This window comes from Parabacteroides sp. AF48-14 (genome assembly GCF_003477465.1).
Taxonomy (GTDB): domain Bacteria; phylum Bacteroidota; class Bacteroidia; order Bacteroidales; family Tannerellaceae; genus Parabacteroides; species Parabacteroides acidifaciens.
This window is the reverse complement of the sequence record NZ_QUDI01000014.1, coordinates 57,672-104,880: the sequence shown is the minus strand read 5'-3', so window position 1 is coordinate 104,880 and position 47,209 is coordinate 57,672. Positions and strand designations below refer to the sequence as shown.

The following is a 47,209-nucleotide window of genomic DNA, read 5'->3' as shown; positions in this document are numbered from 1 at the left end:
ATGTTTTCCACTTCGTTCTTCCTCGGATAAGTCCTTCTCATCTAAGTATATTAATATGGCTGTTGCTGTGCGATCGGCATGGGTTACTTCAAAGTAAGTCAATATGCCTTCGGGTAAGAATAGTTCGTAACCTGTTTCCATTGAGCAAAAATAATTATTTTTTGCTTTCTCCACAACTTTTCGGGGTGAGCCCTTTTAAGCTTGCTACAAGCGTGAATGTAGCCAAGTGTAAAGCGACAATCTGGGCTCATATTATAATATTCCCTATTCTTTGCCGTTCAATATATATTGACTGAATATTTCGATATGAAAAGTATATATGATTCCCGGCAACGGCTGAAGTATGTGTTTATTTTTACGGCAATTCTGATCTCGATTGCTTCACTTGTTGTTTCCGATATGTTGATCAAAGATCTGGCACGGGAAGAGCGCCAGATGATGGAAGTATGGGCAGAGGCTACGCGGCTTACGGCGAGTAAGGATGCTGCAGTGGATATGTCGCTTGTTTTGAAAATTCTTCAAGGCAATACGACTATCCCGGTTGTGCTTTGTAACGACAGGGACAGTATTATGTCTCTCAAAAATATAGATCTGCCGGAAAACAATGTGGAAGAATTTGAAAAGGCAAAAGTGCAGGAGTTGAAAAGCAAGAATACGATTGTGATCGATATGGAAGACGGAACGTTCCAATATGTCTATTATGACGACTCTATTATTCTGAAACGGCTGTTGATTTATCCTTATGTACAGTTGTCAATAGTCTTTGTCTTTATTGCAATCGCTTTTTTGGCACTTGCGAGCACGAAGAAAGCCGAACAGAACAAAGTGTGGGTCGGACTATCCAAAGAGACGGCGCATCAGTTAGGAACGCCTATATCGTCTCTGATCGCATGGGTGGAATATTTGCGGACAAAAGAGATCGATCCTTCCCTGTTGAGTGAAATGGAGAAAGATGTGAAACGTTTAGAGACGATTGCAGAGCGTTTCTCCAAGATAGGTTCTAATCCCGACCCTGCTCCTGTTGATATTAATAATTCGATCCGTACGGCATTAAGCTATATGAGCACGCGCATATCTTCAAAGGTCAAGATCTATACTCATCTAACAGCTGAACCGATTCAGGTATTGATGAATGATTCTTTGTTTGCTTGGGTCATTGAAAACCTGACAAAGAACGCTGTTGACGCGATGGAAGGGCAGGGAGAGATTACTTTCCAAGTGGAAGAGCGTGATAAAGTTGTCCGCATTGACGTAACAGATACCGGTAAAGGAATTCCCAAGTCGAAGTTCAATACTGTATTCAATCCTGGTTATACAACCAAAAAACGCGGTTGGGGGTTAGGGCTCTCATTGGTGAAACGTATCATAGAATCCTATCATGGCGGAAAGATATTTGTAAAGAGTTCGGAGGTCGGTAAAGGGACGACTTTCCGCATAGAGCTTAGAAAGTATAAGTGCTAAAATCCCTGATAATAAAAAATAACTGCGAAGGTGTTGCATTTGTGTTTAGTTTTTTCGTACCTTTGCAAGGTTTTTACACTAAAAGGCTTTGGGAAAGTTTAAATTATATAATGTAGATTTGAAAAATCTCGCTCCGGGAGTTCATGAATTTGACTACTTACTGGAGAATAAGTTTTTTGTGGACATCGATGGAGACCAGGTCCAGAAGGGCAAAGTGAAGGTTCACCTCACTGTAAAGCGGTCGTCCGTGATGTTTGAAATGAACTTTCAGATAGAAGGTGTTGTTATGGTTCCGTGCGACAGATGTCTGGACGATATGGAAATCCCTATCGACACACACAATCGCCTGGTGGTAAAGTTCGGTAAAGAATATGCCGAAGAAAGTGACGAAGTAGTTGTTATACCGGAAGATGAAGGCGCTATTAACCTGGCGTGGTTCCTGTATGAATTTATTGCATTGGCTATTCCTATGAAGCACGTACATGCTCCGGGAAAATGTAATAAGACTATGTCGTCCAAGCTGAAAAAGCATACTGCCAGAAGTACTGACGACGGAGATGAAGAATACGAAGACGAAAGCGTGGATGAAGATATCACGATCGACGACGACGTATCGACAGCAACAGATCCGCGATGGGATGGTCTGAAAGGTTTACTTGAGAATGATAACAATTAAATAAATTAAAACATGGCACATCCTAAAAGAAGACAAGGTAAGACAAGAACAGCCAAGAGAAGAACTCATGACAAGGCTGTCGCTCCCACAATGGCTATTTGCCCGAACTGCGGCGCATGGCACATTTATCACACTGTATGCGGCGAATGCGGCTATTACAGAGGTAAGTTGGCTATCGAAAAAGAAGCAGCTGTGTAAGTTTATCCGGACTGAATTAAGTTTTGATAAACCAAGAAATAGCCCTAAAAGTTTTTTTAGGGCTTTTTTTTAATTGGGATATATAGTCCTTTTATTTTAAAGATTATGGATAAGATTAATGCGGTTATTACAGGTATTGGCGGATACGTTCCCGAAGATGTATTGACAAACGAAGACATTTCGAAATTGGTTGATACGACGGATGAATGGATCATGACACGTGTAGGCATCAAAGAACGCCGAATTTTGAAAGGCGAAGGAATTGGTACCTCATATATGGGCATACGTGCTGTGAAGCAGTTACTCGAAAAAACGAATGTAAATCCGGAAGAAATAGAAGTGATCCTGACGCTACAACTACGCCTGACCATCATTTTCCAACTACTTCCTCCATAATTGCTTACCATACCGGCTGCAAGAATGCAATGACTTTTGATTTGCAAGGTGCTTGTGCCGGTTTTTTGTATGCACTGGAAACGGGTTCAAACTATATTCGTTCGGGACGCTATAAGAAAGTTATTGTGGTGGCCGGTGATAAGATGACCGCTATCACAGACTACCAGGACCGTTCTACCTGTCCTTTGTTTGGCGATGCTTGTGGCGCTGTATTGCTTGAACCTACAACGGAAGAAGTTGGGGTTATCGATACAATCTTGCGTACGGATGGTGTAGGCTATTCGCATCTGATTATGAAATCCGGCGGCTCTGCCTATCCTCCTTCTCACGAGACTGTGGATAACCGGGAACATTTCGTTTTCCAGGATGGGAAATATGTCTTTAAGTATGCCGTTTCGTATATGGCTGATGTGGCAGCTGAGATTGCAGAACGCAATCAGTTGACACATGACGACATCGCTTGGATCGTGCCTCATCAGGCAAACCTGCGTATTATCGATGCGACGGCCAAACGTCTGGGCGTGGATATGGATAAGGTAATGATCAATATCCAGAAATACGGAAATACCAGTGCCGGAACAATTCCTATCTGCCTCTGGGAGTGGGAAGACAGGCTGAAGAAAGGGGATAACCTGATCTTGGCAGCATTTGGTGCCGGCTTTACCTGGGGTGCAATTTATCTTAAATGGGGGTATAATGGAAAACAAGCATAAGTCCGGCTTTGTTAATATCGTCGGTAATCCGAATGTCGGAAAGTCTACGTTGATGAACCGTCTGGTGGGAGAGCGTATCTCGATCATCACGTCGAAAGCGCAGACTACACGGCACCGTATTATGGGAATCGTGAATACCGCCGATATGCAGATCGTGTATTCAGACACGCCGGGAGTCCTGCATCCGAACTATAAGTTGCAGGAGTCTATGCTTAATTTCTCGCAGTCGGCACTTGGTGATGCCGATGTGCTGCTCTATGTAACCGATGTCGTCGAGAAGATTGACAAGAATGAAGAATTTCTCCAGAAGGTCCAGAAAGTGGAATGTCCGGTCCTGTTGCTGATCAACAAGATCGATACGACCACTCAGCCCGAGCTGGAAAAAATGGTTGCCGAATGGAAAGAACTTCTTCCGAAAGCCGAGATTATTCCGATCTCTGCCCTTTCGAATTTTAATATAGATTACGTAAAACACAGGGTGGAAGAGTTGATGCCTGAATCTCCCCCCTATTTCGAGAAAGACGCGCTTACCGATAAACCGGCCCGTTTCTTCGTTACGGAGATTATTCGCGAGAAGATCCTCCTGTACTACCAGAAAGAGATTCCGTATGCGGTAGAAGTCGTAGTGGAGCTGTTTAAGGAAGAAGCCGAGCTGATTCACATTAAGGCGCTCATTATTGTTGAACGCGATTCCCAGAAAGGAATCATCATCGGGCATCGTGGCCAGGCATTGAAAAAAGTAGGTGCTATGGCCCGCAAGGATATCGAACGCTTCTTTGAGAAGAAGGTTTTCCTGGAAATGTTCGTCAAAGTCGAAAAAGACTGGCGCAACCGGGACAACATGCTGAAGAACTTCGGTTACCAGCTGGATTAATTAACAGCACAGACAGAAAAAGTTGTTTATGGGAAATATTGTAGCAATAGTTGGTAGACCCAACGTAGGAAAGTCCACCCTGTTCAACCGTTTGACACAGACGCGCCAGGCGATTGTCAACGAGGAAGCAGGCACTACCCGCGACCGTCAATACGGCAAGGTGGAGTGGACCGGTAAAGAATTTTCGCTGATTGACACCGGCGGATGGGTAATTAATTCGGATGATGTTTTTGAAGAAGAGATAAACAAACAGGTGAAGATCGCCCTCGAAGAGGCAGACGTAATCTTGTTTGTGGTGGATGTATTAAACGGTATAACGGACTTGGACAACGAGGTTGCAGCCATTCTGCGCCGTCATAAGAAACCAGTGATCGTAGTTGCCAACAAAGCGGACAACTTCGATTTGCATCCTGCTGCTGCAGAATTTTATTCGTTCGGGTTGGGTGATCCGTTCTGTATCTCTGCCATCAACGGTTCTTGTTCCGGCGATCTGCTGGATAAGATTGTTGCTACACTTCCGGAAGACAAGCCGGAGGAGTTGGAAGAAGAGCTGCCCCGTATCGCCATTATCGGCCGTCCGAATGCCGGCAAGTCTTCTCTTATCAACGCATTTATCGGTGAAGACCGCCATATTGTAACGGATATTGCCGGTACGACTCGCGATTCCATCTATACGAAATATAACAAGTTCGGTCTGAACTTTTACCTGGTAGACACGGCCGGTATCCGTAAGAAAGGCAAGGTGAACGAAGACCTGGAATATTATTCCGTGATTCGTTCGATTCGTGCCATCGAAAATTCGGATGTCTGCGTGCTGATGCTGGATGCTACCCGTGGTATCGAGAGCCAGGATCTGAACATCTTCTCATTAGTGCAGAAGAACAAGAAAGGCCTGGTTGTCTGTGTAAACAAATGGGATTTGGTGGAAGATAAAAGCCAGAAAGTGATCGATACGTTTACGAATGCGATCCGTGAACGCCTGGCGCCGTTTACCGACTTCCCGATCCTGTTTATCTCGGCCTTGACCAAGCAGCGCATTCTGAAGGTGCTGGAAACAGCCCAAGTGGTTTTTGAGAACCGCCAGCGCCGCATCCCAACAGCCAAACTGAACGAGATCATGCTGCCGATCATCGAGAATTATCCGCCGCCCGCATGGAAAGAAATATATCAAGATTAAATATATCACCCAGCTTCCCGCAGGCCAAGTCCCTTCGTTTGTATTCTTCTGTAACCTCCCCCAATGGATCAAAGACCCGTACAAACGCTTCCTGGAAAACAAAATCCGCGAAAACTGGGAGTTCACAGGAACACCGATTAATATATTTATTCGGGAGAAATAAATAAAGAAAACAGAAAAAGAGATGCTATTCGTAGTGTCTCTTTTTTTGTTTTCTATCTCCGGGTAGTATCACATATCTCTCCGCAAAAGTTTTCTGAAAATAATCCTTCAATCCTTCATCTATATGCTTAATTGGTTAATATAAAGTTTCTTATGGATGAAGCTTATGAACCTTTGTCAAAACATATGCGCATTGAAATTAAAACATAGGTGTTTTGATCTCTAAATATAGTTGTTTTTGTAATCAAAGACTTAAGCTTTTGGGATCAAAGACTTAAGTCTTTTCCAGCGAAACTGCCGGTATTTTAAATTGAATGGAATGGTTCCTGTTTTTTCGGATGGGAGTTGCAATTTTTCGGACGGGAGCCAGTTTTTATGGGACAAGCATCGCGTCGGAATTGAACAGGCATCGGTTTGCTATCCGATGCTTATTCGTTTTTAGAGTAATAGTTATTGGTGATTCCCTGATTTAAACTTCATCCGGCGATGAAAAGGTTCATGTCCTTCATCTGTAAATGACTATATAATAATCGGATAAACCATCAGATGAAGGTTTGAAGGTTTGTTTTTGTGAAACTTTTGTTGTAAAACTGTTTTGAGATGTCTACACAAATGGGAAAAAATAATAGTTGTATGCTTTGGATAATCATCTAAAAATACGACCTTTGTAAAGTATTGAAAATAATAACGTAGAAGCGTTTCGATATTATCTTGTACTGGAATCTGGACAATTTCGGCTATGCAAGGTAATAGGCCAAATGGTTCCTGCGCTTGTGTTTGTTATATATCTGCCTGGTGGGGTGGACTATATACTTGCATAGAGCGTGGGATCATTGTTCTATTATTGCATAGCGGGCAGTCCAGAGCCTCAGTACAGTAGTAGACAATGGTTCCCACGCTTCTTTTTTTGTAAATGCCGACCGGTGGGGGACAGGGAGGATAAGGAGGGAGAAATGATGAAAAAGATTCTACTTGTTTTAATGGGATTGTGTCTATGTCTGAATATGAAATCTCAAGTTACAACGTATGTTGAAATGAAAGAAATGGGTACACTGTTGAATTTATTGACAGACCAGGAAATAGAGCAGACAGAGAAAATTGTGATTAAGGGGAATTCTTTGATGAAAGAAGATTTTGCTGTGCTGAAAAGAATGTTGGTAAAATATAATTTAAAGAGGGTGGATATAGAAAATACTGCAACATATGTAATAACAGAAAAAGCATTTGACAACTGTAGTAGTTTGAAGGATATTAAATTACCGAAATTCTTAACGACAATCGGTTATATGGCATTTGGTAATTGTGATAATTTGGAAAATATTGTATTTCCTTCTTCTTTAGAAAAAATAGATATTGGAGCTTTTTGGTTTTGTTCTTCTTTAAAATCAATTCTCTTAGGACGAAGATTGAAAAGTATTGGAGGGGATTGCTTTCATCATTGTACAAGTTTACAAGAAATTCATTGTCAAGGAGAGCAACCTTCTGTATGTGCGTTTAGTTCTTTTGAAGGCCTTCATGAAACTTGTGTTCTCTATGTCCCTGAAGGATGTAAAAGAAAATATGCTTTTGCAGATGGTTGGCTCAATTTTGATAATATTCGTGAAGAGCATGTTGAGTCTGCTTATTCTTTGCAAGTTGATTTACAGGGAGGGACATTTGCTTGGCAACTTTATCCGGATTATGAAGGTGTAGGAGGGGCTGTTGTTCAATGGATTTATCCAAAAGAAGAATGTTTTATTGAAGTGGAAAAAAGTGAAACTGTTGTTTTTCTTATTGCTGAAGAAAATACTTACTTTTCCAATTGGAGGATTGAAGCTATATTGTTAAATGGCGAAGATATAACTTCGCAACTGACGGAGAATATGTTGTTATATTTAACGATTAATCAGGATTCTAAATTGGAGATAAAGATGAAAGATTTGTTGGCTACGTCTAATGAAACAATTGAAGAGCGTAGCATAGGCATCTGTATTTCATCGGATGGACTGTGTGTGAGTAATGTAATCCCCAATGAGTTGATAAGAGTTTATAATCTTTCGGGTGTATTGGTTTGTTCAAAGAGAGCTGAAAGCGATAGTTGTGAGATCCGATTGCCGAAGAATCAAATTTATTTTCTTCAAGTCGGAACGAAAGTGTTTAAAATAAAGATTTAAAAGTCTTTTTTCAACAGGCCTTTCAGAGCAGATTAAATGAAATAGGCAGATATGAGGCTGGAGTAATGTTTTATCATCTTATAATTATTATAAGATGATAATTGCTATATCACACTAAATAAAAATCCCCTTGGAGAAGCCTGATGCCGTTCTCCAAGGGGATTTTTGTTATCTCTAAAGAGGCTGATTACAGCGAATTCAGCAACTCATTCAGTTCATTCACCATCTCGGCTGCCGACTTTTGCGTCTCGGATAAGCCTTCCGGTGTAAACATGGAGACTGCTTTGTTCAATTTCTCCAGTCTGCTACCTTTCAGTTCTGAGCGGAGGATGCGGATCTTTTCGCAATCTTGGATACCTTCGACCAGACGTTCGAAGCGGATACTGCTACGTGGTCCAGGATAGATGCTGTAGGTATCGCCGGCAGCCAGGTGCGGAAACGGGAGTCGCGCAGCGGATCGGCTGTCCAGCTGTTTACGGCCCAGCGCAGGTAACCGTCGTAACCTCCGGCGATGGCATGTAGGGCGGTCCAGGGAGCTTCGGCAGGATCAGAGAAGGTGAACGTGTTCGGGAATGCTTCCGAGCAGCAGGTGTAAACCGTGCTGATCTGTCCCTTGCGTTCGCGTTCAGCTTTCACATCTTCCGGGAATTTATGGCCGTAAGGGATGCTCAGGTAATAGAGGTCGGATTGGATTTCCGGATGATAATTACCGGCCAGCGTGATTTTGAATTCAGGATCGGCCTGTTTGATCACCTTGATGGCCTCGCGCATGGCTTCCATCGGACGTTCGTCCATTGAGATAGCTGTCTTTTCGAACCAGCCTTTTGTGCGCAGGTGGCGGGAGAAGTCTTTCAGGAAAGAACCCCAATAGTCGGCATATTCGGCATCACCCGGCTTAACGTTGATAAACTGTACCCGGTTGGTTGCTTCATCGTAATAGTCGAATGTCAGCGCCCAGGGGATCATGGTGTAGCAACTGATCAGATCCTTGATGCCCACTTCGTTCATCATAAATTCAACCCATTTGTCGAAGAGGCATAGTCATAGACCCATGTCCCGTCGATTTTCTTGATGCGGGTGACCATGCTGTCATAATGATCTTCGGTCTGTCCGGCCCAGGGTTTGTGCATGATGCTGGTCGTGATGGCACGTTGTCCGGCGTTAGCCAGCATTTTCATGATAGGGCGCATTGCGTCGAAATGTTCTTTGCTCCAGAGCGGAACCTGATAGTAGCGGGCTACGGAATACGGGTTTTGCCACAAATCCAAGTGGAAAGCCCAGTCTTGCGGGGCCGGTAACGTACGGTTCAGCACGTTTACCTCGAATTGTAGGTTCATCGCCTGGAAATTCTTTCCCGAAACAGTCAATGTCCCTTTGTATTTCCCGGCACGGGCATCGGAGGGAACCCATACGTTCAGCCAGACCGGTTGAGTTGTGAGGGCTTTGATGTCCTGTATCTTGACAATGTCCAGCACGTCGGCAACGACGGACGAATCCCATTCGGCTTTGTTCTCACGATGTCCGCAACCGCCTTTGCGGTCCTTGTTCAGTTCGTCGGTCATGACGTAGCGTACAAAATTCGTCGTGATGGCAGAAGCCGGAATGATGGAAGAACCGTTCTTCAGCTCGCTTACCGTGATGGTTGCCTCTTCCAGGTCATTCTTGGTCCACAGCACGGCCTGTGCGTTTATCCTTTCTCCTTTCCAGGCTTTCGTCTGCAGGCGGGTTGTCTTTTTCACATCGGGAACGTCCAGCTTTTTGTAACGGATATCCGTAGTTCCCCAGCTCAATTGGGTTGGTGTTGTCATCTTGTTCCAGACTTCCTCGCCGTCGTGCGGCTTTGTGTCTGTCAGTTCCTCATAATTGCCCAATGGATACTTCTCTGTCTGTTGAGCGAAACAGACGGGCCCAAACGCAAGTAAGGCCGATAAGATTAGAGCGTTTTTCATGTACGATTGTTGTTTTTTAGTTTACGAGGGTAAAGATAAGAAACAATGGACAATTTGCAATGGACGATTGATAATTTCCCTTACTCGCATAAGTCGGGGAAAGACTGCCCGTTGTAACCGCCTCCTCCTTTCATGGGTGTCAGAGCTGAAAGCGACAGGTTGCCTTTTCTTTTTTTACGTAGCTCTCTTTTTGGATGAAATCAAATATCTCCTTACCTGTCTTGTTTTTGAGCAATAAGACTTCGATCTCCTTATCCTGTATGGAGTCTTTTATTTTGATCCGATAGTAGTCGGTATCTTCTTTCTTTTCAATGACCTTGCCATATATTTCATCCGGCAGGTTCTTTTCATAAAAACTTTTGCAGTCGTCACCCCCTGCTTGTCCAAACAGGATTGCGAATAATAAAATCAGTACTTTCATCTCTATTTAAATTTTACGAACATTAATACAGGATTGCTTTCTTCATTCAATTTGTTGCTTATTTCCACCATCGAGCTTTGCCTGCAAACGTATAATTGTTGCTATCGGCAATTCTTGCGAATTCGGATTGTGCGAGAGGGAACACGAAATAGTCTCCATGTGAGGCTAATGGTTTCATCTGTGCATCCGGATCTCTGAACTTGACAAGCGTGTTACTATTGTCTTTTTTGTCGATGACGGATACATAAGCTTCGCCTTTGTAGTAGAAATCCATATAGATATGTGTCCTGTTCTCCATCAGGTTGAAGAAATATATGAAATTTTGATCTGCCAGCTTTTGCATGAACAGCATCGGGTCTTTCCCCAAAGCCTGATTATAAACAAATGCTTCGTCAACCCATTGTTCCCCGAAGTCGATCCTCATACGAGGTTCAACCCGGTCTTCGAATACATTATAAATCGTGTCGTTGTATGTCGGGACAAATACTAATGCGTCATCTACGTGGTAGAGTGATTGCCTTGGCGAGAAATGTATGCTCATGGTCTTCTCAAAAGGCAGGAAATGACGCGTTTCCCCGTTTGGGGGTTGAACGAACAGGCAGTATTTCAGATCACTTTTGACTGTCCCTATGCCTTCTTCATAGACAAAAGTGCTGTCCTCGATCATGCTGAAAGCCATTGCTCCGAAAGGAACCGGCGTATGCTTCTCCTCGATAAACTTGAAATTAGCGTCGTAGGTCAGGACTTTATTTTGGATCGCGTCTAAAACTAAAATATGGTTTTTGTTCTTGTCTATGTACATCCCGTCAATCCGCACATATTCACCCGGGCCATTCCCGATTGCTTTGTGTGCTGAGAGGAAATGCCCGTCAAGAGAGAATTGCAGGATGCTTTGGGTCTTTCTGTCTGACAATACCAATTTGTCGGATACGTTTAATTGGCTGATCTCCCCGATCTGGCTACTATCATTTGTCTCTAATGGTATGAAATAGGCTGTATCGATATCTGCAAAAAAGACTTCGGGGGAAGATATATTCTCCCAGGCGACTGTATAAGTCTTGATATCCTTTTCCTTGTTTTTATTTCCTTGTGTACAAGCAAACAGGCATAGCAGTAAAAATATATTGCAAGTGGTTCTCATATCTGTATTTAACGAGTTTTATTCAATCCTTTTGTAATGGCAAGTCATCAACTCCCCATTCTCGTCGTGCAGATGCATTCCGCTGCCTTCGCAATAGCGGAACATGTCGCAGTCGGCACATTGTCCTTTCCGGGCCCATTTCCGGTTGCGATATTCCTTGAAGCCGTTGTTCCAGACGTCGATAAAGTTGTCTTTGTAGATGTTTCCCTGGTGATAGTTGGCGCGGATGCTCGGACAGCCGGAAATAGAGCCGTCTATCAGGACCGATGCGGTGCTGACACCTGCGTCGCAGTGGAAAATCTGGTCGCGCACTTCGCCTTCATAGTTGCCGAGGAAGCCCTCGCAGGCAAAGTCTACGTGTATCTTTCCTTCGTGGCGGCAATGGCGGATAAATTGGAGGACCCAGGTGAACTGTTTGTCATCGATCTGCAATTCCGGTGTTTCTGCCGCCCGTCCGACCGGGAAAATGGTAAAGATGCGCCAGTTGCGGACACCCATCTCGATCAGGAACTCTTTGAACAGCATCAGGTCCTTGAAATTCTTCTGATTGACGCAGGTCACGACATCCCACGCGATTTCCTTTTCTTCCGCCAACATCGCAATCGCATTGACGGCACACTCGAAGCTCCGACGGTTGCCCCTGAGCCAGTTGTGCGCCTCTTCGAAACCGTCGAGGCTGATGGTGATGGAGTGCATGCCGGCGGCAAGCAACGAATCCAGCCGTTCGCGGGTGAGCAGCAATCCGTTGGAGACGATTCCCCAGGGATATTCGCGTTTGTTCAGTTCCCGTCCGCAGACCTCGATGTCTTTGCGAACCAACGCTTCCCCTCCGGTAAAGACGATCATTACCTGGTGCGGGTTCATATGCGGCGTGATCTCGTCGATGACTTTCAGGAAATCTTCGACCGGCATATCGGGATGCGCTGACGAAACATGGCAATCGCTTCCGCAATGGCGGCAGGACGCATTACAACGAAGCGTACACTCCCAGAAGAGCGTACGCAACTCATGTATCTTGGCCCGGTTTCTCCGGATACTTCTAAATAGCTCTAAAGCAAGACGTTTTCGCAATCCAGGGCGTTTATTCATTCTTTATCTCTTCTTTTAGGATGAAATTTACTTCTTTTTCGACAGAGCCTTTAAACCAGCCTCCTTTTCCCCCTTTATAATCATCGCCGGAAATAGTAATGTCTGTAGAGTCCTTTTTATATGAACCGTTCAGAGCGCCGTCGACATCTGTTGCAATGATTCGTAATTTGCCGGTTGGAAATTCTTCAAACTGGCAGGTGAAAGTTCCTGCAGAACTTGTTGAAACAGCCGGTATTGTGTCGAACCAGCTTCTACCGTCTCCATGATGTTCCGTCAGACATTTTATTTCAATATCCGGAATCGGTGCACTTCCCTCGTTCACCACTTTCCCTTTTATGGTAAAGTTGGCATAAGGTGTTCCGTACATATCAGCTCCGCCATCACATGCCGAGAAACCCAATAACGCAAGTATCCCGCCCAGCAGCCAGTTGATACTTTTCAGTAGAGAAGTAGAAACCTTTTTCATATTGTTATAGCATTTGTTTATACTATATAGATGCAAAGATAACGCATATAGTTGCACATCTTATCGTTTTGTCCTTACTATTTTACCTTTTTCTATTAGGACTCTTGTCCGTTCGACCGGCAACAATAAACCGTCCGCTTGGCGGTGAACGATCGTCCGCTTGCTGGTGAACGATCGTCCGGCGCCAAGCGAACGATCGTTCGCCGCCAAGCGGACAACTAATGGAAGCCATAGAACGAGTGAAAAGAACGGCATCCGGCAGCTAAGGAATCGGGGACAATGAAATAAAATACCGCTTGATACCCGGAATAAGCCGGATATTGAGTAACTTGCGGCCCTAAATTCAATCTATCAATCAAACATGAAAGATTTTCTGCGTATACTGAGGCGCTTTGTGCCTCCCTATAAGAAATATATGGTGTGGAATGTGATATTCAATATCCTGTCTGCCATATTGAATCTATTCTCCTTTGCTTTAATTATTCCCATTCTGAATATTCTTTTTAAGATTAGTGACGAGACATATACATATATCGACTGGACGTTCAACCCGCTGTCTTTCGAGGCCTGGAAAGCGACTCCCGAGCTGCTGAAAAATAACTTCTTCTGGTTTGTGTCCGATATGATCGAGACGAAAGGCGGCTCGTTTACGCTTATCATCTTAGGCATATTTCTGGTTGTGTCGACTTTCATGAAGGTCGGGACGATGTATCTGGCTTTTTATACGATGATTCCGATCCGTACGGGAGTCGTGCGCGATATCCGCAACCAGATCAACCGCAAGATCACGGAGCTTCCGCTTGGCTTTTTCTCGGAAGAACGGAAAGGTGACATCATTGCCCGTGTGTCGGGTGACGTGAACGAGATCGAGACATCCATCATGAGTTCGCTCGATATGCTCTTTAAGAATCCGATTCTGATCCTGATCTACCTGATCGGGATGATTGCGATCAGTTGGCAGTTGACGCTTTTTGTCTTTATCCTGCTGCCTGTTGCCGGTTACGTGATGGGCCAGGTCGGAAAGAAACTGAAGCGGAAATCGTTCGAGGGGCAGCAGCAATGGGGCTATCTGATGAGCCAGATCGAGGAAACATTGGGCGGCCTGCGGGTCATCAAGGCTTTTAATGCAGAGAAAAAGATACAGGATCGTTTTGAGAAGAGCAACGAGACATTCCGCCGGTTGACGAACCGTATTTATCGTCGCCAGCAATTGGCGCATCCGATGAGCGAGTTCTTAGGAACGGCTACGATCGCGATTGTGCTTTGGTATGGCGGTACGCTTATTCTGAGCAGTAACAGTCCGATCGACGCCTCTACCTTCATTTATTATTTAGTGATTTTCTATAGTATTATCAATCCGGCAAAAGACCTGAGCAAAGCGTCCTATGCCATCCAGAAAGGACTTGCTTCCATGGATCGTGTGGATAAGATTCTGAAAGCGGAAAGCGATATCAACGATCCGGAGAACCCGAAACCGATTGCCTTGAACGAGAGTATCCGTTATCAGGATGTATGGTTCAAGTACCAACATGAATGGGTGTTGAAAGGCATTGACCTGACGATTCCGAAGGGGCGCACGGTGGCTTTGGTTGGACAGTCCGGTTCGGGAAAGAGCACGCTGGTGGATTTGCTGCCCCGTTTCTATGACGTGGATAAAGGCAGCATAACGATTGACGGTACGGATGTGCGCGATGCGACCCTGTACGATCTGCGCAGCCTGATGGGAAATGTGAATCAGGAGGCGATTCTTTTTAACGATACGTTCTTCAATAATATCTCTTTCGGAGTGGAAGGAGCTACGCTTGAACAGGTACAGGAGGCGGCCCGCATCGCCAATGCGCACGATTTCATTATGGCGAGCGAAGAAGGATATGATACCAATATCGGCGACCGGGGCGGCAAGTTGTCCGGCGGACAGCGCCAGCGCATCAGCATTGCCCGCGCGATCCTGAAGAACCCGCCGATCCTGATCCTCGATGAGGCGACTTCTGCGCTCGACACTGAGTCGGAACGTCTGGTGCAGGAAGCTTTGGAGAATCTGATGCGTAACCGTACGACGATCGTGATTGCACACCGCCTTTCGACTATCCGGAATGCTGATGAGATCTGCGTGATGCACGAAGGCGCGATTGTGGAACGCGGACGGCATGACGAACTGATCGAACTGAACGGATACTATAAAAAGCTTTGCGATATGCAAAGTTTCTGATAATAACTTAAAGATTTAATAGCCATGAAACTAAAATGTCTCTCGTTTATATTGCTTTTCCTGGCAGGATGCAATATGCCGGATGTGAAAACGGGTAAGCCGTTGTCCTATCATTTTGATGCTCCCGCAAAGATTTGGGAAGAAACATTCCCGTTGGGTAACGGGCGTCTCGGGTTGATGCCGGACGGAGGTGTCGAAACGGAAAACATTGTCTTGAATGAAATCTCCATGTGGTCGGGAAGCAAACAGGATACCGATAATCCGCAGGCTTATTATTCGCTGGCACAGATACGCCGTCTTCTTTTTGAAGGTCGCAATGATGAGGCGCAGGAGCTGATGTACAACACCTTCGTCTGCAAGGGTGAAGGAAGCGGGCAGGGACAAGGAGCAAATGTCCCTTATGGTAGCTATCAATTGCTGGGCAACCTCGTATTGGATTATGATTATCAGGATGCGGCAGACTCGATCTCTGCCTACCGGCGTGAACTGAATCTGGATAACGCGATTGCGACTGCCTCTTTTAAAAAGGGGAAAGTTAATTACGGCCGTGAGGTTTTTACCTCCTTTGCCGATGATTTGGGCGTGATCCGTCTGACTGCCGATGCCGACAGGGCCTTGAACTTCTCCTTCGGCATGAATCGCCCCGAGCATTATCAGGTGACGACCGACGGCAATGACTTGTTGATGCAGGGGCAATTGCCTGATGGAGTCGATACGCTCGAGATGAAAGGCCTTCGCTATGCATCCCGTATCCGTGTCCTTTTGCCGAAAGGCGGAACTGTCACTCCGGGCGATTCTACGATTTCCGTGCATAATGCTTCCGAGGCTATTCTGCTGGTCAGTATGGCTACCGATTATTTCGACAAGGATCCGGACGGCAAGGTTGTATCTTTGCTGGCGAATGCCGAAAAGAAAGATTATGCCTCCTTGAAGAAAGCACATGTCGCTGCTTACCGTTCTCTTTTCGGACGTGTGGAACTGGATCTGGGACGTTCTTCCCGGGAGGATCTGCCGATGGACGAACGTCTTGCCGCTTTCAATGAAGATCATAACGATCCTTCGCTGGGCGCACTTTATTTCCAGTTTGGCCGTTACCTGCTTATCTCGTCTACCCGCGTCGGCCTGCTGCCTCCTAATTTGCAAGGACTTTGGTGTAATACGATCAATACGCCCTGGAATGGCGACTATCATCTGAATATCAATCTGCAGATGAATCATTGGCCGGCTGAGGTTACAAACCTTTCCGAACTGCATCTCCCGTTGGTGGAATGGACCAAGAAACAGGTTGCCAGTGGCGAGCGGACGGCAAAGGCTTATTATAATGCCCGTGGCTGGGTGACGCATATTTTGGGTAACGTCTGGGAATTTACAGCACCGGGCGAGCATCCGTCGTGGGGGGCGACCAATACTTCCGCAGCCTGGCTTTGTGAACATCTGTATATGCATTATCTCTATACATTGGATAAAGAATATCTGAAAGAAGTCTATCCTGTCTTGAAGGGCGCTTCCCTGTTCTTTGTGGATATGCTGGTGGAAGATCCCCGCAACAAATATCTGGTGACGGCTCCGACGACTTCGCCTGAGAATGGCTATAAGCTGCCGAACGGCCATACAGCCCATATCTGTGCCGGTTCTACGATGGACAATCAGATCGTGCGCGAGTTGTTCACCAACACGATCGAGGCTGCCGGTATTTTGGGTATCGATTCGGATTTTGCCGGCGAACTGTCTGCCAAGCGTGCCCGCCTGATGCCGACGACGATCGGTCAGGATGGGCGTATTATGGAATGGCTTGAACCGTATGAGGAAACAGAACCCCATCATCGTCACGTGTCCCATCTTTACGGTCTGTATCCGGGTAATGAGATTTCAATGGAACAGACGCCGGAGCTTGCCGAGGCTGCCCGTAAGTCGCTTATTGCCCGCGGCGATAAGAGCACGGGATGGTCAATGGCCTGGAAGATCAATTTCTGGGCGCGGCTGCACGATGGCGACCATGCTTATAAGTTGTTGGCCGACCTGCTTCGTCCGTGTGTGGACTGGAAGACAAATATGACGAACGGCGGCGGTACGTATCCGAACCTGTTTTGTGCACATCCTCCTTTCCAGATCGATGGAAACTTCGGAGGTTGCGCCGGTATTGCCGAAATGCTGGTGCAGAGCCAGACCGGACGGATCGAATTGCTTCCGGCCCTGCCTTCTGCCTGGAAAAGCGGCAGTTTCAAGGGGCTGAAAGTGCGTGGTGGTGGCGAAGTGTCCGCTAAATGGTCGGAAGGCCAGCTGACAGAAGCCGGCTTGAAAGCATTGGTGACTAATACTTTCCGCATCAAACTCCCTGCTAATTCAGCCAACATGAGCATCAAAATCAACCAGAAATCCGTCTCCCTCCCCGTTGTCGACGGCATGTTGGTCGTCGACTTGCAGGCAGGGGATCAGTTGGGGTTGATGTTTTAAATTGGTTATTTGTATAAAAGAGGGGCAAAAGAGTTTTTGATCCCCTCTTTTTATTTAGAAAGTAAGTGATGAAATCTGTTTTTGCATTTCTTGTTTTATCACATTCCAATCAATAATACTGAACATGAGTGGTTCGGGTTCTTCTTCAGCATCGTCAAAATAGGAAAGGCTTTTAATGACCATAAATATGGAACCGTCTGTATATTTTTCAGAATAAAGCCGGAGCATTTCTTTTAGTGAAAAATATTGTAGGAGGAAATAGACATCGATAAAATCCTTTTTTGTACCTCTGCCGGTTATTGCCGCCAGCTTCATAGCGCAAATATCTTCCAGACCTGCCAGTCGAAGAAAATCTGTGTTATTCACCGGAGCTAACCAAGGATATCCATAGTTACAAGATCTACTTTTATATTGTTAATGGTGAAGATATGGATGTTCTTTGAGTTCTTTATAATTGAAATGTTTCCTAAAGGACGGATTATTTCAAGAACCTCATCCGGCTCTATAGACAAAGCTCCAAATAAATCTAAATCAACAGATGTTCGATGGCCAATTTGTAAAGCCAGTGAAGTACCTCCTGCCAGACGCAGATTTTCAAAATCCGGAATAGCCAGAAGACTTTTTAGAAGTTCCAGTGTTGCGGGATCGATTGTTTTGTAGTGTAGCATCTGAACTGTTCTCTTGGAATGTGTGATATTGTTGAAATAAAAGCGAGAGCCCGAGGCTCGAGATCCCGGAACTTTTTTGCGATACAAGCTATATCAGATATTGGAATATAACGACAAAGTAAATACCAGTCATTTAAAGTACCGTATTCCAGTATACGTTTGATAATAAAAGCGCAATGATGATCCCAATCTAATTTATCCCGGTCTGTATCCCAGAATAGATGCGGGGAGAACTTTCCGATAATGTCTTGTTTGACTGTTTGCATATTGCTTTTTTGTTTATTATTCTGTTTACAAATATACAGACTTATTCTTAATACAATGGAAGTTTGTAGATAAATCCGATTGAAATTTTCCCTGTGTTTTCAATGGAAGCACCCAGCGCTTTCGCTTTTCCCGTCAAGCTGTAGGAGCGGCCTGTCCCTGTCAGGAAGATGTGCAGGTTTTCGTCGGCCATCGGGTAGAACTCGATACCGGCCTGATAGCCCCATGCGGTACGGTATTTGCCGGAAGGGAGTGCGTCTTCGCTGCTTCCGCTTTTGTAGATGGAGCCGGTTTCATACATGCCTTTGGCAAAGACATTCCATCTCGGGTGGAACCGGTAATTCATTTCTGCGACAAACGAAAGATACTGGACGTTGCGGAGGCAAACGGGACCTTCTTCATCCTCGTCGGCAGCCGGAGCCAGTTCGGTCAGGATGCCCAGCGGGTCGAGCGGACCGCGTGTGTACATCACATCCAGATAGCCGTCGAACGGACCGGAGCAAACATTGTGTCCAGCCCAAGCCATATACATCCATTTCCCTTTTGCCTGTTCGCCAGCGGTAGCTGAATAACGGAGGTTTACAACTTCGTCCAGATAACTGCTGTTCCAGTTGAGTGTATAGAAAAGAGGGGCACGTGGTTTTTCGATTCCGGCAGGTAGCACGCCATAAGCATCTTCCATGCTGCCGATACGGTTGTCCGTCACCTGTACACGCAATTCCTGTGAGGGTGTCAGCTGGTACGCCAGTGTTGCACCGGTGAAATAGCAATCCATATATTCGTTCATGTCGCTGTATTCGTATATCTCGAACGGATTGAGGTCATATTCAAACCCGCCCCAGGCGGCATCCTGCTTCCCGAGGATGACAGTGAACTTGTCGTTGAGGCGGTAGCCGATCAAGGCATACTCGATCGATTCCGGCAGGTTTTCCAGCTCCATGCCTTCATTTCCCTGGTTGAGGTTTTGCCGGTACCAGTAGAAGAGCCGATCGTTTACTTCGCCGGCGGCTTCGAGTTTGATATGGTTAAAACGAAAGGCGGCTTCATCCAGCTTGTTGCCGGTGAAGAATGTGTTGAAAGAGGCGTGCATTTCCAAATTCAGATTGAATACATTATTCCGCCGGGGAATCTTGGTTGCATATTCAAACAGGGAAACGGCAGACGAATCCCGTTCCGGGATGATCGATTGCGCCTGTAAGGATGTAGTACATAAAAAGAAGGCTGACAGCCAGAATGCCGTTAGTCGTTTCATTGTCGATTACGATTGTGTTTGATTCTGGCTGCAAAGATAACTATTTCTCTTCTGTTTTGCCCATGTGTTTCATCACCTTTGCATCCAGATAAAAGATCAGCTCTTCTGCAATATTCGTACAGTGGTCGCCGAAACGCTCCATCTTGCGGATTACACCGGCCATGTAAAGACCTGCCAACGCACTGCTCGGATGAGCTTCGATATAGTTGGCAATCAGGTGTGTCGAATTATGGTTGATCTCGTCAATAAGATTATCTTTCATGAAAATGCGGGACGCAATTTCCGAGCTTTCTTTTTCGAAAGCTTCCTGGGCGAGAGAGAGCATCGAGAGCAATTCCTGTAACATCTCTTCCACGCGGGTATTCTTAATCAGTTCGGGATCAATCGGTTCCCCCTCCGGCAGGTTGACGGAGAAGCGGGCGATACTTTCGGCGAAGTCTCCTAACCGTTCGAGGTTCGTATTGATCTTATACATGGCCAGCACGAAACGAAGATCGACCGCTACCGGTGCATACAGGGCGATGATATCCTCGCAGTCACTGTCTATTTTCAGCTCGAAAGCATTCACGCGGCGTTCGCGGTTGATTACTTTATAAGCGAGTTCCTTGTCGCCTGTCAGCATGGCTTCGCCGGCATTGTATATCTGCTGGTGGACAAGCGCCCACATTTCGTTGATTGTATTCTTCAACGTGGCTATTTCCTGTTCAATAACTTTCATCAATCTATTATTTTAAATTCTTAATTATCCGAATCGTCCCGTGATATAGTTCTGTGTCGACTCCTTTTCCGGGTTGGTAAAAATCTTACGCGTATCTCCGTATTCGATCAGTTCTCCTAAATAGAAATATCCCGTTTTATCACTCACACGGGCAGCCTGCTGCATATTGTGTGTGACGATCACAATGGTATATTCTTTCTTCAATTCATGCACCAGGTCTTCAATCTTGCTTGTCGAGATCGGATCGAGGGCCGAGGTCGGTTCGTCCATCAGCAGAATAGAAGGGGAGATTGCGAGTGCACGCGCAATACAAAGCCGCTGTTGCTGGCCGCCGGAAAGGGCGAAAGCCGAATCTTTCAGCTTATCTTTTACTTCATCCCAGAGAACCACCTGTTTCAGGCTTTTGATTACTGTCTCTTCTATATATTCATTGTCATTAATACCATTTACGCGGAGCCCGTAAGCGACGTTTTCAAAGATTGTCTTTGGGAACGGATTTGCTTTCTGGAAGACCATCCCGACATTTTTACGGAGCGTGTCTACCTTTTCTCCTTTTTCATAGATATTCCGTCCGTCGATGAAGATTTTTCCTTCCAGGCGTGTGTCGGGAATCAGATCGTTCATGCGGTTGAATAAACGGAGGAATGTAGATTTTCCACAACCCGACGGCCCGATAAAGGCAACCGAGGTATTGGCTTCTATCTGCATCGATATGTTTTTCAATGCATGGAAGTCGCCATAATAGAAATCTACGTTTTGAGCATCAATCTTTATCATACTAATAATTTATTTAATTCATCTTTACCTTTTTAGCAAAGTAGTTACGCAATGCATTGGCCAGTAGGTTGACAACCAGCACGATTGCGATCAGAACCAATGCAGTTCCATAAGCCATACCCCGGGAAGCCTCGATATCCGTACCGCTGGTCGAGATTACATACAGGTGGTAGGGCAATGCCATACACTGGTCGAAAATGCTTCCCGGTAACTGGGGAAGGAAATAAGCCGCGACAGTGAATAGGATCGGTGCCGTTTCCCCCGAAACGCGTCCGACGGACAGGATCAAACCGGTGATGATATTCGGGAATGCCATCGGAAGTACCACGCGGCGGATCGTTTGCAGCTTTGTTGCACCTAAGGCTAAGCTTCCGTGGCGGAAGGAATCATCGATACTCTTCAAGGCCTCTTCCGTTGTACGGATAATCAGCGGTAACGACATCAGCGCCAGTGTGAACGAACCGGCTATGATAGAGTCGCCCCATCCCAGGGTATTTACAAACAGTGACATACCGAACAGCCCGAACACGACAGAAGGCACACCGCTCAGGTTATTTGTCATGATACGGATGAAACGCACTAATTTACCGTTTGTCGCATATTCATTCATATAAATACCGCTCATGATCCCGATTGGAAAACTGATGATACTGCTTCCGAGGATCAGGTAGAACGTCCCGACAATAGCCGGATAAATACCTCCTTTTGTCATGCCGTCTTCAGGCGCTTTTGTCAGGAAATCCCAGCTGATCACGCTACCTCCTTTGATGATGATGAAGCCCAGGATCACAAACAGGATTGCAACAACTAAATAGCTCAGGAAGGTAAAGAAACCGAAAGCCAATTTTTGCGAGGAACGTTTCTTCGCGTCTATATTTCCTACTTTTTGTACAGGTGCCATATTATTAATCAGATTTTTCTTTTAGATGAGATATATTCAACCGAGATACTCAATATCAAGGTTATGAGGAAAAGGACCGCACCCAGCAGGAACAACGCTTCGTAATGTGCGCCGCCGGCAGGTGCCTCTCCAAGTTCGGCTGCGATCGTTGCCGGAATGGTACGTACGGGTTCAAAGAAGGAAGTCGGGATGACTGCCGCGTTTCCGGTAACCATCAACACCGCCATTGTTTCGCCTATCGCACGTCCGATACCCAGTACGATAGCCGATGTGATACCGGAAATCGAGTACGGGATTATCACTTTGTAGATGGTTTGCCATTGGGTTGCTCCCAGCGCAAGACTTGCCTCTTTCATGGCGCGCGGTGTCGTCCGCATGGCATCTTCTGCAACCGTAATGATGGTGGGGAGAGCCATGATGGCCAAGACTACACTACCGGCGAAAGCCGTTTCACCGACAGGCAGATGAAGCCCTTTCTGTATCAATGGTACAATCACCACCAACCCGAAGAATCCGTAGACAACAGACGGGATGCCGGCAAGCAATTCGATGATTGGTTTCAGCAAACCGCGTGTCCGTTTGCTTGCAATCTCCGCCATGTAGATCGCTACGGCCACACCGAAAGGAAGCGACAGGACGATTGCACCGATACTGACGAGCAATGTCCCTAACAACAGCGGGACCAACCCGAATATCGGGGCGGGAGTGGAGGTCGGATACCATTTTGTCCCGCCGAAAAATTCCCCCGGTGTAATTTTCTCTTCCGGGAGAACCCTGCCTTGAAAGCCATTCTCCAACAGGTATTGTTTGGGGAAGAATGCGATGATGCCGGGCTCTTTGGCTACCAATTCGCTGATTTTCTCGGGCACATACTGGAATTCGTCGCCTAACTCTTCTTCGGAGTAGTAATTGGTCAGATCGGAGAAACGGAATATCAGAATATCCTGGTCCATCCCGTTTATCTCTTTCCAGTTGCTGATATTGCCATCGAAAATATCCATGATCTTCTCCGGCGATAATTTGGTGACATCGTTCTTCTCATTTACGGCAAGTACATAACCTTCTTCAGTGGCCGGAGTATTAAAAAGGCCGCCGGCCTCTTTGAACAGGAAGAACACGATCAGCAAAATCGTAAAGCTGCTGACGCTCCCGCTAATAAGCAATCCCCCTTCTACAATCTTTTCGAAAAACTTTTTCACTTTGTTTACCTTTTTATTCTGATGCAAAGGAACGAAACAGAGATTAAGAAGCTGTTACATGGGGTTGAATGAGATGTTACGATTGCATTACATTTGTGTTTCAAACATCTCTGCATGCTTTTATTCGATTGACTCCGATGAAATTCGGAGTCGTTCCTGATTTTATTCCCGGATTTTGCTGTTTCTTAGGAGAGATTCCTGTATATTTGTCCAAAATCTTTCTAATCTTTTATTTATGAACAAACTTTTTAGTTTAACTGTGTTAGCGACCACACTCTTGTTGTCGTCTTGTAGTAATACCCCGCAGGAGGAACCTCTTGCGAAAGTGATTGACCGTGGCTTGAAGGCTTCGACCGAACAGGCATTGCTGATGGCCAAAGAGTTGGAACAACGGGAAGGGCGCCTGCCTAAAACGATTAAGGACGGCAAGCTGGAAACCAGCGATTGCTATTGGTGGTGCAGCGGCTTCTTTCCCGGTGAACTTTGGTATTTGTATGAAAGCAACCCGACTCCCGAATTGAAAAAGTACGCAGAATTGTTTACCGGACGTTTGGAAGACGTGCAGCACGTGACGGATAACCACGATGTGGGCTTTATGCTTTATTGCAGCTATGGCAACGGCTATCGGTTGACCCAAAGTCCGGACTACAAGAATGTCCTGGTGACCGGAGCCGGTTCGCTCAGTACCCGTTTCACCCGACGATCAAAGCGATCCGTTCCTGGGATTTTACGAATAACGGGAAGTGGCAGTATCCGGTTATCATCGACAATATGATGAATCTGGAATTGCTGACTTGGGCGAGCAAGACGACGGGAGATAACCGTTTCCATGATATCGCCGTGACACATGCCAATACAACGATGGCCAACCATTTCCGTGATGATTACAGTTGCTATCACGTTGTTTCCTACGATACGATCACCGGTAACCCGCATATAAAGATGACACACCAGGGTTATGCCGACGAATCGGCATGGGCACGCGGACAGGCTTGGGCCATCTATGGCTATACGATGATGGCGCGTGAAACCGGCGATCCCGCCTATCTGGCACAAGCCAAGCATATTGCACATTTCCTGATGAACCATCCGAATATGCCGGCCGATAAAGTCCCGTATTGGGATTTCGATGCGCCGAATATCCCGGATGCTCCGCGCGACGCCTCTTCTGCCGCGATTATGGCCTCCGCCTTGATCGAATTGAGCCAGCTGGATAAATCGGAGGAAGCAAAAAGTTACCTGGATTTCGCCGAACAGCAAGTGCGTTCTTTATCTTCTCCCGAATATTTGGCAGAGAGAGGAACAAACTGTAACTTTGTACTCAAGCATTCGACCGGACACTTGCCTGGAAACAGTGAGGTGGACGTTCCGCTTAGCTATGCCGACTACTACTATGTAGAGGCATTGATGAGGCTGAAGAAATTAATCTAAATAGTAAACCATGAGACATTCTTTAAAAATCGCCGTACTAATTCTTTGTACGATCTGCCTGCCGTTTACAGGTAAAGCCCAGCAAACGACAGGGGAAGAAGACCGTGCTCTTTGGGTGGAAACCCTGACGCGTATTGCAGATCCCGTACTTGTCAATTTGAGTAATAACACGCTGAAGAAAAACATGCCTTACGAGTCGTTGGGAAACAGACATCGTTTTTCGCATCTGGAAGCTGTCGGCCGTTTGGTTTGCGGTATAGCACCCTGGTTGGAACTGGGACCGGACAATACGCCGGAAGGGAAACTTCGCGCCAAATATATCGACCTGACAGTGAAAGGTTTGAAGAATGCCGTGAACCCGCAGTCTCCCGATTACCTGGTTTTCGGCGAACCCTCCCAACCTTTGGTCGATGCGGCTTTTCTGGCACAGGGTCTTTTGCGTGCTCCGAAGCAGCTTTGGGGAAATCTCGATCCGCAAGCTAAGGAATGGATGATTACCGAATTGAAACGGAGCCGTAATATCAAACCGTTTGAAAGTAACTGGCTGCTTTTTGCATCGACTGTTGAAGCTGCCTTACTGGAATTTACAGGAGAATGCGATATGGAACGGATGCTGTATGGCGTGAAAAGGTTCCGAGACGACTGGTACAAAGGCGATGCCATGTATGGTGACGGAGCGGATTTCCATATGGATTACTACAATAGTTTTGTGATTCATCCGATGTTGACGGATGTGCTGGTCGTGATGAAGAAACACAACGTGGAAGGGGCGGATTTCCTGCCGACGCAGTTGAAACGTCATTCCCGCTATGCCGAGATACTGGAGCGTTTCATCTCTCCGGAAGGAGCTTACCCGGTAGTCGGCCGCTCCATCTGTTACCGTTTCGGCGCGTTTCATGCTTTGGGACAGGCGGCATTGATGCATATCCTGCCGGAGCTGGTCAAGCCGGCGCAGGTACGTTGCGCTTTGACGGCTGTTATCCGCCGCCAGATGAGTTTTCCTGCTAACTTCGATAAGAACGGCTGGTTGCGCGTAGGTTTTACCGGTGAACAAATCGATATCTCCGAGTCTTATATTAATACGGGGAGTGTATATCTTTGTTCTTTCGGTCTTGTGCCTCTGGGGTTGCCGGCAACAGATGAGTTCTGGTCGGGGCCTTATACCGAGTGGACAAATGTGAAGGCCTGGAATGGCGAGAAGGTGCAGGCTGACCATGCGATTAAATAATTAAGAATTAAGAAATAAAATCAAATACAGATAATAAGAAGATGAAGACTAATTATGAATTGCGTTATGCTGCACATCCGGAAGATGCAAAGCATTATGATACGAAGCGTATCCGTCGTGACTTTCTGATTGAAAATCTGATTGTCGAGAATGAAGTGAACATGGTGTACTCGATGTACGACCGTATGATTGTCGGTGGCGTTCAGCCGATGGGCGAGATCATCGAACTGGAAGCGATCGAACCGTTGAAAGCGCCTTATTTCCTGACCCGCCGTGAAATGGGTATCTTTAATGTGGGACATGGTCCCGGTGCCGTAATGGTAGATGACAAGATATATGAAATCGGTTTTAAGGAAGCCCTTTATCTGGGTTCAGGTGACCGCGAAGTGAAGTTTATAAGCCCGATCGCTGAAAATCCGGCTAAGTTCTACTTTAACTCGACACCGGCACACCGTAACTATCCGGATAAGATCATAACTAAGGCGGATGCTGTTGTGGCAGCCATGGGATCACTGGAAATGTCTAACGACCGTAACATCAACAAGATGATTGTGAACCAAGTGTTGCCAACCTGCCAGTTGCAGATGGGTATGACGGAACTGAAACCGGGCAGTGTCTGGAATACTATGCCGGCACACGTACACAGCCGCCGCATGGAAGCCTATTTCTATTTCGATATTCCCGAAGACCAGGCCATCTGCCACTTTATGGGCGAAGTAGACGAAACCCGTCATATCTGGATGAAGGGCGATCAGGCAGTTTTGTCTCCCGAATGGTCTATCCACAGTGCTGCTGCTACCCACAACTATACGTTTATCTGGGGTATGGGCGGTGAAAACCTGGATTATGGCGATCAGGACTTCTCTTTGATCACCGACTTGAAATAATGTGCCAATATGCCAATGTGCAAATGTGGCAATGCTGAATTACGGATTAAAAAACGAGGCGAATATGTCCGATGCTTTTTATTGGCACATTGGCATATTCGCACATTAATACATTATATATTATGGTAAATTTTTCATTGGAAGGTAAGGTTGCGCTTGTAACGGGTGCATCTTACGGTATCGGTTTTGCTTTGGCTACGGCTTTTGCACAAGCCGGTGCGACTATCGTGTTCAACGATATCAAACAGGAATTGGTGGATAAAGGTCTTGCTGCTTATAAAGCGGAAGGCATCGAAGCTCACGGGTATGTTTGCGACGTAACGAATGAGGAACAGGTAAACGCTTTGGTTGCACAGATTGAAAAGGAAGTGGGTGTGATCGATATCCTGGTTAACAATGCCGGTATCATCAAACGTATTCCGATGACGGAAATGTCTGCTGCCGAATTCCGCCAGGTAATCGACGTAGACTTGAATGCTCCGTTTATCGTATCGAAAGCCGTTATCCCTTCCATGATCAAGAAAGGACACGGAAAGATTATCAATATCTGCTCCATGATGAGCGAGTTGGGACGTGAAACGGTATCTGCTTATGCTGCTGCCAAAGGCGGCCTGAAGATGCTGACCCGTAATATCGCTTCCGAATATGGCGAATACAATATCCAGTGTAATGGTATCGGCCCGGGTTATATCGCAACTCCGCAGACCGCTCCTTTGCGTGAAAAACAGCCGGACGGCTCACGCCATCCGTTCGATGCCTTTATCGTCGCCAAGACTCCGGCAGCCCGTTGGGGAACTCCCGAAGATCTGATGGGACCGGCCGTATTCCTGGCATCCGATGCTTCCGACTTCGTAAACGGCCACGTGCTGTATGTGGACGGCGGTATCCTGGCTTATATCGGCAAACAACCTTGATAAATAGAGATGAAGGGTGTGCTAAACTTTTGGCACATCCTTCGTCTCATACACGTTTATAAATCATACTTCTAATATGAAAACCATCTATCCTTTCATACTCTTGCTTCTTGCCTTGTGCGCCTGCTCTTCCCAAAAAGACGGAACGGAAATCTACCAGACTAAACGGGACAATAAAATCAATGTGCGCGATCGGATCAAAGAGATCGACATGGGCGATGTTTTGATTAGCCGCTATTCGGGGCCTTCCATACTTGACCAATATCTGATTATAGGAGACTACTGGACAAAAGATACGGTTGTTTTTATCTTCGACAAAAATAACTTCCGCCACATTTGCAGTACTGCTTTGAAGGGGCCGGGACCGGATGAAATAACGAACTTCGGCTCCGTTGGCATCAACGAAAAGAAACGGGAATTTTATTTGACGGATCATGGAAAGAAGAAAATCTTTACCTACAGTTTGGACAGTGTCCTGGCTGATCCCCAAAATTACACGCATACGGTTAAAGCGGATTTGGGTGATTACATCCCGATGCGCTATATATATGTCAACGATACGCTTTCCTATGGTACATTTATGTGGCCGCAGCCGGGTCGTCCTTTCGGTGTCACCATTGCTAAATGGAACATGGTGACAGGCGCAACTACGCCGTTGAACTATATCAATCCGGAGATCAAACGTGTGCGTGCAAGTTTTGCCGTATCATTGGAGCAAAATGTGATTGTGGAGTGTTTTTCCCATAACGATTTAATGACGATTCTTGATCTCGATGGTAACTTGAAATATAATGTGTACGGTCCGGATTGGGACAATGAAGTGTCAATTCGGCGTGATTTCTTCAATGATGTTGTCATTGCCGGTGATAAAATTCTTGCTGTAACCTCTTTAGGTAGTTCGCATGATTCAAAAGAAGCTGTTACGACGACTCTTTTTGTATTTGACCTTCGGGGAAAATATCTTCAGACACTTGAAATCGGCTACGATATCGAGGGGTTTTGTTACGACAAAGACAATAACCGTTTGATCTTCTGTTTCAATGATGAAATACAATACGGATATTTGGATTTGAAAGGATTGATTTAGCAGAAATGCCGGAGTCTGTTCTCTTGGCCATTGCCTCCCGTGCAAACGCAAAACGGCTCCCGTCCTATATTTTTTCGGACGGGAGCGTTTTTTATGGGACAAGTCCCGTTTTTATCTCTTACTTGTTGTATTTGCTCCAGTCAACATTGTGCATGTCGCCGCTGGCAGCCAACTCTTCGTGGAATGCGAAGCAGCACTTCAGGTTCTGGGGAGTATGTCCCTTGATACCCATTTCCAGATATTCGGTCAACAACGGTTTGTAGTCCGGGTGAACGCAGTTTTCGATGATGCAACGTGCACGCTGGATCGGAGACTTGCCGCGCAGGTCGCAACGCCATATTCCGTGATGATGATCTTAACCGAGTGCTCGCTGTGATCCAGATGGGAAACCATCGGAACGAATGCACTGATCTTGCCTTCTTTCGCCGTAGACGGAGTTGTGAAGATAGACAGCATGGCAGAACGGGTAAAGTCGCCTGAACCACCGATACCGTTCATCATTCTTGTACCCGAAACGTGAGTCGAGTTGATGTTACCGAAGATATCAGCTTCCAGAGCCGTATTGATTGCCACCAGACCCAGACGGCGGGCCACTTCCGGATTGTTGGAAATTTCCTGCGGGCGGAGAAGGATCTTATCTTTGAAGAAGTCTAAGTTCGCATAGATCTCACGGATCACTTCGTTGCTGACAGACAGTGAGCAGCCGCTGGCAAACTTGACGCGTCCCTGTTTCATCAGCGAAATGACAGCATCTTGGATTACTTCCGTGTAGACGTTAAATGCCGGGATATCCTTGTTTTCACCCATGCAGCCTAATACTGCGTTGGCAACGTTTCCTACGCCACTCTGCAACGGAACGAATTCTTTCGGCAGGCGGCCTGCTTTGATCTCGCCTACGAGGAAGTTTGCAACGTTCTGGCCGATAGCCATCGTCACGTCGTCCAGCGGAGAGAACTTACCTCCTTCGTTCGGTTCGTCAGTCTTGACTACACCCACGATCTTGGCCGGATCAACCTTCACGCACTCGCTACCGATACGGTCCGACGGAGTGTAAACCGGTATTTCGCGGCGGTAGGGAGGATCGGCCGGTTCATAAATATCATGCATACCGCGGATTTCTTTCGGGTGGCGGCAGTTCAATTCAACAATGATGCGGTCAGCCATGCGGCAGATCGTCGGCAGGATACCGACACCGCTGGTCGGAACGATTTCGCCGTCTTCCGTAACGTCGGCTGCTTCAACGATAGCCACGTCTATTTTGCCCAGGAAGCCGTAACGTAAATCCTGTGCCAGTTCGGACAGGTGCATATCGAAATACTGAGCGCCGTGAGCGTTCAGCAAGGCACGCAGGTCTTTGTTCGATTGATACGGAGTACGGAACTTGATAGCGTTTGCGCGAGCCAGTTCACCATCCAACTTGTCGCCTGTCGAGGCGCCTGTAAACATACCGATCTGGAAAGGATTGCCTTTTTCATGTTCAGCCATTGCCTTTTTAGCAATCGCACCCGGCACAACTTTCGGGCATCCGGCAGGAGTAAATCCACTAAAGCCTACATTATCGTCGTGATGTACGAATGAAGCAGCTTCTTCTGCTGTAATAAATTTTAAAGCCATGATATTATTTGTTGTTATATTAGTAATTCTCTATTCAGCTAACAGTCGGGCGCAAAGGTATTAAAAAAGAACATAGATTAATACTTGCGGTTGAGTATTTCGGTGTAAATAATAGCTTTTCGCAGTTCAGCGGCGTTGTTGAACTCTATATCCGTCTGCGGAATATCTTCTTCTATCGGAGGAAGGATGGTCCGGTTTCCGTCAGCCGTCTGTCTGGCCGTCGTATTTTCTCCAGTCAGGAACGGTGTCGGTTGCACAGCCTGCTGTTTTTTCTGTTTCTTTGGCTTGGCGGGCTTTTGCTTCGGTTGCGGTTCCTGCATCTCCTGCAAGATGTCCCAGAAACCCTTTTGCGGAGCCTCTTCATCCTCAGGAATGATTTCCCTTTCCGGTTGCCCCAACACCTGTTTCGGGCGTTTTTTCTTATTCTTGGAACCGAACAAGCCGCTGATCCCTGCAATTATCAGGAACACAATATATAGCCAATCACCTGCGTTATCCATAAACTTTGATTATTTTTGTACTCCAAATGTAGGAAATATTATTCAGAAGTGAAAGAAAGGAAACATATAATAGGTATAAAAGTAAATAAGGGTAACTTCACAGCCACCCTTATTCGATTTAACCAAAACCTTAACTATGAAAAAATTTACGTTTTTCAAGTGCAAATATAAGGGTACGGTTTGAACTGTGCAAGTGTTTGAGCATTTATTTTTGCCAAAAGAATATATTTAAAATTAATTAACAGAAGAGATGACAAATCAAGAAAATGGCGTGGACTTAAAATCCGCAGCCGGAACCGGAGAAAAGAAGTTGTTTATCGAAACTTACGGGTGTCAGATGAACGTTGCAGACAGTGAAGTTGTTGCTTCCATCATGCAAATGGACGGTTATGCCGTGACTGACAAAATCGAAGATGCAGATGCTATTTTCGTCAATACCTGTTCGGTTCGCGATAATGCCGAGCAAAAAATTTACGGCCGGCTTCAGTATTTCCAGTCATTAAAAAGAAAGAAAAAATCTTTAGTAGTCGGTGTGCTCGGATGCATGGCGGAACGGGTGAAGGAAGAGTTGATCAATGTGCATCATGCTGACTTAGTGGTCGGTCCGGATTCGTATATGGATTTGCCGAACCTGGTCGGGGCGGTTGAGCATGGCGAAAAGGCGATTAACGTGGAACTTTCCACACAGGAAACCTACAAAGACGTAATCCCGTTGAAGTTAGGAGGTGTGCATATCTCCGGTTTTGTTTCCATCATGCGCGGGTGCAATAACTTTTGTACCTATTGCATTGTGCCATATACGCGTGGCCGGGAACGAAGCCGTGACGTGGATAGCATTCTGAACGAAATACGGGATATGCGCGATAAAGGTTTCAAAGAAGTGACCCTTTTAGGGCAGAATGTGAACTCCTATCTTTTTGAGAAAGACGGCGAAAAGATTTCTTTCCCTGTCTTGCTGGAGCGCGTGGCCGAGGAAGTTCCCGGGATGCGCGTCCGCTTCACGACTTCCCATCCGAAGGATATGAGCGACGATACGTTGCGTGTAATGCTGCGCACGATAACATCTGCAAGATGATCCACCTGCCGGCGCAATCGGGCAGTTCCCGCATCCTGAGCGTGATGAACCGCAAATATACCCGCGAATGGTATCTGGACCGCATTGCCGCCATCCGTCGGATCCTGCCGGATTGTGCCATCTCGACCGACCTCTTTTGCGGTTTCCATTCCGAGACGGAAGAGGACTACCAGGAAACGCTTTCGCTGATGCGCGAAGTGGGCTACGACAGTGCTTTCCTCTTCAAATATTCCGAACGCCCGGGCACATATGCCTCTAAGCATCTGCCCGATACGGTGAGCGAAGCCGAAAAGGTACGCCGCCTGCAAGGCATGATCGACCTGCAGAACCAGCTGTCGGAGGAAAGCAATAAACGTGATATCGGAAAAGTCTTTGAAGTGCTGATCGAGGGTTTCTCCAAGCGTTCCCGCGAGCAGTTGTTCGGGCGTACGAGCCAGAATAAGGTGGTGATCTTCGATAAAAAGAATTATCACGTCGGACAATTTATAAAGGTACGCATCAACCGTGCCTCTTCCGCTACTTTGTTCGGGGAACCGGTGGAAGAATAGTCTTTATTGGTGCTGATTCAGTGTTTCTTGCCACGGAACAAAAGTGTCTGCGGTCGAAACTTTAGTTTCAAGGCAGGAAACTAAAAGTTTCGACCGGTGGAACAAAAGTTTCATCGGCAAGAAACAAAAGTTTCAAAGGTAGAAACCGTTTGAAACAAAAGTTTCACGAAAAAATATTACTGAAACTTTTTACCAGTCGAAGCTTTCCCTGTATGAATCGAAAACCGGTTCTTCGTTGATCCCGTTCTGCTTAAATAGTTGTTTGATAAAGAGTTGATGCTCGGGTAATAGCTCGTTTTCTTTGCGTTGGAAACGGTAATAAAGTGTTTTCTTGAAGTGGCTGACCATCTGTCTTCTTAGTTGCAGGGCCATTTTATGCGGTACATTATCGAGCAGATTGGTAATTCCTAAGGCAATTCGTTTTTTGATTTGTGATTTGAAGAAAGGGCAGTCGTTTCCTTCCTTCGGAAAACAGGCCGGGTTTACTATCGGAAGGAATTTACGGATAGATGTACTGTTGGCTGCTGCCAGGTGGCGTAAACAATTGTCCGCTTGCGTACATTGGTCATTGAAGCAATGTGCGAAATCGTATGGGACGTCTTGATAATCAAATTCGTTTTTCATAATGCGCAAATGTACGGATTATATTTGAGTCCGTATCTTATTTTTGCATTTGTATTAAGTACAAACTTTTTTTACTTATTCAGGCCATCTTTACCCAGACCCGTTTGCCGTCGAATGTGATAGCCATTTTGAGGATGTCGGTGACGCCGGCTGCCCGAAGCGTGGCGGCATACTGTTTGTCCTCAATCTGCTGAAGTGCAGAATCTAACACACTTTCGACGGATTCGTCGTACACCGGATCATAGAGCTTCAACTCCATGATCACGCCTTGCAGGCTCAGGTCGCGCGGACGGAGCAGAATGTCATAACGGCCAAGCCCCGATTCGCGGTTGCTGCTCACTTCGTAAGCGCCGCTGCTGACAAGCATACCTAACAGGAAGGCTTGGTAGACCTTCTCCGGCTCACGGCCGCTTGTGTCATAATATGATAATGTATTGACGACAAAGTCATTCAGGATACGCTGGAAGATTGGCATGTTTTTTTCTTTCAACGCTTGCAACATCAACTCCAGGCGGTCGTTCTTGACCGGACCGTTATTGATCCAGCTTCGGATTATGGTGAAGAAAACGGTTCTGACCTCACGATTAGGTACTTGCAGGGTATATTCCATCAGGTCGTCATTGTTCTTTACCGGATCGGTAGCCTTCAGATAGCCGCTGAAAAGCATGAATGACCAGATATTGGATGCTTCTGACAGCAAATCCGGAAAAGCTAACTTGTCGTTTATCACGCTGCGGATCGGTTCGCCCTGTATCAGTGATTCCACACCCATGCGTATTTGCGACGGGCCGTCGGCAAGCAGGTGTCGCAAGAGGACGTCCGAGCCGGTGTTTACCCAGTAAGGAGCCAGGACGCCGCCTTTATTTATAAAGGAAAGCACAGACCAGGGATTGTAGACTGTTTGATCTCCGAACAGGTAGCCGTTGTACCAGTTCTTCACCTCATCTTTCTGCGCGTCTAATAGATAGTCGGTTAGCATTTGGTCGGTTTCCTCTTGTGTAAAACCGAAAGAGGTACACATCGGAAGTTCCAGGATCGTATCTACATCAATATTATTCAACCCACTGAATATCGATTCCTTGCTGACCCGCAAGATGCCGGTGATGATGCCACGGAAGATATCCGTATTGTCTTTGAACACCAAACTCATAAAGTTACGCATAAAGCCGATCATACGGTCGTAATAGCCTTTGTCGAAAGCGACATGGATAGGCGTGTCGTATTCGTCGAGCAGCACGAGGGGCGGCGTGCCCCAGTGAGTTGCCAGCAATCCGGATAAAAAAAGTAATGAGTTTTGGATCATGACCTCGTCTGCTTGTAGCATAAGTACCTGATTAAACCACAGGCGGTCCAGCTCGGACAGTTCGTCGTTCAGTAAATACCGGTGACGGGCAAATTCCTGTTGCATCTGTATTTTGATTTGAGACAAGGTCGCTTCAAACGTATCGCCCTTGCAGTCTTTCAACGTGACCAGTATCACCGGATATTTCCCTTGATATCGGTCGAAGTCTTTCCACTGTTCGATGTTTTTCCCGTTGAACAGCGGACGATAGATATTGCCTTCCGTCCTCTCGAAGAAATAGCGGAGCGTGGAGAGGTTCAGCGTCTTGCCGAAACGGCGCGGACGCGGAAGAAGCGTGATTTTGCTTCCTTCTTCTATGATCTGGCGGATAAAATCGGTCTTATCCACATAATAATAATCTTCGTCTATTAGCTCTTTATAATCGCTGATGCCTATCGGTAACTTTTTCCGGTCCATACGTCATTGTTTTTATTGCATTTACAAATATAGGAATTATTCTTTCACTCTTTCTTACCGGTCGGTTCTATTTCTCCAAACTTGCAAACTCATATTTAAAATCGTTGGGAGGAAAAGTCACTTTCTTTTCTTGGATGGAAATGTGAATAACTATTATTGCTTAAGGAAAAAGTAACATTTGCATCTGTTGTTCTCTGAAATTGCCTATTTTACCTGCTTTTTAGGGTGGAATTGATATTTGGCGTGTCCACAGTTATAGGATTGATTATCTATTGTTTAGGATTTTATATAATGTACACGCGTACATTAGTAATATATGGGCAAATTGTATTTGTTTTATGATTGTAAGAGATTGAAAAATAAAGAGGTAGATGCTATTTATGGAATGACTAATGAAAACGTACGTTTATTTTCGTCACAAATTTAAGCATAGTTTCCGAACCTGCAACTGTTTTCTCCAAGAAATTTCTTGTTTCTATATCCTTTCTTATCAATTAGATAGATTAAGCTGTACGAAAAACGGCTTTTGGCTGACAAACCCTCCAAAAATGACTAAAAAAAAACGTACGTTTTCTCTCGTCAAAATACAGAAGTTTAGTTAAAAGACGAAAACACGAGAAACGTCCGTAAGATCGATCGAACTTTTAGTATATGTATTATTAATATTAATTCAAATGATTATGAACAAAAAGTTTTCTACTCTTGTAGCCGGTCTTGTGCTGGCTTCTGGTGTGGCTTATGCTCAGCACAGTCCTTCTGCAGGTGCGTTTCCGTACCGCACGCAGAATACATTAAGTACTGCTGTAGGTGATGACATTAACCAGATTCAATCAATGAACAGATGGTATCAGTTAACTGATGGAACAAATGTCCTGGTTCAGGTTCGTGACCAGCAAACAGGTGCTGTTACTTTAAAAATGTTGGATCCGACTGAAGTCCCTTCTGAAGCTCCTCTGAATGCTTCATTATGGAAGATTAAGGTGACAACTCACCCGACTACAGCTTCTAAAACGTTTACTTATATTAATAAGGAAACAAATCTGGAACTAATTTTGGATCACACAAAAGCAGTAAAATATGATGTTGATACGGATATTTCTGCATTAACAATTGACGGAACTATTCTGGATGGTTGCACAAGTGATTGGGGTTGGTACAGTACGGATGTACAGACTTCTGATTTTACAGTAGCACCTATCTATTCCTATTTCAATGCCGCTTCCGACTCTGTTATGGTAATGCAGCTGAACGCTGCTGACGAAGTTGTTGCTGTCAAGTATTCAAAAGATGTTGCTAAAACGGGTTTAACCGGTTTGACACATACTTTGAACTTGAAACCTGTTATAGCTGGTGAAATAGTGCTGACTGCTCAGGATATCAATCAGATGATCGATGCACAGGCTCTTGATTCTGCCAAATTTAAGTTTAATATTCCGAACGGATTGTTGAACAGCGGTTTGCAGGATATTTTCAGTAATACATTGGCTTCTACTAAATATGAGGCACAGGACGCTGTTTTCTCACAGGAGTTTGGTAACCTTGCATTGAAGGTTGCAAATGCAGAATTGGCTGCAGCTAAGGATGCTTTAGATGATGCCAAAGCTGCATTGGATGCTGTTACGGTAAAAGGTGATGCTGCTTTAGGTTCAACAGCAACTGCAACTGCTGCAACCGCTGCTGCAACTGCTGCAACCACTGCTAATAATGCCGCAACCGCTGCCTCAACCGCTGCAACCGCCGCTCTGACTGCAACAGATAATGGTGCTGCCGCTGCGACTGCTCTGGAAACTGCAAAAAATGCTTTGGATGCAGCAAAAGGCGCTTTGGATGCAGCAAAGACTGCATTGACAAATGCTGCTACAGCCATTGAAAGTTCTCTAACTGCTGAAGATGATAAGCCTGTCAGTGACGCAGCAAAGATCGCTGCTGATTTAGTGGGAATAGCTTCTAAGGCTGCAGATGAAGCAAGCCCGAAACTGACTTCTGCTAAGACCGCATTGAGTGATGCTAAAGTTGCTGATTTTGACGAGTATGCTATCCGTTTAGCCGCTCCGATTGAACCGGTTGCTATTCAGAAATATTTTATGGTAGATACTGCTCGCTATGAAGGAGCACAGTCTCCTTCTTTGTCTCCGGCTTACAAATTGGTTAACAAAGAAATTAAAAATCTTGGTGCAGATGGCGGTTATGTGTTTGCCCGTTACTTCTTTAAGTTGACTTACTATCCGTCAAACGACAGTTTGTTTATCGAACCGTTGAATGCAGCGTCTGCTACAGATGCAGAAATGCAGGCCGGAACTCCTTGGTTAGAAACTAAGGCGGGCTCTCAGTGGGTGAAAGATGCTGATGTTACAGCAGCAAACCTTGGTATTGCAGTAAGTAATACGGATTGTACGACTTCTCCTGTATCTTTGACAACTACAGTGTTATCTTCAACAGGAAAGACAGTTGCAACTGTTGGTCGCTTGAATCCGGCAGGTGGTTTTGATACTCGTATTTCTTTCAACCACGAATATCCGTATTTCGTTCGTACATCTTTGCCTCAAGGCGCTTACTATGCTAAGCTGGTAACAAAGAGACATCCTGTTTCTTCTACAAACCGTGCTGACGGCCAGTATCTGGTAGCAAATATGGCTGGTACCATTGTTTATGACGAATGGGCTTCTACCCAGGACTTTGAACACATGCCTGCAACTCAGTGGGTTGTTGAAACACTTGGTTGTGTAGATGCTGTTAATCCACGCGTTCGTATCACAAACCGTGAATATAATAATCTGGTTGCATTTGAAGGTCAGCTTTATAAAGCAGGTGAAGATACCGTTTATTTCATTGATCATACTTGGAATGAATTGAACGTTGATTCTCGTGCTCCGTATAACCGTTTCACTTGTCAGGATACAATCATGTTCACTGCTGTTAAGGATGTAAAAGCAGCTCAAGCAGGCTTCCTGAACTTAAGCCCGGATCAGGTGATCGACAATTCTTTCAAACTGAAACATTTCTCTGATTACGGAGATGTTTACCTGAAGGCTTTAGTTGGAACGAAAGATACATTGTTGAATGTTGCTGCAGATGGCTCTAACTTCGAATTGGTTCCGTATTATAATAATAATGAATACGGTAAAGTTGTTGTAGGCCGGACAGATGATACAGATACAATTGTTCCTCAATTATATCGCTCTGTATATTTGTTGAAAGTAAAAGACTTCGATAAGGTTAACAATGACCTGCGTTTTGTTGGTATAACGAAAGAAGGTAATTATGCTGTAATCGATACGATTGCCAAAAAGAGTGAATTAGCTTATCCGGCTTACTTCTTCTTGAAAGAAAATGATCATAAGGATGCTCATGCTTATGCTTTGGTCAATAAAAATGCGGGTTATAACTCTGACGGAAGCAGTAAAGGCATATATTATGATGGTGCCGATAAACTGTTTGTGGAAAACAAGACTTCGATGGCTAAGAAAGGTCTGTTGTCAGAACGTCAGACAGACGCATTCTTTATGGTTCAGGATACAATGCCGTATTATAAGAGACTTGCCGGTGTTGACACTGTTGCATTCTACGATGCTATCAACGAAAACCGTGTCTTGATCGAAGATTGCAATAGCCCGTATTCTAAAGATAAAGGTGCCGGTTTCTTAGGATTCCGTAGCTTGGCTGAAGCTCCTGCTTTGAATGCTGCTCCTTCCATGTATGTTGATACAGCTTATGTTCGCAATGAAACTCGTATGCCGTTGTATCTGTTGGCTGTTGGTGCTGAACTCAAAGATACTAAAGCTTGTGACCATGCATTTGACGTGGCTAATCCGGGACATACTGAACATTTCGCTTCAAGACCTTATGTTCAGGGTCGTTATCTGGTAGATTTATCAAATAACAATTTGGTAGATAGTATTCCTTATATCGATGCAAAGAATGCAATTCACGAAGGAATCTACACTCGTTTGGCATTTGTAAATGCAATCCATATGGGTGACAGTGTTTATATTCTGAATGATCCGGAAGCTACTTATGAATATGAAGATTCAATCAAACATTATGCTGTAGCTACTTTGCCTATCAGCGCTGAAACTTATAATGGTGCAACAGTAGCATTCCGTTTGAAAAACCAGGATGATGATGAAAACTTCTATATTGAAACAAACGGACGCTTTGCTGGATTTGCTTCTAATGGTGGTGCTTGGGTTAAGAACCAGAATAACGTAGCTGTATTGGCAACAAGCGCAAATGAATTCTACGAAGATCATGACGGTATGATGGTTAGCTATGCTCAGGAAGATATCTATCAGGGAACTGTCTTTACATTGAAACAGAGCACTGAAAACCCGACTGCTAACGAAGAAGTTGTAGTAGAAGGTGTTAAGGTTCTGGCTCAGAACGGTAAAGTTCAGATTGCCGGTGCTGCTGGTAAGAAGGTTGTTATCACTAACATCTTAGGTCAGACAGTAGCCAACACTGTTATCACTTCCGACAACGCCACAATTGCTGTTCCTGCCGGTGTAGTTGTTGTTGCCGTGGAAGGTGAAGATGCTGTTAAGGCAATCGTGAAATAATGATTGTAGATAAAAAATTATAATCAAATAATTCTAAATAAGATCGCGCGGGGTTGTAGAGGCGGACGGAAGTCCGTCCCCCAATCAACATCAAGTATCCTGCGACAGGCGAACAAGCGATCGTATTATTAATACTAAAGTATTGAAATAAAGTTCTTCTGCCGGTACTCCTGTGAAGGACGAATGCAGATAAAAATAAGAGGTTGTGTCAAACAGTTGGCACAACCTCTTTTGTAGTTAAAGAATTGTAAAGAAGCCGCTATCTCGTAAATTATTTGTTCTTTTGCAGAAAAATTGGGAGGTGTGTTCTCTGGACGCATCTCCCCGCTTTATTCAACAACAATAAGGTATTGTCTAATGGCTGAAAGTAAAAAGGTTAGTTTGGTTTCTTTCTTTAATTCTCGCTTGACTTCCATAATAAGTATCGCATTGGTACTGTTTCTGCTGGGACTTATTTTTCTGATGGGGTTGTTGGGAAACAAACTTTCCGTATATGTAAAGGAAAATATCTCGTTTTCGATTGTGCTGAAAGACAACCAGAAAGAAGCGGAGATAAAGAAGATGCAGAAGACATTGGATGCATTGCCTTATATTAAATCTACAGAATACATATCGAAAGAACAGGCAGCTAAAGAACTGGAAGAGGAGTTGGGCGAGAATCCCGAAACGTTCCTGGGCTTTAATCCCTTGCAGGCTTCGATCGAAGTAAAGCTGTATTCGGAATATGCCAACCCGGACAGCCTCAAACTGATTGAAAAGAAGATAAAGAACTATACTTCCGTTTCCGATTTATTGTACCGGAAAGATATGATGCAGATGGTGAATGATAACGTGAAACGTGTCAGCCTGATTCTGTTGACCCTTGCCGTGATTCTGATGGCAATATCGTTTGTGTTGATTAGTAATACGATACGGTTGCTGATCTATTCCAAACGTTTCCTGATTCACACGATGAAGCTGGTAGGCGCTACGCCCGGCTTTATACGCAGGCCGTTCGTCCGGTATAATGTGGTTAGCGGCATTTTTGCTCTATCCTTGCAATATTCATGCTGACGGGAGCGTTGTATTATTTACAAAATGAATTGTCCGGTTTTATTCAGTTGCTGGATATAAAGGCGTTGGTGATTGTTTACGCGGGTGTGTTGGTGATGGGGATTTTGCTCTCTATTACGGCAACTGTTTTTGCGGTGAACAAATATCTGCGGATGGGAGTTGATAAATTATATTATATATAAATGTATGGCAAAGAGAGATTTCGCTTTTGGAAAAGACAATTTTATCCTGATTGCTGTTTCTGTCGTTATTATCGCAATCGGTTTTATGTTGATGAGTGGCGGCGGTTCGCAGGACCCGACCGGATTTAATCCGGAAATATTCAGTTCCCGCCGTATCGTTGTGGCTCCGGCTGTGACGGTGATCGGTTTTGTGATGATGATTTTCGGGATATTGAGAAACAGCAAGAATAAAGAAGTAGCAGAATGAGTTGGTTTGAAGCCTTAGTGCTGGGGATCGTTCAGGGACTTACGGAATATTTGCCGGTCAGCAGTAGCGGTCACCTGGCAATCGGTTCTGCTTTATTTGGCATTCAGGGAGAAGAAAATTTAGCATTTACGATTGTCGTCCATGTGGCAACCGTACTTAGTACGTTGGTTATCCTGTGGAAAGAGATTGAATGGATATTCCGGGGGTTGTTTAAGTTTCAGATGAATGCTGAGACGCGCTATGTGATAAACATCCTGATATCCATGATTCCGGTCGGAATCGTAGGACTGTTCTTCAAAGATACGGTTGAAGATATTTTCGGTTCAGGATTGCTGATTGTGGGATGCATGTTGTTGTTGACAGCTGCATTGCTGGCATTTTCGTATTATGCGAAGCCCCGCCAGAAAGAAAACATCTCGATGAAGGATGCTTTCATTATTGGTTTGGCGCAGGCATGTGCGTGATGCCGGGACTTTCCCGCTCCGGAACAACGATTGCAACCGGTTTGTTATTAGGGAACAATAAAGCAAAACTGGCTCAGTTTTCTTTCCTGATGGTTATTCCTCCTATTTTGGGTGAAGCCTTGTTGGATGTGATGAAAGCGATGAAAGGAGAAGCGGTTGCCGGAGATATTCCGACGCTTTCGCTGGTTGTCGGATTTCTTGCCGCATTCGTATCGGGATGCATCGCCTGCAAGTGGATGATCAATATCGTGAAGAAAGGGAAACTGATTTATTTCGCCATCTATTGTGCAATTGCAGGTTTGATAACAATCGCCTGTACGTTACTTAAATAAGAATGGATTTTATAGCAGGAGAAGTATTATATTTTAATAAACCCTTAAAGTGGACCTCTTTTGACCTGGTGAATAAGTTCCGTTACAAATTGTCGCGGAAGCTGAAGGTGAAAAAGATAAAAGTAGGACATGCCGGAACGTTAGATCCCCTGGCAACAGGTGTGATGATCGTCTGTACCGGTAAAGCCACTAAAAGGATTGACGAGTTTCAGTATCAGACGAAAGAATATGTCGCAACCCTTAAATTGGGGGAGACGACACCCTCTTTCGATCTGGAGAAAGAGATAGACGGGATCTATCCGACAGAACATATAACCCGTGAGGAAGTAGAAAAAGTCTTGCAGTCGTTCGTAGGAACGATCCAGCAGATTCCGCCGGTTTTTTCGGCTTGTAAAGTTGAGGGCAAAAGGGCGTATGAGTTGGCCCGTAAGGGGGAAGAAGTTGAGTTGAAATCGAAAACGCTCGTAATTGATGAAATGGAGTTGCTGGAATGTAACCTGCCGGTAGTCAAGATACGGGTGGTTTGCAGTAAAGGTACTTATATCCGGGCTTTGGCGCGTGATATCGGTGTTGCCCTTCAGTCTGGAGCACACCTGATTGCTTTGGAACGTACCCGTATCGGTGACATTACGTTGGATAAATGTATGTCTCCCGATGATATAGACGCCTTCCTGGAGGAAAATATAGAAGAAATAAAACCGAATGAATAAAAATAAAATAAATATAGAATTAGCATTATGAAGCTGTCGAAATTCAAATTTAATTTACCGCAGGAGCTGATCGCCCTCCATCCGGCAAAAAACAGAGATGAGTCCCGGTTGATGGTTGTCAATCGCAAGACCGGAGAGATCGAACATAAAGTATTCAAAGACCTGCTGGATTATTTCGGAAAAAAAGATGTGTTTATCTTTAATAACACAAAAGTCTTTCCGGCACGCTTGTATGGAAATAAAGAAAAGACTGGTGCCCGTATCGAGGTTTTCTTGCTGCGTGAGCTGAATGAAGACCTCCGTCTGTGGGATGTGTTGGTGGATCCCGCCCGCAAAATCCGTATCGGAAACAAACTGTATTTCGGTGAAGACGATTCGATGGTGGCTGAAGTGATCGACAATACGACATCACGCGGCCGTACGTTGCGTTTCCTTTATGACGGTAACCATGATGAATTTAAAAAGGCATTGTATGCGCTGGGTGAAACCCCGCTGCCTAAATATATCGACCGCCCTGTGGAACCGGAAGATGAAGAACGTTACCAGAACATTTTTGCAACGGAAGAAGGGGCTGTCGTTGCTCCTGCCGCCGGCCTTCATTTCAGCCGTGAACTGATGAAACGCCTTGAGATCAAAGATTGCCAGTTTACTTATCTGACATTGCATTCCGGTCTGGGTAATTTCCGCGAAATCGATGTGGAAGACTTGACCAAACATAAGATGGATTCTGAACAGATGGTTGTAAATGCCGATGTGGTGGAAGTCGTAAACACGGCAAAGGATAACGGTCGCCAGATTTGTGCAGTCGGAACATCTGTCATGCGCGCAATCGAAACCGCTGTAAGTACGGACGGGCATCTGAAAGAATTTGAAGGATGGACGAACAAGTTTATCTTTCCACCGTATGATTTCAGTGTTGCATCCAGCATGATCACAAACTTCCATATGCCGCTGTCTACTTTGCTGATGATGACAGCATCTTTTGGCGGATATGAGCAGATCATGGATGCTTATGAAGTGGCCTTGAAAGAAAAATATAGTTTCGGAGCTTATGGCGATGCCATGCTGATCCTGTAAAAACGGAATTATGGCGATTGCATACCTGAGCTTGGGTACCAATATCGGGAATAAACGACGGAACATGATAACAGCCGCCGCACTGTTAGCTGAAAGGGTGGGAGATGTTCTCGCCCTTTCCGGTTTCTATGAAACGGAGCCTTGGGGCTTTGCATCGGAGAACCTTTTCCTGAATGCGGCTGTTAAATTAAAGACCTCTTTTTCTCCGTCGGAACTGCTTTTAGCTACCCAACAGATCGAAAAAGAACTGGGCCGTACAGAGAAGAGCAACGGGGCGTATCACGATCGGATCATTGATATAGACATCCTGCTCTATGATGATGAGATCCGGCAAACAGCGGAACTGACGTTACCGCATCCTCTCATGCATGATCGGAAATTTGTGATGGACCCTTTGTCCGAAATAGCTCCGTTTGTCGTGCATCCTGTATTGAAAGAACGTATAATAGATTTAAAGGAACGATTATGAACGATAAAGAAAAAATAATAACCGAGGGCGGCATGGTCTTTAAGAAGAAAGCTAAAGATGAAAATGCCGGAGAAAAAAAACTGAAGTTCTCGGACTTCTTGCGTGGAACGCATAAATCAGGCTCTGCCAAGATGAGAGCGGAGTTTAAATATAAAAAAGCGCTGCGTAACACCAAAAAGAAAAAATAATTTTCGATTATCAGTTGCTAATTGTCAATTGTTTTGTATTTTTGTGCCCGAATTGATGTGGATAGATTTGTATTGCTTGCAACCACAGGAAAAAATGCTAAAAACAACTTCTTTTACTGCCGCGCGGCAAAGCAAATTTCCCCTCGTCAATCCACCTATTTAATTTGATTTATTAACCGTCAATTGTAAATTGGCAGTTGGCTTTAGAGGCTTTGCTCTTTAATTCTCAACTTTCAATTTTCAATTTTCAATTAAAACAAGATGAGTTATTTATTCACCTCCGAATCGGTGTCCGAAGGGCACCCCGATAAAGTAGCCGATCAGATATCGGATGCTTTGCTGGATGAGTTCCTGGCTTATGACAAGAACTCGAAAGTTGCTTGCGAAACCCTTGTAACAACCGGACAGGTTGTCTTGGCTGGAGAAGTAAAATCAAGTGCTTACGTGGATGTACAGGATGTAGCCCGTAGCGTGATCGAGAAAATTGGTTACACAAAAAGTGAATACCAGTTTGAAGCTAAATCATGCGGCGTGTTCTCTTCTATCCATGAACAGAGTGGCGACATCAACCGTGGCGTTGAACGCGAAGACCCCTACAATCAGGGCGCAGGCGACCAGGGTATGATGTTTGGTTATGCCACGAATGAAACTGAAAACTACATGCCTTTAGCATTGGATCTCTCACACAGCCTGTTGTGGGAACTTGCCGAGATACGTAAGAATGAAAACGACCTGATGCCTTACCTCCGTCCGGATGCCAAGAGCCAGGTTACTATTGAATATGATGACAACGGCAAACCGTTGCGCATCGATACGATCGTTGTTTCTACGCAGCACGACGAATTTGTCACAGCGAAAGGCATTACGCAGGAAGAAGCCGATCTGGCCATGCAGAAAAAGATCGCCGAGGATGTGAAGAATATCTTGGCTCCGCGTGTAAAAGCTCAATATCCGGCTTATGTGCAGGCTTTGTTTAACGATGACATCATCTATCACGTGAACCCGACCGGAAAGTTCGTGATCGGTGGTCCTCACGGTGATACAGGTCTGACCGGCCGTAAGATTATCGTTGACACATATGGTGGTAAAGGTGCTCACGGTGGTGGCGCTTTCTCCGGAAAAGATCCTTCGAAAGTAGACCGTTCTGCAGCTTATGCTGCCCGTCATATTGCCAAGAACCTGGTGGCTGCCGGTGTTGCTGATGAAATGCTGGTACAGGTATCGTATGCGATCGGTGTTGCTAAACCGATGAACATCTTCGTAAATACATTTGGCCGTGCAAACGTGAAAATGACAGACGGAGAGATTGCAGAGAAGATCTGGGACCTGTTCGATATGCGTCCGAAAGCCATTGAAGAGCGCCTGAAACTGCGTAATCCGATCTATCTGGAAACAGCTTCTTACGGCCATATGGGACGTAAACCGCAGCTTGTAACGAAAACATTTACTTCCCGTTATAATCCGGAACCGACCATCTGTGAGGTGGAACTGTTCACATGGGAAAAACTGGATTATGTCGATAAAGTAAAAGAAGCATTCGGTCTTTAATTTACCGTTTGTACGAACACATATTAGCTCCCGTCCGGAAAAAATGGGCTTTAGCCCTGTTTTTTCCCGGACGGGAGCTTTTTTTATTTTAAATTTCATATATTTGACGCAGTAATTATCTAAATTTAAATTATATGCGTAAAACGATTCAGTTTCTTCAGTTAGCCTTTGTTCTTCTCTTGGCTACTGCATGTGCAGAGACTTCCCCGTTTAAATACGAGTCGGTCCCTAATGATCCTCTGAAAGCCCGTATCTATACTCTGGATAATGGCTTGAAAGTGTATATGACTGTGAATAAGGAGACCCCCCGTATCCAGACATATATTGCTGTCCGCGTAGGCGGAAAAAACGATCCGGCTGAAACTACAGGGCTGGCACACTATTTTGAACACCTGATGTTTAAGGGTACTAAACAGTTTGGAACGCAAAACTACGAACAAGAAAAACCGCTGCTTGACCAAATCGAACAGCTTTTCGAAGTCTATCGCAAGACGACGGACGAGGCGGAACGGCAGGCTATTTATCACCAGATCGACAGCGTTTCCTATGAAGCATCCAAGTTGTCTATTCCGAATGAATACGACAAGCTGATGTCTGCTATCGGTGCTACCGGAACAAATGCTTATACCGGCTTCGACCAGACGGTGTATGTGGAAGATATTCCTTCCAACCAGATCGATAATTGGGCTAAGATACAGGCAGACCGTTTTGAAAATAATGTAATCCGCGGTTTCCATACCGAACTTGAAACGGTGTATGAAGAAAAGAATATGTCGCTGACCAGTGACGGGCGTAAAGTGTATGAAGCTGTTTTGAGCGCCCTTTTCCCCGATCATCCTTATGGAACCCAGACTGTTCTCGGTACGCAGCATAATCTGAAGAACCCGTCAATCACGAATATTAAGAACTACCATAATGTTTGGTATGTTCCTAACAATATGGCGATCTGTTTGTCCGGTGATTTTGATCCCGACCAGATGATTGCTACGATCAATAAATACTTCGGCCATCTGAAACCGAATCCTAACCTGCCGAAACTTCCTGTGACGCATGAATCTCCGATTAAGGCGCCGGTGGTAAAAGAAGTTTTGGGTGTAGACGCTGAAAATGTTACAGTAGGATGGCGTTTCCCGGGAGCTGCTTCTCCGGAGCAGGATCTGTTGAACCTGACAGGTGAAATCATCAACAATGGCAAAGCCGGTCTGTTGGATGTCGATTTAGTTCAGCAACAGAAAGTATTGAGCTGTTATGCCGGTACTTACGGAATGTCTGATTATAATGCGTTTGTCATGAGCGGCCGTCCGAAACAAGGCCAGACCCTGGATGAGGTAAAAGACCTTTTCCTGGCGGAAATCGATAAGTTGAAAAAAGGTGATTTCGACGAAGGCTTGTTGGAAG

At 45.3% G+C, this 47,209-nt stretch carries 33 protein-coding genes and 8 pseudogenes (1 of these 41 running past the window's edge); 25 read left to right on the top strand and 16 right to left on the bottom strand.

Annotated elements, in window-relative coordinates:
- Positions 1–306 precede the first annotated feature (306 nt).
- From DW083_RS08720 to DW083_RS08690, 7 genes and pseudogenes are all read left to right on the top strand, one after another.
- Positions 307–1,461: a HAMP domain-containing sensor histidine kinase gene (locus DW083_RS08720; protein ID WP_122332097.1), complete on the top strand. Its 1,155-nt coding sequence runs from the start codon at positions 307–309 to the stop codon at positions 1,459–1,461.
- A gap of 88 nt (positions 1,462–1,549) precedes the next feature.
- Complete coding sequence (locus DW083_RS08715) at positions 1,550–2,137, top strand: DUF177 domain-containing protein (RefSeq protein ID WP_115500838.1); 588 nt, start codon at positions 1,550–1,552, stop codon at positions 2,135–2,137.
- A gap of 12 nt (positions 2,138–2,149) precedes the next feature.
- The gene (rpmF, locus tag DW083_RS08710) at positions 2,150–2,335 is read left to right on the top strand and encodes a 50S ribosomal protein L32 (RefSeq protein WP_005634607.1); all 186 of its coding nucleotides are present in this window, start codon (positions 2,150–2,152) and stop codon (positions 2,333–2,335) included.
- A 105-nt stretch (positions 2,336–2,440) separates the two neighbouring features.
- Positions 2,441–3,444, top strand: a pseudogene (locus DW083_RS08705) (beta-ketoacyl-ACP synthase III).
- Positions 3,428–4,318 (top strand): GTPase Era, encoded by an 891-nt coding sequence (gene era / locus DW083_RS08700; RefSeq protein ID WP_115500840.1) that lies wholly within the window; start codon positions 3,428–3,430, stop codon positions 4,316–4,318. Before DW083_RS08705 ends, era begins: the two are co-directional and overlap by 17 nt.
- 28 nt (positions 4,319–4,346) lie before the next feature.
- Positions 4,347–5,658: pseudogene (gene der, locus DW083_RS08695) on the top strand (ribosome biogenesis GTPase Der).
- Positions 5,659–6,610: 952 nt separating this feature from the next.
- Positions 6,611–7,810: a leucine-rich repeat domain-containing protein gene (locus tag DW083_RS08690; RefSeq protein WP_147382116.1), complete on the top strand. Its 1,200-nt coding sequence runs from the start codon at positions 6,611–6,613 to the stop codon at positions 7,808–7,810.
- A gap of 187 nt (positions 7,811–7,997) precedes the next feature.
- On the opposite strand, the pseudogene DW083_RS08685 reads toward DW083_RS08690, so the two are convergent.
- From DW083_RS08685 to DW083_RS08665, 5 genes and pseudogenes are all read right to left on the bottom strand, one after another.
- Positions 7,998–9,759 (bottom strand): annotated as a pseudogene (locus DW083_RS08685) (glycoside hydrolase domain-containing protein).
- 139 nt (positions 9,760–9,898) lie between these two features.
- The gene (locus tag DW083_RS08680) at positions 9,899–10,180 is read right to left on the bottom strand and encodes a hypothetical protein (protein WP_122332095.1); all 282 of its coding nucleotides are present in this window, start codon (positions 10,178–10,180) and stop codon (positions 9,899–9,901) included.
- A 58-nt stretch (positions 10,181–10,238) separates the two neighbouring features.
- Positions 10,239–11,321 (bottom strand): 6-bladed beta-propeller, encoded by a 1,083-nt coding sequence (locus DW083_RS08675; RefSeq protein ID WP_122332094.1) that lies wholly within the window; start codon positions 11,319–11,321, stop codon positions 10,239–10,241.
- An 18-nt stretch (positions 11,322–11,339) separates the two neighbouring features.
- The gene (locus DW083_RS08670; RefSeq protein WP_122332093.1) at positions 11,340–12,410 is read right to left on the bottom strand and encodes a TIGR04133 family radical SAM/SPASM protein; all 1,071 of its coding nucleotides are present in this window, start codon (positions 12,408–12,410) and stop codon (positions 11,340–11,342) included.
- Complete coding sequence (locus DW083_RS08665) at positions 12,403–12,876, bottom strand: radical SAM-associated putative lipoprotein (RefSeq protein WP_122332092.1); 474 nt, start codon at positions 12,874–12,876, stop codon at positions 12,403–12,405. The genes DW083_RS08670 and DW083_RS08665 overlap by 8 nt, the downstream gene beginning before the upstream one ends.
- Positions 12,877–13,237: 361 nt before the next feature.
- On the opposite strand from DW083_RS08665, the gene DW083_RS08660 reads away from it, so the two are divergent.
- Together DW083_RS08660 and DW083_RS08655 are read left to right on the top strand one after the other, a co-directional pair.
- Entirely contained in the window at positions 13,238–15,085 is a 1,848-nt protein-coding gene (locus tag DW083_RS08660) for an ABC transporter ATP-binding protein (RefSeq protein WP_122332091.1), read from the top strand.
- A gap of 24 nt (positions 15,086–15,109) precedes the next feature.
- On the top strand, positions 15,110–17,539 hold the full coding sequence (locus DW083_RS08655) for a glycoside hydrolase N-terminal domain-containing protein (protein ID WP_122332090.1): 2,430 nt from the start codon (positions 15,110–15,112) through the stop codon (positions 17,537–17,539).
- A gap of 54 nt (positions 17,540–17,593) precedes the next feature.
- On the opposite strand, the gene DW083_RS23570 is transcribed toward DW083_RS08655, so the two are convergent.
- The 7 genes from DW083_RS23570 to pstC form a co-directional block, all read right to left on the bottom strand.
- Positions 17,594–17,854, bottom strand: coding sequence for a hypothetical protein (locus DW083_RS23570; RefSeq protein ID WP_370038893.1), 261 nt, complete (start codon positions 17,852–17,854; stop codon positions 17,594–17,596).
- 56 nt (positions 17,855–17,910) lie between these two features.
- Positions 17,911–18,207, bottom strand: coding sequence for a nucleotidyl transferase AbiEii/AbiGii toxin family protein (locus tag DW083_RS23565; protein WP_370038891.1), 297 nt, complete (start codon positions 18,205–18,207; stop codon positions 17,911–17,913).
- Positions 18,208–18,520: 313 nt separating this feature from the next.
- Positions 18,521–19,723: a porin gene (locus DW083_RS08640; protein WP_122332089.1), complete on the bottom strand. Its 1,203-nt coding sequence runs from the start codon at positions 19,721–19,723 to the stop codon at positions 18,521–18,523.
- Positions 19,724–19,763: 40 nt separating this feature from the next.
- Positions 19,764–20,441: a phosphate signaling complex protein PhoU gene (gene phoU / locus DW083_RS08635; RefSeq protein WP_122332088.1), complete on the bottom strand. Its 678-nt coding sequence runs from the start codon at positions 20,439–20,441 to the stop codon at positions 19,764–19,766.
- 24 nt (positions 20,442–20,465) lie between these two features.
- Positions 20,466–21,218: a phosphate ABC transporter ATP-binding protein PstB gene (gene pstB, locus DW083_RS08630; protein WP_122332087.1), complete on the bottom strand. Its 753-nt coding sequence runs from the start codon at positions 21,216–21,218 to the stop codon at positions 20,466–20,468.
- Positions 21,219–21,231: 13 nt separating this feature from the next.
- A complete protein-coding gene (gene pstA, locus DW083_RS08625) occupies positions 21,232–22,119 on the bottom strand; it encodes a phosphate ABC transporter permease PstA (protein WP_115500855.1) in 888 nt (295 codons plus the stop codon).
- A gap of 8 nt (positions 22,120–22,127) precedes the next feature.
- Positions 22,128–23,318: a phosphate ABC transporter permease subunit PstC gene (gene pstC, locus DW083_RS08620; protein WP_122332103.1), complete on the bottom strand. Its 1,191-nt coding sequence runs from the start codon at positions 23,316–23,318 to the stop codon at positions 22,128–22,130.
- Positions 23,319–23,553: 235 nt separating this feature from the next.
- Here pstC and DW083_RS08615 point away from each other — a divergent pair.
- The 5 genes and pseudogenes from DW083_RS08615 (at position 23,554) to DW083_RS08595 (ending at position 28,865) form a co-directional block, all read left to right on the top strand.
- A pseudogene (locus DW083_RS08615) lies at positions 23,554–24,749 on the top strand (glucuronyl hydrolase).
- A gap of 10 nt (positions 24,750–24,759) precedes the next feature.
- Entirely contained in the window at positions 24,760–25,977 is a 1,218-nt protein-coding gene (locus DW083_RS08610; protein ID WP_122332086.1) for a DUF2264 domain-containing protein, read from the top strand.
- Between the two features lie 41 nt (positions 25,978–26,018).
- Positions 26,019–26,864, top strand: a complete 846-nt coding sequence (kduI, locus tag DW083_RS08605) for a 5-dehydro-4-deoxy-D-glucuronate isomerase (protein WP_115500858.1) — start codon at positions 26,019–26,021, stop codon at positions 26,862–26,864.
- Positions 26,865–26,986: 122 nt separating this feature from the next.
- Positions 26,987–27,778 (top strand): gluconate 5-dehydrogenase, encoded by a 792-nt coding sequence (locus tag DW083_RS08600; RefSeq protein ID WP_115500859.1) that lies wholly within the window; start codon positions 26,987–26,989, stop codon positions 27,776–27,778.
- 76 nt (positions 27,779–27,854) lie between these two features.
- On the top strand, positions 27,855–28,865 hold the full coding sequence (locus DW083_RS08595) for a 6-bladed beta-propeller (protein WP_122332085.1): 1,011 nt from the start codon (positions 27,855–27,857) through the stop codon (positions 28,863–28,865).
- Positions 28,866–28,983: 118 nt separating this feature from the next.
- Here the strand turns inward: DW083_RS08595 and DW083_RS08590 are convergent.
- Positions 28,984–30,479: pseudogene (locus tag DW083_RS08590) on the bottom strand (acetyl-CoA hydrolase/transferase family protein).
- Between the two features lie 77 nt (positions 30,480–30,556).
- Positions 30,557–30,979 carry a hypothetical protein gene (locus tag DW083_RS08585; protein ID WP_122332084.1) on the bottom strand — a complete coding sequence of 141 codons (423 nt, stop codon included), beginning with the start codon at positions 30,977–30,979 and terminating at the stop codon, positions 30,557–30,559.
- 250 nt (positions 30,980–31,229) lie between these two features.
- On the opposite strand from DW083_RS08585, the pseudogene miaB reads away from it, so the two are divergent.
- Positions 31,230–32,602, top strand: a pseudogene (gene miaB, locus DW083_RS08580) (tRNA (N6-isopentenyl adenosine(37)-C2)-methylthiotransferase MiaB).
- A gap of 189 nt (positions 32,603–32,791) precedes the next feature.
- Here miaB and DW083_RS08575 read toward each other — a convergent pair.
- Complete coding sequence (locus DW083_RS08575) at positions 32,792–33,226, bottom strand: DUF6078 family protein (protein ID WP_122332102.1); 435 nt, start codon at positions 33,224–33,226, stop codon at positions 32,792–32,794.
- 79 nt (positions 33,227–33,305) lie between these two features.
- Positions 33,306–34,985: an AAA family ATPase gene (locus tag DW083_RS08570; RefSeq protein WP_122332083.1), complete on the bottom strand. Its 1,680-nt coding sequence runs from the start codon at positions 34,983–34,985 to the stop codon at positions 33,306–33,308.
- Positions 34,986–35,818: 833 nt separating this feature from the next.
- Here DW083_RS08570 and DW083_RS08565 point away from each other — a divergent pair.
- The 10 genes and pseudogenes from DW083_RS08565 to DW083_RS08520 form a co-directional block, all read left to right on the top strand.
- A complete protein-coding gene (locus DW083_RS08565; RefSeq protein WP_147382115.1) occupies positions 35,819–39,541 on the top strand; it encodes a DUF6383 domain-containing protein in 3,723 nt (1,240 codons plus the stop codon).
- Between the two features lie 357 nt (positions 39,542–39,898).
- Positions 39,899–40,776, top strand: a pseudogene (locus DW083_RS08560) (cell division protein FtsX).
- A 4-nt stretch (positions 40,777–40,780) separates the two neighbouring features.
- On the top strand, positions 40,781–41,023 hold the full coding sequence (locus tag DW083_RS08555; protein ID WP_122332101.1) for a DUF3098 domain-containing protein: 243 nt from the start codon (positions 40,781–40,783) through the stop codon (positions 41,021–41,023).
- Positions 41,020–41,819: pseudogene (locus DW083_RS08550) on the top strand (undecaprenyl-diphosphate phosphatase). Before DW083_RS08555 ends, DW083_RS08550 begins: the two are co-directional and overlap by 4 nt.
- A gap of 2 nt (positions 41,820–41,821) precedes the next feature.
- Positions 41,822–42,529 (top strand): tRNA pseudouridine(55) synthase TruB, encoded by a 708-nt coding sequence (truB, locus tag DW083_RS08545; RefSeq protein WP_122332081.1) that lies wholly within the window; start codon positions 41,822–41,824, stop codon positions 42,527–42,529.
- Positions 42,530–42,556: 27 nt separating this feature from the next.
- On the top strand, positions 42,557–43,606 hold the full coding sequence (gene queA, locus DW083_RS08540; RefSeq protein WP_115500720.1) for a tRNA preQ1(34) S-adenosylmethionine ribosyltransferase-isomerase QueA: 1,050 nt from the start codon (positions 42,557–42,559) through the stop codon (positions 43,604–43,606).
- Between the two features lie 10 nt (positions 43,607–43,616).
- A complete protein-coding gene (gene folK, locus DW083_RS08535; protein ID WP_122332080.1) occupies positions 43,617–44,075 on the top strand; it encodes a 2-amino-4-hydroxy-6-hydroxymethyldihydropteridine diphosphokinase in 459 nt (152 codons plus the stop codon).
- Positions 44,072–44,263 (top strand): hypothetical protein, encoded by a 192-nt coding sequence (locus DW083_RS08530; RefSeq protein WP_115500722.1) that lies wholly within the window; start codon positions 44,072–44,074, stop codon positions 44,261–44,263. The genes folK and DW083_RS08530 overlap by 4 nt, the downstream gene beginning before the upstream one ends.
- Before the next feature lie 261 nt (positions 44,264–44,524).
- On the top strand, positions 44,525–45,811 hold the full coding sequence (metK, locus tag DW083_RS08525) for a methionine adenosyltransferase (RefSeq protein ID WP_122332079.1): 1,287 nt from the start codon (positions 44,525–44,527) through the stop codon (positions 45,809–45,811).
- A gap of 134 nt (positions 45,812–45,945) precedes the next feature.
- Positions 45,946–47,209, top strand: partial view of a pitrilysin family protein gene (locus DW083_RS08520; RefSeq protein ID WP_122332078.1) — the start only. The gene runs 1,649 nt beyond the window's last position; the window shows 1,264 of its 2,913 coding nt (coding positions 1–1,264); the start codon lies at positions 45,946–45,948; the stop codon falls past the right edge of the window.

What these genes read in the sequence shown, in the direction of transcription:
- DW083_RS08720 (WP_122332097.1), top strand. Translation starts at nt 307, where the DNA reads ATGAAAAGTATATATGATTCCCGGCAACGGCTGAAGTATGTGTTTATT.
- folK (WP_122332080.1), top strand. Translation starts at nt 43,617, where the DNA reads ATGGCGATTGCATACCTGAGCTTGGGTACCAATATCGGGAATAAACGA.
- DW083_RS08665 (WP_122332092.1), bottom strand. Translation starts at nt 12,876, where the DNA reads ATGAAAAAGGTTTCTACTTCTCTACTGAAAAGTATCAACTGGCTGCTG.
- DW083_RS08530 (WP_115500722.1), top strand. Translation starts at nt 44,072, where the DNA reads ATGAACGATAAAGAAAAAATAATAACCGAGGGCGGCATGGTCTTTAAG.
- truB (WP_122332081.1), top strand. Translation starts at nt 41,822, where the DNA reads ATGGATTTTATAGCAGGAGAAGTATTATATTTTAATAAACCCTTAAAG.
- DW083_RS08555 (WP_122332101.1), top strand. Translation starts at nt 40,781, where the DNA reads ATGGCAAAGAGAGATTTCGCTTTTGGAAAAGACAATTTTATCCTGATT.
- queA (WP_115500720.1), top strand. Translation starts at nt 42,557, where the DNA reads ATGAAGCTGTCGAAATTCAAATTTAATTTACCGCAGGAGCTGATCGCC.
- DW083_RS08595 (WP_122332085.1), top strand. Translation starts at nt 27,855, where the DNA reads ATGAAAACCATCTATCCTTTCATACTCTTGCTTCTTGCCTTGTGCGCC.
- rpmF (WP_005634607.1), top strand. Translation starts at nt 2,150, where the DNA reads ATGGCACATCCTAAAAGAAGACAAGGTAAGACAAGAACAGCCAAGAGA.
- DW083_RS08640 (WP_122332089.1), bottom strand. Translation starts at nt 19,723, where the DNA reads ATGAAACGACTAACGGCATTCTGGCTGTCAGCCTTCTTTTTATGTACT.
- metK (WP_122332079.1), top strand. Translation starts at nt 44,525, where the DNA reads ATGAGTTATTTATTCACCTCCGAATCGGTGTCCGAAGGGCACCCCGAT.
- DW083_RS08570 (WP_122332083.1), bottom strand. Translation starts at nt 34,985, where the DNA reads ATGGACCGGAAAAAGTTACCGATAGGCATCAGCGATTATAAAGAGCTA.
- DW083_RS23570 (WP_370038893.1), bottom strand. Translation starts at nt 17,854, where the DNA reads ATGAAGCTGGCGGCAATAACCGGCAGAGGTACAAAAAAGGATTTTATC.
- DW083_RS08670 (WP_122332093.1), bottom strand. Translation starts at nt 12,410, where the DNA reads ATGAATAAACGCCCTGGATTGCGAAAACGTCTTGCTTTAGAGCTATTT.
- DW083_RS08610 (WP_122332086.1), top strand. Translation starts at nt 24,760, where the DNA reads ATGAGACATTCTTTAAAAATCGCCGTACTAATTCTTTGTACGATCTGC.
- DW083_RS08575 (WP_122332102.1), bottom strand. Translation starts at nt 33,226, where the DNA reads ATGAAAAACGAATTTGATTATCAAGACGTCCCATACGATTTCGCACAT.
- DW083_RS08565 (WP_147382115.1), top strand. Translation starts at nt 35,819, where the DNA reads ATGAACAGATGGTATCAGTTAACTGATGGAACAAATGTCCTGGTTCAG.
- DW083_RS08585 (WP_122332084.1), bottom strand. Translation starts at nt 30,979, where the DNA reads ATGGATAACGCAGGTGATTGGCTATATATTGTGTTCCTGATAATTGCA.
- DW083_RS08690 (WP_147382116.1), top strand. Translation starts at nt 6,611, where the DNA reads ATGATGAAAAAGATTCTACTTGTTTTAATGGGATTGTGTCTATGTCTG.
- phoU (WP_122332088.1), bottom strand. Translation starts at nt 20,441, where the DNA reads ATGAAAGTTATTGAACAGGAAATAGCCACGTTGAAGAATACAATCAAC.
- pstA (WP_115500855.1), bottom strand. Translation starts at nt 22,119, where the DNA reads ATGGCACCTGTACAAAAAGTAGGAAATATAGACGCGAAGAAACGTTCC.
- DW083_RS08655 (WP_122332090.1), top strand. Translation starts at nt 15,110, where the DNA reads ATGAAACTAAAATGTCTCTCGTTTATATTGCTTTTCCTGGCAGGATGC.
- era (WP_115500840.1), top strand. Translation starts at nt 3,428, where the DNA reads ATGGAAAACAAGCATAAGTCCGGCTTTGTTAATATCGTCGGTAATCCG.
- DW083_RS08680 (WP_122332095.1), bottom strand. Translation starts at nt 10,180, where the DNA reads ATGAAAGTACTGATTTTATTATTCGCAATCCTGTTTGGACAAGCAGGG.
- DW083_RS23565 (WP_370038891.1), bottom strand. Translation starts at nt 18,207, where the DNA reads ATGCTACACTACAAAACAATCGATCCCGCAACACTGGAACTTCTAAAA.
- DW083_RS08660 (WP_122332091.1), top strand. Translation starts at nt 13,238, where the DNA reads ATGAAAGATTTTCTGCGTATACTGAGGCGCTTTGTGCCTCCCTATAAG.
- kduI (WP_115500858.1), top strand. Translation starts at nt 26,019, where the DNA reads ATGAAGACTAATTATGAATTGCGTTATGCTGCACATCCGGAAGATGCA.
- DW083_RS08600 (WP_115500859.1), top strand. Translation starts at nt 26,987, where the DNA reads ATGGTAAATTTTTCATTGGAAGGTAAGGTTGCGCTTGTAACGGGTGCA.
- pstB (WP_122332087.1), bottom strand. Translation starts at nt 21,218, where the DNA reads ATGATAAAGATTGATGCTCAAAACGTAGATTTCTATTATGGCGACTTC.
- DW083_RS08675 (WP_122332094.1), bottom strand. Translation starts at nt 11,321, where the DNA reads ATGAGAACCACTTGCAATATATTTTTACTGCTATGCCTGTTTGCTTGT.